Source organism: Pseudomonas sp. PA-1-6B (assembly GCF_021609545.1).
GTDB lineage: Bacteria > Pseudomonadota > Gammaproteobacteria > Pseudomonadales > Pseudomonadaceae > Aquipseudomonas > Aquipseudomonas fluorescens_BV.
The window spans coordinates 1-54,429 of sequence record NZ_WJZM01000037.1; the positions used below are offsets into that span (position 1 = coordinate 1).

The window sequence follows — 54,429 nt, forward strand, 5'->3', positions numbered from 1 at the left end:
AACGGGGCGCCTAAGATCAAAAGCAGATCAAGATCAAAAGCGACTCGCTTCGCATCGTGGTTACCGTCGACCGTTACAGCGTTGTGTAGATACTTATGGCTATCGCAGGCAAGCCAGCTCCCACATTTGGAATGTGTGTGTGCTTAGAAGAACCGCGTCACGCTGATCTTCGCATCACGCCCCTTGGTGTACGCCCGGTCGCCGCTCAAGGCCGGGCGGAAGTTTTTGTTGAATAGGTTGTCCACCGTGAAGTTCACCTCGGTGCCTTTGAGGTATGCCTGCTGCGGTGCCCATTTGGCGAACAGGCCCTGGGTGTTGTAGCGCTTGTTGCCGTACTGGTCGTAGAACACGTCGCCGATGCTGGAGCCCGGGCCGCCAGAGTATTTGTCGCTGGGCAGGCGGTCGGTGGCGCCGATGAATTGGCCCATCCAGCCCACCTGTGCATCCCAGGCCGGGATGTGGGTACCCAGTACCAGCACCCATTTGGTCGGCGGAATATCCCGCGCGGCTACGTCCGGGCCCCAGGGATTGGTGTAGGCGCCTTGGTGCTGGCCCTTGGCATAGGCGAACGACACCGAGCCAAACAGGTAGGTGGAGTTGTAGATCGATTCGAGCTCAACGCCCTTGATGGTCAGGCTGCCGATATTGCGGTAGTTGGACATCGGCCCAGGCGGGCAAGCTGAAGCGATGCTGCCGCCATTGACAGCCTGGTTCTGGCAGCCCACGCCGGTGGCCTTGAAGATCTCGTCTTCGACTTTGTTGTGGAACAGGGTAGTGCGCAGTTGCAGGTTATCGTCCTGGGCGATCAGGTTATCGAAGCTGGTGATGTTGCCCAGGGTGATCGAGGTGATGCGCTCCGGGTCCAGGTCGACGCTGGTGGCGGTGCGACTGCCCACGCCCTGCACTTCGTATTGTTCGTCGATCACCGGCGCGCGCCAGGTCTGGCTCCAGTTGGCGAACAGCCCCACATTCGGCGTCACGGTCCAGAATAGCGCCAGGCGTGGCGACCAGCCGGTGTAGGTGTGGTCGCTGTAGTCGTGACCCACTGCCGGGTTGTTGTAGTAGGGCGCATCGTTGCCTTCGCCGCGGTTGCGCACATGGTCATAGCGCAGCGACGGCGTGATCGTCACGTCGCCCAACGTCACCGCGTCCTGGATAAAGAAGCTGTTGGTATCGACTTTGCCGTGGGGCATGAAGCCCGGCTGGAAGTGCCCGTAGTTGTAGCGCGGCGTGTTGTAGGTGGCGCCGGGCATCCACATCTCGGTTTCGCGGGTGTGCTTGCGGATTTGCCCGCCGACCGTCACGGCATGCTGCAAGGGGCCGGTTTCAAACAGGCTGACGTTACGGATATCCAGGAGCTTGTCGGTGTAGGCGGTGTCCATCTTGCGCCCGCCGGTGGCCAACTGGAAAAACGCCGTGGCGTCACGCTCATCGGTCTGTTCGGTGTTGGACTGGGAATACTTGATGGTCAAGTCCACCAGCGGGTTGTCCAGCGGCTGGTATTCATACTTGCCCGACCAGGTGGTGTCGACCGTGTCACGATGGGCGAGGAAGCGCTTCAAGGCGCCTTCGTAGCCGTAGCGGTCGATGTTGAACTGGGTCGGCGGCGTGGGGTAGCTGGCGGCGGAAAACGGGGTCCAGCGGTTGCTGTGGGAGCGCGAGTACGACAGCCCGACACTGTGCTCATCGGTAAAGTGCGCGTTGACCTTGAACAGCTTGCCGCCCACATCCTGGGCGCTGTTGGGCAGGCGCTGGGGGTTGATCGGGTACTCATTGTTGTCGTTGGGCAATTTGGCGGCCACCTTCATATCGCCGCCGTCGCGTTGGGTCAGGTAGGCCAGCGCATCGAAACGGCCGTCGTCGGTACGGCCATAGACGGCACTGCTGTAGACCTGTTCATGGTCGTTGCTGGAGTAGCCATATTTGAGCATCGCACCGCTGTTGCGGCCGTCCTTGAGCAGGTCCGGGGCGTCCTTGGTGACCATGTTGACCGTGCCGCCGAAGCCCCCATTACCGGTGAACGGCGAGTTGGGGCCTTTTTCCACTTCGATGCGCTTGATCAGCTCGGGCTCGATAAACACCGTGCCTTGCTGGTAACGCTCAAAGCCTGTCTTGGTGGCACCGTCAACGGTCAGCGGCACGTCTTCGGCATCGCCGAAACCACGGATGTTGATGGTCTGGCCGCCGGGCTTCAGCGAGCCGCCCTGGCTGACACCGGGCAAGGTCTGCAACAGGCTGGGAATGTTATTGGACTGGTAACGGTCGATGTCGGCCTGGGTCAGGGTGGAGCGGTTGACGGTGCTGGCGTTTACCTCATTGCCGGTGCCGATCACGCTCAGGGTGTCCAACTGGATCGCGCCACCGGTGGTGGTTTTGCCCTCGTCTGGGCGCACCACATAGGTACTGCCGACCTTGATCAGGTGGAGCTCACCTTTTATGAGTAGGGAGCGGATGGCTACTTCCGGGGTGTAGTCACCGTCAAGCGCCGGGGCCTGCACGTTCTTGAGCAGGGTTTCATCGAACAGCAGCTGGATTTTCGCTTGCTGGGCCACCTGGCTCAGGGACGTGGCCAGCGACTGGGCCGGCAGGTGCAGCTTGAACGACTCGGCTTCGGCGCTGAGGCTCAAGGCCAGGCACGTAGCCATGAGTGTCGGTCGAAGAAACAGGTGCGAAGCGTGGCAAGGCGCGCGAAACATGAAATCCCCCGGAGCGGCTAAATAGCCAAAAAGGTGTGCGTATCAAACACAGACAGGAGGAAGACGGGGCAGGCAAAAAAAACCACACATGCGAATGCAAAATATTCTCATGTGTGGTGTTTGCCGTTTATTTGCTCGGCTCGATTCTCATGATGCCATCCGCCGAGAGCACGGTTTTTACTGGCAACAGCACGGGCAAGGCGTTGAGCAGGGCGTCCGGGTCGCTCACATCAAGGTTGCCCGATAGCTTGAGTTGCGCCACGGCCTTGCTGACCTGCAACGGCGCCTGTGGGCGGTAGAGGCTCAGTTCGTCGATCAGGCTGGCCAGCTCTCGATTGCGAAACGACAAATGCCCGCTGCGCCAATCGGCGACCTCTTCGGCGCTGAGGCTTTGCGGCTGCACGGTGCCTTTGGCGTAGTTGTATGAGGCCCGTTGCTGGGCGCCGAGCAGGGTGACGGGGCTATTGCCATTTGGCGCGAAAGCGACCTGGCCATGGGCAACGCTGACCACCAATTGCTGCTGCCCACGGCGCACATCGAAAGCCGTGCCCACCACCCGTACGCTCGACTCGCCGGCTTGCACGTAGAGAGGGCGTTCCTTGTCGGCGGCCACTTCGATGTACAGCTGGCCTTTGTCCAGGTGCAGCACCCGTTGATGGGCGCTGAAGTCCACGCGGATATGGGTGTTGGCATTCACATACAAGGTACTGCCATCTGGCAGATTCAGCGTGCGCATGCCCTTGGCATGGGTGGCAACCTGGTTGTGATACAGCTCGCGCGGTGCGCCGATAGAGGTCGCCAGCACGGCGCAGAGCAGGGCGGCGGCCATCGCCAGGGCAGGGCGCCAAAGGCTGGGCTTGCGCTTGGGCAGTGCCAACGGTTTGTTCAGTTGTTGCAACTGGGCGAGATCGGCCCACAGCTGTTCGAATTCGGCATAGGCGCGCGCATGCGCGGGCACCGCCTGCCAGTCGGCAAAGGCTTTACGGTCGGCGCGGCTTGCTTCGTTGCGGTTGCGTGCAAACCAACTGGCGGCTTGGGCGTCGATGCAATCGCTCGCTTGGCTGTCCAGCGCGTCTGTGTCGCTCGGGCGGTTCATTCTGGCTGCTCCGTGCCGGGGGCGGGTTGAAGGCGGCGCTTGCAGTGCAGCAGGGCAAAGGCGATGTGCTTTTCCACCATGCTGGTGGAGATGCCCATGCGCGTTGCTATCTGCGCCTGGCTCAAGCCTTCGAAGCGGTGCAGCATAAGGGCTTCTCGTCGGCGCGGCGAGAGTTCGGCAAGGACTTCTTTCAACTGTTCCAGGCGTTGCAGGCGAAGGGCGGCGGCCATGGGGTCGTTGTGCTCGTCGGTGACCGGCTCGGCATCCATTTCGGCGTGATCAGGGTGGACGGTTTGCCGTACCTTCTGTTTGCGCCAGTGATCGCGCAGCAGGTTGCGCGCCATCTGGAACAGAAACGCCCGTGGCTGCTCGACCTTGGCACGGTCGCGGTAGCCCAGCCATTGGGTAAACACATCCTGGGCCATGTCCGCCGCGTCGCTGGCGTTGTCCGTGCGTTTACGCAGGAAATACAGAATGTCTGCATAAAACCCGCGACAGGCATCGGCCGCCGACGGATCGGGCTGGGGACGAGACATGGATACCCTTCTTGACGAAGTACGACGTGGAAAAGTCGCGAATGATATCGAGAACTATTGTCATTTGTCTCCAGCTAAATGGATCTCCCGTGTTTGGCTGGAAAAAATTGGGGCATGGCCTTTAATCCTACAAGTTTGGGAGCGATATCCCACTCAAAGGAGAAAGTCATGGCTGGATGGTATGAGTTGAGTAAAAGCAGTAACGGGCAGTTTCGTTTCGTGCTTAAGGCGGCGAACGCAGAAACCATATTGACCAGCGAGCTGTACACCACCCGTGGTGCTGCTGAAACCGGCATTGCTTCAGTGCAGGCCAACAGCCCACATGATGAACGTTATGAGAAAAAAGTGGCCAGCAACGGCCAACCGTTCTTCAACCTCAAGGCGGCCAATCATCAAGTGATCGGCAGCAGCGAGCAGTACACCTCTACAGCCGCACGAGACAATGGCATTGCCAGCGTCAAGACCAATGGTCCCAGTGTCACTATCAAGGACAAGACCTGACAGTCGTGCAAGAAGACCTGCGCCCCGGCTCGCCAGAGCCGGGGCGTTTTTTACACCGATGACAGCAACGCTTTGAGCTGTCCGATCCCTGCCTCACCCAACGGGAACACCGGCAAGCGCGGATTACCCACCTCCAACCCGGTCAAGCGCAACCCGGCCTTGATCGTCGCCGGCAGCCCGCCTTTGAGGATGAATTGCAGCAAGGGCAACTGTCGGTAGAACAGCTCCCGCGCCTTGTTCAAATCATCGGCCAGTACGGCCTGATACAAGCTCAGGTTCAGTTGCGGGATCAGGTTCGGCGCCGCGGTGCACCAGCCTTTGGCACCTGCCGCGAAGGCTTCCAGCGCCAGCGGGTTGCAACCGTTGTAGAACGGCACGTCACTCTGCAGTTTCAACTGGTGCATGCGCTGGATGTCGCCAGTGCTCTCCTTGACCATGGTCACGTTCTCGACCTGCTTGAGGATACGCAGGATCAGCTCCACCGACATGTCGGTGCCGCTGGTGGCCGGGTTGTTGTAAAGCATGATCGGCACGCCGATGCTGTCGCCGATCGCGGCGTAGTGAGCGAGAATTTCCGCTTCACTGAGTTTCCAGTACGAGGCCGGCAACACCATGACCACATCGGCACCGTGCTCTTCGGCGTAGCGGGCGCGGCGCACGGCCTTGGCGGTGGTCAGGTCGGACACGCTGACAATGGTCGGCACGCGCTTGGCGACTTTCTTGATGCTGTAGGCACTGACTTCATCCCACTCGGCATCGCTCAGGTAAGCGCCTTCGCCCGTGCTGCCCAAAGGCGCAATGGCGTGGACGCCGCTGTTGATCAAGCGGTCGATGGAGTGCCCGAGGGCGTCGAGGTCAACGCGCTGGCCGTCGGCGCTGAAGGGGGTGATGGTGTAGCCGATGATGCCGTGAATGGTTGGGTTGGACATGGGGAAAACTCCGGTCGAAAAGGGGGGCAATCAGTTCAGGCAATCGGCGTGCTTGCGCAGGTTTTGCCGAGCGTAGTAGTTGAACGCGGCGCCGTGGCGTTTGGGCTTGGAGATCCAGTCATGGGCCTCGCGCCCCAGCTCCGGCAGGATCGGTTTGACGGTACCTGCAGACATCGCCAGCAACTGCAACTTGGCAGCCCGTTCGATCAACTGCGCAATCACGCAGGCTTCTTCGATGCTGGCCCCGGTGGATAACTGCCCGTGGTGCGAGAGCAGGATGGCGCGCTTGTCGCCCAGGGCCGTGGTGATGATTTCCCCTTCTTCGTTGCCCACCGGCACGCCGGGCCAGGCCTCTAGGAACGCGCAGTCTTCGTACAGCGGGCAAAGGTCCATGTGCGACACCTGCAACGGCACTTCCAGCATCGACAGCGCGGCAATGTGCGTGGGGTGTGTGTGGATGATGCAGTTTACATCCGGGCGGCCGCGGTACACCCAGGTGTGAAAACGGTTGGCGGGGTTGGGAATGCCATGGCCTTCCAGTACTTCGAGGTCTTCGTTGACCAGCAACAGATTGCTGGCGGTAATTTCATCAAAACCCAGGCCCAGTTGCTGGGTGTAGTAGGTGCCGGGCGTCGGCCCACGGGCGGTGATCTGCCCGGCCAGGCCGGAGTCGTGGCCGTACTCGAACAGGATTCGGCAGGTCAGCGCCAGCTTTTGCCGGTCGGTCCACGTATTATCTGCCAGGCTGTTTTGCATCTGGCTCAGTGCTTGCTTGACCAGTTGGTCTTTTGGGAGTGCTAATGTCTTGGCCATATCGGTGTCCTTTGGGTGGTTCAATGGACGTCGGATTTGCTGGTCGCCCGCTGCTCGCAAGGTCGTTGGGTGAATGCAAATGACACTAAAGATGCTATATGACACATTGTGTCATTGGCAAGCCTGTCTCATCGCTTTCTGCAGGGATTAACCGCAGCAAATGTCTATCCGCTTGAAAATATTAAGAAAAAAACTTGGCGTGACCCTGGAGGCCTTGGCCGAAAAATCCGGGATGACCAAGAGTTACCTGTCGAAAGTCGAACGCGGGCTTAATACGCCATCCATCGCTGCGGCGTTGAAACTCGCCAAGGCGTTGAACGTGAAGGTCGAAGAACTGTTCAGCGAAGACAACGTCAGCCTCGACAGCTACAGCCTGGTGCGCAGCCATGAGCGGCCCGACACCTCGCCGGGTTATGCGGTGCTGGCCCATCAAGTCAGCGAGCGCAGCCTGTTGCCGTTCATCATTTATCCGCCGGCGGAGTTCACCGACAAGACCTTCAAGGAGCACCTGGGGGAGGAGTTTTTATTCGTGCATGAAGGCCAGGTGGAAGTGGATTTCATGAACGAGCGCGTGCTGCTGGAGCGCGGCGATGCGCTGCATTTCAACGCGCAGAAACCCCACCGGATTCGCTCGGTGGGAGAGGTGCAGGCGCAGTTGCTGGTGGTGGTGCACAGCGCTGAGGAATGAGGCAGATCCCGACTTGAAATGCAGTCAATGTGGGAGCTGGCTTGCCTGCGATAGCGGTGTATCAGTGCCAGATGGGCCAACAGACAGGCCGCTATCGCAGGCAAGCCAGCTCCCACATTTTGCTCAGCGTTCCACAGGGACGGACAATGCCGGATTACCCAGTGGGTGCGTACGCGCTGTAAAGAACCTCAGTTCCACGGCAGAGCCCTCGAACAACTCCAGATACCGCCGCTTCTGCTGACGAATAAACCCATCACTGCGCCCCGACACCGAGATCGCCAGGGTGCTGATGCTGGCCTGGCCGATAGCATCTACAAGGTGTTTATCCTGCGGCCCCAAGTCATGGCCGAAGATGCACAGCGCGCCTTCATGGCTCAACAGCTGTTCATAACAGAACGACAGATAATCCGAACTGCGGATACTTTTGAGTTTCTCCTGCACCTTGCCTTCACTGACAAACAGCGGCACATCGTCGAGGGTCTTGATCGTGTTGTTGATGGCAAAACTGCTGAGCAGGGTGCTGTCGGTGGACGGCAATTTACGCGCCGTGCCGTCAAGGTTGCGCACCAGGTGCAGGCCGCCGTGCAGGTACAGGATGCGGGTGATGTCGGTGCGCGTATTGCGCAGGTCGAAGCTTGAGTCGGCGCTGCGAAACAGGTCGTCGATACCCGGTGCGTGCAGGGTCGCCCAGTAGTTGAGCAAATCGTAGTTACTGGTGAAGACGGTGGCGTAGGTGGCCAGCTCCGCGTTGATCGTCGCCAGCGTCGACGGTTGCACCAGGCGCCAGGGAATGTGCACGGCATGGATGGTGTTGATCAGTGCTTCCTTGATCGCGTAGTAACGGTTACGCGGCGCCGCCGAGCTGACCGCCAGGGCCTTGTTGACCCGGCTGGTGGTTTTCAAGGCGCCCAGGGCTTGCTCGAAACTGCGGGTTTGCAAGGCGTCGAACACGCTGAGCTCGGATGGGCTCAGGGGTTTTTCTTCGACGGTACGGGCGTTTTCGAACAGCGAGTCGTAGGCAAAGTCTTCCCAGATCGTACGGCTGGCGCCGTTACCGATCAGTATCCCGCTGAAGTCGACGGCAGCGCGCAGGGCACTCCAGTCTTCAAGGTGGGCGTCAATATCCTGGAAATCCTTCATTGCGGCGGGTCTACTCGAAATCGGCTGGGGGGTGACTTTATCACGAGCCGGCATTGATCCTGATCAAGATGCGCCACGCGGTACAGGTTGATTCTGTCGGTATAAAGCCTTTGAGGATTGATCATGAGCAGCACGTTCTTCATCCCAGCCGTCAACATCATGGGCATCGATTGCCTCGACGAAGCGATGACCGCCATCCGCAACTACGGCTTTGACAAGGCGTTGATCGTCACCGACGTCGGCCTGGCCAAAGCCGGTGTGGCCGGCATGATCGCCGAGAAGCTGGCAATGCAGGATATCGACTCGGTGATCTACGACGGCGCCAAGCCCAACCCCAGCGTGGAAAACGTCGAAAAAGGCCTGGCGTTACTGCAACAGAGTGCCTGCGATTTCGTCGTGTCCCTGGGCGGCGGTTCGCCCCATGACTGCGCCAAGGGCATTGCCCTGTGCGCCACCAACGGTGGGCGTATCGGCGACTATGAAGGCGTGGACCGATCGAGCAAGCCGCAACTGCCGCTGGTAGCCATCAATACCACCGCTGGCACGGCCAGCGAGATGACGCGTTTTTGCATCATCACCGACGAAAGCCGCCACGTAAAAATGGCCATCGTCGACCGCAATGTCACGCCGTTGCTGTCGGTCAACGACCCGGCCCTGATGGTCGGCATGCCCAAGGGCCTCACCGCCGCCACGGGCATGGATGCGCTGACCCACGCCATCGAAGCCTACGTGTCCACCGCGGCAACACCGATCACCGACGCCTGCGCGATCAAGGCCATCGAATTGATCAGCGCCAACCTGCGCCTGGCGGTCCGCGACGGCACTGACAAGGCCGCACGGGAAAACATGGCCTACGCGCAATTCCTCGCCGGCATGGCCTTCAATAATGCGTCCCTGGGGTTCGTGCATGCCATGGCCCACCAATTGGGCGGCTTGTACGACCTGCCCCACGGCGTGTGCAACGCGGTGCTATTGCCCCATGTACAAAGCTTCAATGCCAGCGTCTGTGCCAAACGCCTGAGCGACGTGGGCCGGGCCCTTGGCGCAGATATCAAGGGCATCACCGCCGAGGAGGGCGCCCAGGCTGCCATCGCGGCGATTCGTCGGTTGTCCCAGGACGTGGAAATCCCTGCGGGCTTGCGTGAGCTTGGCGCTAAGTTGCAGGACATTCCATTGCTGGCCAGCAATGCGCTGAAGGATGCCTGCGGGCTGACCAACCCACGGCGGGCGGACCAGCGTCAGATTGAGGAGATCTTTCGTAGCGCTTTTTGATCCGAGCTGCAGCGGGCAAGGCATACGCATGTGCCGCCCGCCAACGCCACACACAGCACCGCCAGCGGCCACGCCTGCTGGCTCACCAGTAGGCTTGCCGCACCGCCGATCATGGCTGCCATCCATTGATGCACAAAACCGCTGAGGGCCATGGCGTAGGAGCCGCTGGTGGGAGCCTCATCATTGGCGAGAGACAAACTGATAGGGTAACTGATCGACTGCCCCAGCACCGCCAGGCAATAGGGCAACCACAGCAGCACTGCGAGCCCACTGGCAAGCACGCTGCCAAGCAACATGGTCGCCGTACCGAGCAGTATCAATGCAACGCCTGCACGCATCATCCTCAAACGACCTGTGCGTGTAACGAAGCGATTGACTATCAACGCACCTGCCAGGTAAGCCCCACTGATCGGCCAACCCAGCCAGCCGTATTCCATTGCGCTCCACTGAAAACTTCCCTGAAAAATCAACGGTGCGCAGGTATTGAATGCAATGATCACCCCATAGCCCAAACCGCCGGCCATTGCGGCGTGCAGAAAGGGGGGATGTCGCGCAATCGCGTTGTAGACACGCCAAGCGCGGACCGAGGAGCCAGCCTTTGCTTGCGTCGCAAATACCACCCCCTGCAACACCCCTATCAATGCGACAGCCCCGATTGCCAACGTATAGAAAATCGCCTTCCAGCCGAACACCATTTGCAATAACGAACCCACGAATTGGCCGATACCCAGGGCGACCACGAAGGTCATTCCCAGCCACGACAGCCCCTTGGCCAACAGTGCACCGCTGAAGTTGTCGCGCATCAATACCCGCGCCATGACGGACATCCCGCCAGCCCCAAAGCCCTGAAGCAGGCGTAAGGCTAGAAATGACTCAATGTTGAACGCTGATGGAATCGTCGCACTCGCCAGGGCATACACCGCTAGGGCAGTAAGTAACACCGGTTTTCTGCCAAATCGCTCAGCCAGGCTACCCCACAGCAGCATTGGCAATGCCATGCCCACCAGGTACACCGCTAGAGCCAGAGCGACATGCTTTTCGACGGCTAAAGCTTGCGCGATTGCTGGGACTGCGGGCAGATAGCTGCTTATACCGGCTTGAGCGAGAAAGGCCGCGCTACAGGCGAGGGGGAGAGCGATATGGCTTTTCAATACAAGTCGTCCTATATCCTAAGTAAGGAAGAAACTGCTAGCTCGGTATCGTTTACACAGTTTTCAATCCGTTTCAGTAATCGTGGCCATTAATGAAAGGCCCCATTAGGTAGCTTCTGACTGGGAGTTCAAGCTGAGGCTGGTCTTTGAGAGTGTGATTAGTTGGGTTAGCTGAGAGCAAAATGATTTTATCGTTGTAGGACTCATATCTGCTCGAAGCGTTATGCGTACGGCTGCTTTTCCTTTTGGCACTACCGGGAAAAATACAGCAGATGTAAAAAAAACCAGCGTCCGAAAGTCGGATGGCGAGCTCATTCGCTTTTTCAGCTTCTCCACAGTTAATTAAGCGTATGGCCGTCTGTGTGCCGTGCTGCTCTGTATGTATTAGCTGGTCAAATAGTTTGATGTTGAATTGAAGCTTTTCTTGAAGCTCGTATAGCTCTTCAGACTGGTGTATTTTTAGCGAGGCCAGCCCAGCTCCAATAGCTGCTGAGTTCAGACTTTGCGACCAGTTGCTTGGGCCACCGTAGCGGTACATCAAACTTTTTTGTCGTTCGCTGCCAAACATGATCAACCCGCCGCTAGCACCGAAAGACTTTCCTAAGGACGCGACTATTAAGGTCTGATCGTCTTGCGTGTGCATAAATGGCCGGATGTAACCACGTCCTCCTTCTCCGAATGCCGACAGCGCATGCGAGTCGTCCATATAGAGAAATAGCCCGTAACGAGCTTTTAAGTAAAGTAAGCCGTCAACGTCCGCGACGCCGCCCATGCTGTATATGCCGTCAGCTATATACGCGACGCATTTGCGGGTTTTGCATAAATCTTCAATGAAAGAGAGATCGTTGTGGGGGGCGGTCACTACTTCAGTCTCATCAGCGCAGGACGCTTTGATGTGATTCATCGAGTAATGCGAGTGCTTGTCGAATACCATCGTAGGCGGGCAATTACTAGTAAAGGCTCCGCTCGCGAGCAGAGGGAGCAGTCCAGAGCTAGCAGCACTGCAAGACAATGTGCTTAAACATAGGGAGTTAAAGTGGTCCGATAGTTCTAGCTCGTATCGTTCGAGTATTTCCAGTTTGCAACGGTTCTTTGAATTTGCGATTCGCAGGGTTTTGGCCTCCCTTATTCCCTGCATCGCACCTTCTATTATGGCTGGATGGTGATCGAGTCCAAGATATGAGGTCGTGCAGAAGTGATGGAGGTCACGCCCATATTGATCTGTCAGGTAATTATTGTTTTTGACGGTGACATTGAGTTCGCATATTCTCCCGCTCTTTGCCGAGTGCCAGTCCGGTTCGGCCAGTGCTATGAGTTTTTTGTAATTTGAGAATTTGTGTGTGTGTATTGAATTTTCCATTTCTCTAGCGTCCTTTGGGGGGGCTGGAAACACTATCGGGAAAATTTTGATTCGATAAGTCAGACGATTCCCATGCACGATAGTCCGGATGGAGTATTTCGCGTAGGCACATTCCTACTTTTTAGGGTGGCGCAGTAATGTCATTCGAATAGATGCCTACAATGTCCTGGTGTGTCAATGGACCTGAAGGGGGATATCATGCGATTTAATGGGGCTGTGCGTCAGTGAAGTGAGTAAGGTGCCGACGTGCAGAGTGGATGTGCCGGTAGCCTTCAAGAGGCTCGTCTATCGACTCGCCAAGTCAGTGGGATGAAGGAATATTTGATGAGAGTTCTGTTATTCGGCGCCACCGGCATGGTGGGCCAGGGTGTGCTGCGCGAGTGCCTGCTGGCGGCCGATGTGCAGGAAGTGGTGGCCGTCGGTCGCACGCCCTTGACCCAGGAACACGGCAAGCTGCATCAGGTATTGCACAACGACATGCTGGATTTCCACCCCCTGGAAAACCTGTTGCAGGGTTTTGATGCATGTTTCTTCTGCCTGGGTGTTTCGTCGGCGGGCATGAAGGAGGCGCGCTATACCCACCTCACCTATGACCTGACCCTCGTGGCGGCCAGCACCCTGGCGCGGCTCAATCCGCAGATGACCTTTATCTATGTGTCCGGCGCCGGCACGGACAGTTCCGAAGCCGGCAAGTCGATGTGGGCGCGGGTCAAGGGCAAGACCGAAAATGCCTTGCTGCGCTTGCCGTTCAAGGCGGTGTATCTGTTCCGCCCCGGGATCATCCAGCCGTTGCACGGTGTGCGTTCGAAGACGCCGTTGTATCAATCTTTCTATAGCATGCTTGGGCCGGTGCTTTCGTTTGTGCGGCGACTAAAACCGGATTGGGTGGTGAGCACCGAGACCGTCGGCCGTGCGATGTTGCAGGCGGTCAGCCAAGGCGCGCCGCAGCCCGTGGTGGAGCAGGCCCAGATCAATCGCCTGGCGGCTGAGCGCCGCTGAACTGAATCAGCGCAACGCCGCTGATCAGCAGTAACGCGCCTAACGCCCGGGAGGTTGTCAACTGACGTTCCACCAGGCCGAACAGGCCGAAATGGTCCAGCAGCAATGACGCGAGAACCTGCCCGGCCATGGCCAGCGCAATGAAGCCCGATGCGCCGAGCTTGGGCAGCAGCATCAACGCCAATGAAATAAAACACACGCCAAAGGCACCACCGGCCCACATCCACAACGGTGCCTTGCTGATAAAGGCCAGGCTCGGCAGGGGTAAACGCAGCGCCACAATCACCGGCAGCAGCACGATGATGCTCACCAGCAACGATGCCAGGGTGGCCCACAACGGATGGCCGAGCCCGCGCCCGAGGTTGGCGTTGATCGCACTCTGAAACGGCACCACCGCGCCGGCGAACACCGCCAGCGCTAACAAACCTACCCAATGCAACACAGTCATCTGGACGCTCCCAAAGTTTTTGCTGGACTCTAGGGTATTCGTCGCGCAAATTTAAATTCCAAAGTCTTATGCTGGGCATGCAGCTGATGAATGATCTGCGCCGCATCGACCTGAACCTGCTGGTGATCCTCGACGCTTTGCTCAGCGAGCAACACGTCACCCGCGCCGCCGAGCGCCTGCACCTGAGCCAGCCGGCGGTCAGCCATGCGTTGGCGCGGCTGCGCGATATGCTGGGCGACCCGCTGCTGATGCGTCAGGGCGGCACACTGGTGCCAACCGCCCGCGCCCTGGAATTGGCGGGGCCACTGACCGAAGCTCTGGCCCAGGTGCAGGCCTTACTGGCGCCGAATCGTTTTGATCCCGCCTCGGCCAAGCGCCGCTTTCGCGTGGCGATGTCGGACTACAGCGCGGCGATATTCCTGCCCGGCCTGGTTCGCCTCCTACGCCATGAAGCGTCCGGTATCGACTTGCAGATCATCCAGGCCAGCCGCGAAGGCATGGTTGAGGGTGTGCTCAATGGCGATCTCGATCTGGCTGCGGGCGTATTCCCCGACATGCCCGCCGAACTGCGGACTACGCCGCTGTTCGAAGAGCATTACACCTGCCTGGTCGACCCCACCAGCCTTGCGCCCAACGGAGTGCTGGACCTGCCGACATACCTGTCACGCCCCCATGTGCTGCTGGAGATGCGCGGCAGCGGCACGCCAGAAATAGAACGGGCGCTGACGGCCATTCGTGAACGCCGCCATGTAGCTATAAGCCTGCCGCACTGGGGTGTGGCGCCGCAGTTGATCCAGGGTACGGACCTGATTCTGACGGTGTCGTCCCGGGGTTTGATGAATATTGACGCTCGGCAATTGCTGGCCGTGCCACCGCCGTTTCATATTCCGTCGTTTGCCTTTGAGCTGGCCTGGCATACGCGGCGGGGTGGGGATGTGGGGTTACAGTGGTTGATTGGCAGGGTGGTGGGTGTATTGTCCGCAGACCCACGACAACGCGAGAACACCTAGATGCTCAGCGGTTTCAACCACCTGACCCTGGCCGTCACCGATGTGCCGCGCAGCGTCAGTTTCTATCAAGACCTGCTGCGCCTGCAGCTCGACGCAACCTGGGACAACGGTGCCTACCTCTCACTGCCTGGGCTTTGGCTGTGCCTGTCGCTGGACCCGTTGCGCTCGACTGCTCCGGCGGTGGATTACACCCACTATGCCCTTACTGTCGATGCTGCTGATTTCACTCCTTTGGTCGAATGCCTGCGCGCCGCCGGCATACAGGAGTGGCGAGACAACCGCAGCGAAGGCGCATCGTTTTATTTTCTCGATCCCGACGGCCATAAGCTGGAGCTCCATGTCGGCGATCTGGCCTCGCGGCTGCAAGCCTGTCGCGCCCGGCCCTATGCTGGAATGAAGTTTTACCCACCGCGCTGAAACATGCAGAATCGTTCACCTTCAAGCGTCTGTCGGAGCGTCTACCATGACCCCATCCTTGCTGTTCGCCGTACTGGCTTCGGGTTTTATCTACGGCATTACCCCTGGCCCCGGTGTCCTGGCCGTATTCGGCATCGGTGCGGCCCGTGGCCGGCGTGCCGGGGCAGGATTCTTGTGCGGTCATTTGCTCGGCGATGTGGTGTGGTGCAGCACGGCGCTGATTGCCATCGTCGGTGCGCGGGAAGTCGGCAGCAGTGCGTTTGACGTACTCGGTGTACTCAGTGGAATGTATTTGTTCTGGCTCGGCTGGCGTGCGATCCGTACCCAACGCCGCAACAGCGACGCTCCTCAGGGCGCGGCGCGCCATCCGTTCTGGCACGGTATTCTGTTTGGCTTGACCAACCCCAAGGCCTACCCGGTTGCCGTGGCGACGTTCACCGCGTTGCTGTCCAGCCGGGCCGAGTTGTTGACTTGGTCGATGCTGCCGACCTTGATTCTGCTGAGCTTTATCGGTGGTTTGCTGGCCTACGCGATCCTGATCGGCGTGGTGGGTGCCCAACGGGTGCGCACGCTGTATCAACGCCATGAAATCCTGATCACCAAGCTCTGCGGCGTGATGTTTATCGGCTTCGCCCTCAATGCCCTGGCGCACGCATTGCCGGGCCTGTTCGGCAGCAAAGCGGCCTGAGGCGACGACGACCGTTCGTCGCACAGGTAAGTTTTTTCTAAACCTTTACCGCCGTGAAAATTCGAATTCAGGGCGGGTTGTATGCTCCCGCACCTATTTTTGCCCTGGAGGAACCCATCATGAGCCGCATGGCTATCCGGTTACGCACCGCCAGTTTCGCGATGCTGCTGGGCCTCGGCGCCAGCAATGCTTTCGCCCAGTCGCCTGCAGAATTCATCGAGCAGGCTTCGGCCAAAGGCATGGCCGATATCGAAACCAGTCGCATGGCCCACGCCAAGACCTCGTCCCAGGAAATCAAGGACTACACCATTGAGGTCATCAACGAGCGCACTCTGGCCAACCAGCACTTGGCGGCGATCGCCAAGAAGCTTGATTTGCCAGTGGCCCCACGGGAGAAGATCGTTGATAAGGCCGAGACCCTGATGCCTGAACTCAAGGACGGCGATTCCTTTGACGCGGCCTATACCGCGCAGCAGGTCAAGGAGAACGAAGACGCCATTGCCCTGTTCCAAAAAGAAGGTGCGGCGTCGGATGTGCCAGAGATAAAGGCACTGGTGGATGAGACGCTGCCCAAGCTCGAAGAGCGCTTGCAAAAAGCCCGGGCCCTGGCGTCGACCTACGGTAAGGGCCATCAAGGCGACGGTTGAGGCCGCTGCCCGATCTGAAAAACGGCGGTGGGAGGGGACTCCCACCGCCGTTTTTATGCAGGGTTTTAGACGGGTATGGGTCAATGCCGTCTATAACGCCAGTTCCGTCTGACCTGTGCCTTCAAGTGCGAGCAAATACTGCTTGGCTGCCAGCCCGCCTGCGAATCCGGTCAGTCCGCCGGAGGCACCGATCACCCGGTGACATGGCGCAATGATTGAAATGGGGTTGCGCCCATTCGCGGCGCCGACGGCGCGCACGGCTTTGGGGTTGCCGATCTGCTGTGCGATCTGGCTATAGCTGCGGGTTTCGCCGAAGGGAATGGTCAGCAGTGCTTGCCAGACTTGCTTCTGGAAGTCAGTGCCGGTGAAGTCCAGTTCCAGTTCGAAGTGGTTACGCTTTCCGGCGAAGTATTCCTGCAATTGACGCTCGGTTTCCAAGAGCACTGGGCTGTCGTCGGCTTCGATCAATTCACCCAGGCGCACGCGATTGGCACGTTCTACTTCCCAGAGGATGGCGTTGAGTTTGCCATCCCGCGCCACCAGGGTGAGTTCACCGACAGGGGAAGGCATGAGCTTGTACTGGTAGTCCATGAGCAGTTTCCTTGAAGGGCGTTGATGGGGACGACGCCACTGTAGTTCCACCAAGGGGGTTGGGAACTACGTTTCTTGCGGTCAAATTCTTGCCCAACTAGACATTCCAGTAAACCCAGCTGGAATAATGGGGGTACCAGTAGAGCCAGGCGATAATGTAAAGGGCCTTGAGTGCTGACGCTGTACTTAACATGACCATAGAAATGACGTTGAGCAGGGTGACAAACAAAGCGAACACAGCCACGCGTGGGGTTGCGTGACGCCAGGCAAACCTCACGCCATACGCTGACGCGGCAATCACTCCTAACTCCAGCAATAATCCGAGGGGCAAGGGCAGCCGTACAAACGAGACCAGCAGCGGCAAAACCAACACCCAGCCGGCTACTTGGCACAGGATGATTTTGGGTGTGGCTTTTTTGGTGTCCAGCATTTCCATGTTTCCGAACTCTGGGCCGATGAGCCTACATTATCGTGAGGTGTTGCCGGTCTTCCTGTAAGACTTTGCTTAGGCGTACCTATCGCTCCTGTTGTAATACATTTCGCGCGGCGAATGCCAGAAACCCCGAGCAGCTTTTTCCTGTGGATGATTCAACACGTATTCAACGATGCGATTCAACAGATAGCCGAGCAGCAGATGAGTGCTGGAGACTAAATTTTAGGCATAAAAAAACCGGTCACCAAGGACCGGTTTTTTGTGCAGCCTCCGCCAGAAACCCCCTGACGCAAGTGCAAATCTGAGTGGAGCGGGTAGAGGGAATCGAACCCTCAACTAAAGCTTGGGAAGCTTTCGTTTTGCCACTAAACTATACCCGCTCAGATCGGCTGACTTTGTACCAGATGTTCAGCTGGATTTGAAGTTTTTCTTTGAAAAATGTGAGAGTTGCGTGTGGCGACACAGCTTGCTCGCCACAGTGTCGGGCCTGATTTCAAAGCGTCCATGCATGCTGCGCCTGGCCCTGGCTATACCGTAACGGGCTTGCGGGCCGCTGCCCTTTCAAGAAGCCCACCACGGCCTCACGGCTGTCGCGGCACGCGGCTTTATGTTCCATGTCCAGGAAGTGTCCCGTTGCCTGAATGGTGCTGAAGCTGCTCTTGGCCACATGCTGGCCAAACAGCTTGGCGTCGTCTGCACTGGTGTATTCGTCCCATTCGCCGTTCAAGAACAGCACTGGAATATCGATCTGCCTGGCTGCCTTGAGGTAGCACTGCCGGTCGCTGTTGAGTACGTGGCTGATGTGAAAGTGCATCTGCCCGTATTCGTGTGCGGCCAGGTTGCTGACATGGCGGTAGTTGAAGCGTTTGAACAGCGAAGGCAGGTGCTTGCCGATGGTGCTGTTGACCAGATGGCCGACGCGGTCGCGGTCGAGGTTGCTCAGGTAGTCGACGCCACGTTCGAGGTAGTCACGCATGGGCGCATTGATCACCGGCGAGAATGAGCTGATCACGGCTTTTTCTACCCGATGGGGTCGCTGTGCGAGGGCAACCAACGTGGCGGCCCCGCCCCAGGAGAAGGACAATACGTGTTCAGCGGCGAAGTGGTCGAGTAGTTCAAGGAGGATCTGGCCTTCGACTTCCTTGGTAAGCATCTGCTCATGACGGTTATGGATTTTGGAACGGCCAGCGTAGGGCTGGTCGTACAACACCACATTGAATTGCGGGTACAGGCTTTTCACGGTTTGAGCGAAGGACGCTGTGGTCGCCATTGAGCCGTTGACCAGGACGATGGTCTTTGCCGCCGCGTCCGCGCGATAGAACTCCGTGTACACCCGATACTGACCCTGTATATCCAGCACAGCGATTTCTGGCCTCATGTCGTAAGACTCCTGGCAAGCGGGTAGTGCGCGCAGATCACTCTGCACGAGCTTTATGACAGGTAGGCATACGCCTGGAAAATGAGGGCCCATGTCGGTCCGATGACGGCTGGCCGGCGGGTGTTGTTATGGCGGGCGGTTTGCCGGAAGGCCCGTGGATCAGGCGCGGGCGAGGCAAGGTGTTTCTTGGAGGTTATAGGCGACTCATCAGTCATTATCTGGCTGAAGCCCTGATTCAAGCAGTACGGAACGCATGTCGCAAGGCGAGCGGCTGGTTTTTTGCCATCATCGGCTGAACGGTCGTCAGACTTTTAGGATCTCTTCGTCAGTCAGTGGTCGATACTGACCCGGCGCAAGCGACGCATCGAGCATTAAGGGGCCCATTCGCTCGCGGTGCAGGCCGATCACCTTGTTATCAAAATGACCGAACATGCGTTTGACTTGGTGATATCGGCCTTCGATGATGCTCAACCGCGCTGTCTTGGGACCCAGCAGTTCAAGTTCGGCAGGTTGGGTGGTGAGGTCTTCGAAAGCGAAATACACGCCCGCCGCGAACGTCACCGCGTACTGCGGGCCGATGTCCTGTTCGGTTTGCACGTGGTACACCTTGGGCAACTTGGTCTGCGGTTGCGTGAGGCGCCGCGACCATTGGCCGTCGTTGGTGATCAGCATAAGGCCGGTGGTGTTGAAATCCAGGCGCCCGGCGATATGCAGTTCGGCTTTGTCCGGTTCGTCCAGCAGGTCAAGGACCGTGGAGTGTTGCGGGTCCGACGTGGCGCTGACGCAACCCTGGGGTTTGTGCAGCATGAAATAGCGCGCCGGCTTGCCCGCTTGCAGGATTTCACCATCAACGCAGACCTGGCTGAATTCACGTACGTCATGGTGAGGATCGCTGACCGCAACCCCTTCAACGGTCACCCGGCGTTCCACCAGCAACAGGCGCACTTGCTTGCGATTGAACTGTGGCAGGTTGCTGAGGAAACGATCAACGCGCATTGCGGTTCCGCAACTGTTCGTCCACCTGGGCGCAGCGTGGGCACAGGCAGGCTTTATTACGCAACTCATCCGGCAGGGCTTCAAGCACCGTCGGGTCGATGATGACGCCGTAGCACCAGCAGGCTTGATCGGCAGTGCGCGGATCGGCCAGGGAGCAGTCGTTGCGGGCACCACAGGCGGGGCAAAGGGTCGGTGTGATCATGGGTCGGTTCAGAAGGGAATCGGGTAGGGCACGTTAGTTGCTGCACGATACAGCGCGGCTGCGCGGCATTCCATCATCATGGCGTTTTGGCGGGCTTTCATTTCGTCTGAAACAGATGTTTCCACTTGTGTCGCGAACGCACCAGATTCGGTTTTTGATGTCAGATGTTTCGTCATTCAGTGAAAGCTGAATGCCGCTCGCCAGCGTCGCTGGAGGAGCTCTTCCGCGGTCCAGGAGGCCGCCATGTATCGACGACTGCTGCTCATCGCTTTGCTCGGCCTGACCCTTTCAGCCTGCGTGCCCTATTACGATGGAGGCGCTACCTACTATCGCTCCGAGGTCTACACCGCACCGGCGCCAGCCTATTATTACGGCGGCCCGCGTTATTACCCTTCCGGGCGCAGCTATTACGCGCCAGCGCCTCGTTACTATGCGCCACAGCCTCGTTACTATTCGGCGCCGCGCTACTACCAACCAGCCCCGCGCTATTACCCGCGGGCCGGCTACAGGCCCTCCCCAAACCATGGGTGGGGCGACCGCTGGGGGAATGGCGGGCGTGGACGTGGTTCCGACCACGGAGGTGGCCGCGGCGGTCACCGTTAAATATCTTGAAAAACAAGCGGCGCATCATGCGCCGTTTTTTATGGGTACCGTACGTCTGTACTGTCAGATTTAACAGCTATCTTTGAGGTGCTAGCTGTACTTCACTAGCGCAAAGCCTGTGCTTTTGCGTGGTGAGACTGAGCAGATGGAATCCCTATGTTCAAACAATTGATTTGCGTGCTGCTGCTGTTGAGCTACGTCATTGCGCCGGCAAAAGCGGAGCAGGGCTGTCCTTATACGACGCAGATCGCGTACGCCGACGGCCATTATCGCGCCAAGGACAATGGCCTGCACTGGCAAAGCCCGAAGGTTGCGTCTCGTGGTGTTATTGACGGATTCATTGGTGCTGTCTTCATGCCGGGCGAGGGCGAGGAGAGAGGAAACGGCTACATGGATAAGTGCATCTACCGCACCAGTTGGAACGGGGTGGTAGCGTTGAGGCCAAGCAGCGGCAATGAGGTTATCAACATGTCGTTGACCAGCACCTTGTATTGGAGGCTGCAGCCCGATGCGTTCGAGTTGCCGGTGTATACGTGCGAGGACAGCCAGCCGGACAATTGCGCTTTCACGGTCAACGAAAAGCGTACAGGCCTGTCAGTAATCAGATAAATCTGCCAAAGGATTCCTACCTTCCCAGGCTTTGTCAAAGTGCGCCTGCACCACCGTTTCCGGGAGTGTGTTGATATCCGGCCAGTGCCAACGAGGCGCCTGGTCTTTGTCGATCAGGCGCGCCCGAACCCCTTCGGCGAATTCCGGATGACGGCAGCAGTTGAGGCTCAGGGTGTATTCCATCTCGAACACCTGGGCCAATGAGAGGTGACGGGCACGCTGGAGCTGTTCCCACACCAGGTGCGCCGTCAGTGGGCAGCCCTCATTGAGGGTTTTGCCGGCCCGGCTCAATAGCGGGTCGCTGTGGTCGCGCAGCAGGCTCAAGGCGCGCCAGGCACACCGCACATCTCCTACATCCAGCCATTCGTCGATCTGTGCGCGGCGCGGTAGCCATTGCGCTTCGGGTTGATCGCTGATTGCCTCCTGCGCCAGGGCCTTGAGCAAGCTGTTGAGTTGCATCGCGCTCTGTTCCTGCCAGTTCAACTGCAGCAGGCCATCGAGCAGATCGTCTTGCTGGTCATCACGCAGGAAACGGTCGGCCAGGCCCAAGTCCAGCGCGTCGCGACCGTTGATATGGGCGCCGGTGAGGCCCAGGAACAGGCCGAGCTTGCCCGGCAAGCGGGACAAGAACCAACTGGCACCCACATCCGGGTACAAGCCAATGCTGATCTCGGGCATGGCCAAACGACTGCTTGGCGTAACGATACGCACGGCGGCGCTTTGCAATAGGCCCATGCCACCGCCCAATACATAACCGTGGCCCCAGCAGATCAACGGCTTCGGGTAGGTGTGCAGGCGGTAGTCAAGACGATATTCGGCGGCAAAAAACTGCGCGGCCAGGGTCGGAACTTCGCCCGGCTGTTCACGGCAAGCCTGAGCCAGACTGCGCACTTCGCCACCGGCGCAAAAAGCTTTGGGGCCGTTGCCGCGCAGCAGCACGCAGACGATCTGCGGGTCTTTGGCCCAGGCCTCCATGCGCTCATCCAGGGCCAGAATCATCGGCAGGGAGAGGGCGTTAAGGGATTTTGGCGCGTCCAGGCTGGCGATGCCGATGCGAGCGCCGCCACTGCCGGTCAGTTCTTCGAAATGCAGGTTCATCGTGGCCTCAATCGAGAAGGTGAAGGATGAGTATGATCCCTTCGTGAGAAAGTGCCGGTGCTGTGTCAGATCAATTGACAAGCGGGGTCGGCTTTCCTAGGGTTCGCCTCATTCTTTTTTACAAGACAATTCAACTATGACCGATGGCGACCGTATCAAACTCGAACCCAGCTGGAAACACGCCCTGCGGGAGGAGTTCGAGAAGCCCTACATGGCGCAATTGCGCGAGTTTCTGCGCCAGGAACATGCCGCTGGCAAAGAGATCTACCCGCCCGGCCCATTGATTTTCAACGCGCTCAACTCAACGCCGCTGGACAAGGTCAAGGTCGTGATTCTCGGACAAGACCCGTACCACGGCCCTGGCCAGGCCCATGGCCTGTGCTTCTCGGTACAACCGGGCGTGCCGGCGCCGCCGTCGCTGGTCAATATCTATAAAGAGCTCAAGCGCGACCTGAACATCGACATCCCCAACCACGGCTACCTGCAAAGCTGGGCCGACCAGGGCGTGCTGATGCTCAACACCACCATGACCGTGGAGCGCGCCAACGCCAACGCCCATGCGGGCAAGGGCTGGCAGTTTTTTACCGATCGGATTATCGAGGTAGTCAGCGAGCATCAGCCGCACCTGGTGTTCCTGCTGTGGGGCGCTCATGCTCAAAGCAAGCAGAAGCTCATCGACGCCACCAAGCATCTGGTGCTGACCTCGGTGCATCCGTCGCCGTTGTCGGCGTATCGCGGGTTTCTGGGCTGCGGGCATTTCAGCCGGGCCAACAAGTTTCTCGAGCAGAATGGCGAGGCCCCCATTGAGTGGCGTTTGCCACCGGTTTGAGGCCTGGCACATTCAACATGTGGGAGGTTTTAGAGGGGGGCTGGCTGACGGTTCCAGTGCCGAAACAAAGGCTCGGCCAAAAACAGCACGAACAACAAGCGCATCACCTGCATCGCCGTTACCAAGGGCACCGACAGCTGCAGGGTTTCAGCTGTCAGGCTCATCTCAGCGATACCGCCTGGCATCATGCCCAGGGTCAGTGATCGCAGGTCGAGGTGAGTGAGGGCGCTCAAGCCCACCGCCGCTAACGTCGCCAGCAGCATGGTCAATGCCGTGCCAATCAAGGTGCGGCCCATGAACGATGGCGCGCGACGGAAGAACTGCCGATTGAAGTGGCAGCCCAAACCGCTGCCGATCAACCATTGGCCGATCTGACTGCCGCCGTCTGGCAGGCCGATGTGTAAATCCCAGGTCACACTGGCGATCGCACTCACCAGCAATGGCCCGAACAGCCAAGGGTTGGGTTGGCGCAAGCGTTGCCAGCCCCAGGCAACCAGCGCACCCACCGGAAACAGCACGGCCAGCCACGCCCAGTCCACGGGCGCCGGATGGAACTGCGGCGCGCCGCCTCCGAGCAAATATTTGAAGATCGCTGGCACACACAGCACCACCACCAGCACACGCAGGCTTTGCCCAGCCGCAACCCGGCTGAGCACCGCGCCATTGCGGGCGCCAAGGTTGACCATCTCCCCGGAGCCGCCCGGCATGCTGGAGAAAAACGCCGTGGCGCGGTCTTCACCGCTGCGGCGCATCAACCACACGCCCACCACGCTCGACAAGCTGGTGACCAGTGCACCGAAGAAAATCAGGCCGAAGTGGCTCATCACCTGCTCGATCACCACCGGGGTGAAGTGCAGGCCGATGCCGATGCCCACCACCCATTGGCCGCATTTGCGCCCGCCGGGAATCTCTGCCAATTGCCAGGGCGTCAGGCAGCGCACCAGGATGATCGCCAGCAACGAGCCGACCATGTACGGCAACGGCCAGCCCACCAGGCTGGCCAGGTAACCGCCGGCCAGGCCGACCAGCGGTGTTCCCCACCAATGTTTAAAGGTGACCTCAGACATCGGCCAGGGCACGACGCTGTTGCACGCGTTTACGCCAGATACGCAGCAGCGGTACAAGCAGCATGATTGCGGTCAGCACCCAGACGCCAAAGGTGATCGGGCTCGACCACAGGATTTCCAGCGCACCGTTGGAGATCGACAGCGCACGGCGTAGGTTCTGCTCCATCAGGCCGCCGAGGATAAAGCCCAGCAGCAGCGGCGACAGCGGGAAGTCCAGCTTGCGCAGGATGTAGCCGAAGATGCCGATGGCGATCATCAGGAACAGATCGAAGGTGGTGGCATGCACGGCGTACACGCCAATCGCGGTAATGATGGCGATCACCGGCACTAGCGCCCAGTTCGGCACGGCGAGGATACGGGTGAAGATGCGGATCATCGGGATGTTGAGCACGACCAGCATGATGTTGGCAATGAACAACGAGGCGATCAGGCCCCAGACAATGTCCGGTTGCTGTTGGAACAGCAGTGGGCCGGGGGTGATGTTGTACAGCGACAGGGCGCCGATCATCACCGCCGTGGTGCCCGAGCCAGGAACGCCGAGGGTCAGCATGGGTACCATGGCGCCGCAGACCGATGCGCCGATCGCGGTTTCTGGGGCGGCCAGGCCGCGCATGTCGCCCTGACCGAATTTGCCGCTGGCGCCTGCGATGCGTTTCTCGGTCATGTAGGCAACGGCCGAGGCCATGGTCGCACCAGCGCCCGGCAACACGCCGATGATAAAGCCCGACACGCCGCAACGAAGATTCACGGTGAGCACCGACAAGGCTTCCTTGACGTTGAACATCATGCGCCCTGTGGCTTTCACCGCTTCCTGGCCACGGTGGGTTTTTTCCAGCAGCAGGAGAATCTCGCTGATGGAGAACAGTCCGAGCACCAGGACCACGAACTGGATACCGTCTGTCAGGTGAATATTGTCGCCGGTGAAGCGGTACACACCGCTGTTGGCGTCGATGCCCACGCAAGAGAGGAACAAGCCGATCAGCGCCGCAACAAAAGTCTTCAGCGGTTTGTCACCGGCCATGCCGCCCAGGCAGACAATCGCAAACACCATCAACACGAAGTATTCCGCCGGGCCGAACGCAATTGCCCACTTGGCCAGCAGCGGGGCGAACAGCACCATGCCGCAGGTGGCGATAAACGCGCCGATGAACGAACTCCAGGCCGACAACGACAGTGCCACGCCGGCCAGGCCTTTGCGGGCCATCGGGTAGCCGTCGAGGGTGGTCATCACGGTGGAGGCTTCGCCTGGGATGTTCAGCAGAATCGAACTGATGCGGCCACCGTATTCGCAGCCCAGGTACACGGCTGCCAGCAGGATCAGCGCCGACTCGGGCGGCAAGCCCAGGGCGAAGGCGATGGGAATCAGCAGTGCCACGCCGTTGATCGGGCCCAGGCCCGGCAACAGGCCGACCACGGTGCCGATCAGGGTGCCGCACAACGCGGTCACCAGGTTATAGGGGCTCAGCGCAACGCCGAAACCCTGGCCCAAATAGCCAAAAGTATCCATATCAGTTCTCCAGAACGTCGAGCAGGCCGAGGGGCAACGGTACGTCCATGGTTTTATCGAACAGCAGATAAAGCCCGACGCTCATCAAGGTGATGATCACCACGCTGGGCAACCAGCGGCCGCCGTACAGCCGTGCCATCGGAATACCGATCAGCATGCTGCTGAGAATGAAACCCAAGGATTCGAACGTGGCAGCAAACACTAGCAACAAGGCCACACAGATGCCGATCTTGATCAACGTGGGTTGGTCCAGCGCCGGTTCATCGTCGGTGTGCTTGGTCGCCTGCGGGCGAATCATCATGTAGATAAGCGCCAGACCCATCAGCCCGAGCAACAGCAGGGGGAAGGCTCTTGGCCCTACGGGTTCGTAGGAAAAAGCCGCCTGATACGGCCAAGCCATCAGTGCCAGGCCGATACAGGCCAGTAGCAGTACGGCCGCGAAAATGCGTTGTAAGAGCATGGTGAACTCCTCGGAGACTCTTTAGGCGCGGGCTTGCTCTCGAAGAACCCAAGGACGGCACGTGTACCCAGGCAGCACGCGTCGTGGTTGAAGTTTTTCGCGAGCAAGCCCGCTCCCACAGAGGGGCGGTTACTGGATCAGGCCGAACTCTTTGGCCAGCACTTTGTAGTCAGCCACCTGTTTCTTCACGTAGGTGTCCAGCTCCTGGCCCGTCATGGCGAACGGGAACAGCTCGCGCTGGTCACGCAGCTTGGCGAACTCCTCGGAAGCCAGCAGTTTGTCGAAGGCGTCTTTCCACCAGGCGTAGTCGGCATCGCTGACCTTTGGCCCCAGGTAGAAGCCACGCACCACCGGCCAGACGATGTCGTAGCCTTGCTCTTTGGCGGTCGGGATATCCTTCATTTCCGGCTCATCCAGGCGTTGCTCGGAGAACACCGCCAGCAGGCGCATATCGCCGCTCTGGATATGCGGCATGGAGTCGGAGATGTCGGTACTGCCCACCTGGATATGCCCCCCCAGCAGAGCCGTAGCGATTTCACCGCCACCCTCAAGGGCGACGTAACGCAGTTCGCGCGGGTTGATCCCGGCGGCCTTGGCGATCAGCGCGGTTTGCATCCAGTCCTGGCTGCCGACGGTGCCGCCAGAGCCGATCACCACGCTGCCTGGGTCTTTCTTCAGGGCTTTGACCAGGTCATCGAGGGTCTTGTAGGGCGAGTCGCTTTTCACCGCGATGGCGCCATAGCTGGTGCCCACTGCCGCCAACCAGCGCACGGCGCTTTCATCAAAACGGCCGAACTTGCCCTGGGCCAGGTTCAGCAGCGAACCGCTCGACCATGCGACCAACGTGCCCGCATCCGCAGGGCGCTGGGCGACGACCGCGTTGTAGGCTACCGCGCCCACGCCGCCTGGCATGTAGGTCACACGCATCGGCTTGGTCAGCAGCTTTTGGTTCACCAGCGCGCTTTGCGCCAGTTTGCAAGTCAGGTCAAAACCGCCGCCTGGGGAGGCCGGGGCGATGCATTCCGGCCGCTTGGGTTCGTCGGCGGCCAGCAGTTGGCCGGCGAACAGCATGCAGCCAGCGGCGAGGGCAAATTTACGCAGTGAAAGGGTCATGGTGATCTCCATCGTTTTTGTTATGAGGGGGTTACTACCAAAGTGCGACGCTGTAGCTGACCAGCAAGCGCATTTCATCTGCGTCACGGGCCGAATAGTTGGAACGATAGGTGGCGTTACGCAGGCGCACGGCCACATCTTTGAACGTGCCGCTTTGCACCACGTACTTGATCTCGCTGTTGCGTTCCCACTCCTTGCCGGTCTCGCCGTTCTTGAGCTTGATGTTGTCACCCGAGAGGTAACGGCTCATGAAACTCAAGCCCGGAATGCCAAGCTTGGCAAAGTCGTAGTCGTAGCGTGCCTGCCAGGAGCGTTCTTCGGCGCCGGCAAAATCGTTGATCTGCACGAAGTTGACCAGGTACGGGTCACTGCCATCCACATACGGGAAGGCGCTGTCGCCGGACATGTGCTGGTAGCCGGCGCTGAGCTTATGGCCATTGAGGGCATAGCTGAACAGGCCGTTGAGGGACTTGTTGTCGATATTGCCGCCGCGGGCCGAGCCGGTGTCATCGCTGATTGCCAGTCGCAGGTCGGCGGCGAAAGTGCCAGGGCCCATCGGGCGTGAGGCGACCATGCCGAGGAAGTGTTGGCGATACACGTCGTCGAGTTGGGCGAAGTGGTAGCTGCCGGTGATCTTGTCGGCGAACTTGTAGTCGACGCCGCCGAAGTTGAAGTGCTTGCCGGTGGCACCGCTGAGGAAGCGGCTGTTCTTGTTATTGAGCGCGATGTCTTCGTAGTTGGTGTCGTCGCGGTCCTTGGCTTTGTCCAGGCGACCACCAGTGAACACCAGGTTCTTGAATTCCTTGGAGGTGATCAAGCCACCGTTGAAGGTCTGCGGCAGGATGCGCCCGTCGTTGGGCTTGAGGATGGGCAGTTCGGGGATCAGCGAGCCGATCTTCAGCTCGGTGGCGGAGATTTTCACTTTGCCGGTCAGGCCCAGCTTGGAGTACTCGTTGGCGGCGCGGCCGTCATCGTGGGTCGGCAGCAGGCCGGTGCCGGTGCGGTCGGGGCTGGAGTCGAGCTTGACGCCGAGCATGCCCAGCGCATCCACGCCAAAGCCGACGGTGCCGTCGGTGTAGCCCGATTGCACGTTGAGCATGAAGCCCTGGGCCCATTCGTCGCGCTTGGATTGCTGGGCACTGGTACCGTCGCGAAAGTCGCGGTTGAAGTACATGTTGCGGGTTTCCAGGGTCGCGCTACTGTCTTCGAAGAAGGCAGCCTGGCTGAGCGGCGAAAAGCCGGCAAGGGCAGCGGCACTGGCGAGGGCGGTGTGGGTCAGGCGGGAAGAACGAACAGGCGGGCAAGCCTGTGGCTGGGTCGACAGCATCGTGGTGTACTCCGTTATTGTTCTTATTCTGGCGAAAACGCTTCGAGGCGTTTTTCGGGCGCTACGGGTCAGGCAACTCGGCGGGCATAGACCACCGTAGTTGGATGCTAAAGGGCGAAGCTTTCACTAACCTTTCAATCGCCTTTCAATGTTTTCGGGCTTCACAGGCCAGGTTGCGGCTGTAAACTGCCGGGCAAAGCGTGGCGTCGACCACCCCTGAACGAGGTAGAAATCCATGCGTGTCCTCCTGGTTGAAGACCATCTTCAGCTCGCCGAAAGTGTCGCCCAAGCGCTCAAGAGCATGGGTTTGACCGTTGATGTGTTGCATGACGGCGTGGCGGCGGACCTGGCCTTGAGCAGCGAGGAATACGCCGTGGTGATCCTGGACGTAGGGTTGCCGCGCCTGGATGGTTTCGAGGTGCTCGCACGTTTGCGGGCGCGTGGAAAAAACCTGCCGGTGCTGATGCTGACTGCTCGCAGTGATGTAAAAGACCGCGTGCACGGCCTGAACCTGGGCGCCGATGACTACCTGGCCAAACCGTTTGAACTCACGGAACTCGAAGCCCGGGTCAAGGCATTGTTGCGGCGTAGCGTGCTGGGCGGCGAGCGTCAGCAAACCTGCGGTGTGCTGGTGTACGACCTCGACACCCGGCGCTTCACGGTCGCAGGCGAACTGATGACCTTGACCTCCCGAGAACAAGCGGTGCTCGAAGCCTTGATCGCCCGGCCGGGGCGCGTGATGAGCAAGGAACAATTGGCGTCCCAGGTATTCGGCCTGGACGAGGAGGCCAGCCCCGACGCCATCGAAATCTACGTGCATCGCCTGCGCAAGAAGCTCGATGGCCAACCCATCGCCATCGTCACCTTCCGCGGCCTTGGCTATTTGCTGGAAGCCCGTGATGCATAAGCCCAGCAGCCTGCGCTGGCGCTTGCTGTGCAACCTTGCGTTATTGCTGGTGTTGTTGATGCTCGCCAGCGGCATGAGCGCTTATTGGAACGGTCGCGAAGCCGCCGACACCGCTTATGACCGCACGCTGCTAGCCTCGGCACGCACCATTGCCGCCGGCTTGACCCAGGTGGACGGCACACTCAGCGCCAATGTGCCCTATGTGGCCCTGGACACCTTTGCCTACGACAGTGCCGGGCGCATTTATTACCAGGTCAATGATATTGATCAGAAACTGATTTCCGGTTACGAAAACCTGCCTGGCCCGCCGCCGGGCACGCCCCGCACCGACGATTATCCAGCCTTGGCGCGGTTCTACAACGCCATGTACCTGGGCCAGCAGGTGCGCGTGGTGAGCCTGCTCAAGGCCGTCTCGGAGCCGAACATGAATGGCATGGCCGAAGTTCGTGTCGCGGAGACCGACGAAGCCCGGGTGGCCATGGCCCGCAGCCTGATGGCCGATACACTGCTGCGTCTGGGCATGCTCGCCATCGGTGCGTTATTGCTGGTGTGGTTCGCGGTGAGCGCCGCACTGCGCCCGCTGGAGCGCCTGCGTACGGCGGTGGAAGAGCGCCAGCCTGATGACCTGCGGCCTCTGCCATTAGTGGAAGTTCAGGATGAGTTCGGCCCACTGGTGCGCTCTCTCAACCATTTCACCGAACGTCTGCGCGGGCAGTTCGAGCGCCAGGCGCAGTTTATTGCCGACGCTGCCCACGAGCTGCGCACCCCCCTGGCGGCGCTCAAGGCCCGGCTGGAACTGGGCCTGCGTGCCGAAGAACCGGCCACCTGGCGCAGCACCCTGGAAACGGCCGCCCAGGGTACCGACCGCCTGACGCACCTGGCGAATCAATTGTTGTCCCTGGCCCGCATCGAAAACGGTGCCCGCGCCATTGCCGAAGGCGGTGCGCAACTGCTCGATTTAAGCCAATTGGCCCGTGAGCTCGGTATGGCCATGGCGCCGCTGGCCCACGCGCGGGGCGTGGCCCTGGCGCTGGAGGCCGACGAGCCGGTATGGCTGCGCGGCGAACCAACGCTGTTGAATGAGCTGCTCAGCAACCTGGTGGATAACGCCTTGGCCCATACCCCGCCCGGCGGCAATGTGATTTTGCGAGTGACGGCTCCGGCGGTGCTGGAAGTCGAGGATGACGGCCCTGGCATCCCACTGGATGAGCGGGACCGGGTGTTCGAACGCTTTTATCGACGCAGCCAGCAGGGCATGGGGTCGGGCTTGGGGCTGGCGATTGTCGGGGAGATTTGCCGTGCGCACCTGGCGCAGATCAGCCTGCATGATGGCGAACTGGCGGGGCTTAAGGTGCGCGTGAGTTTTATCGCGGGTTGATCAGTAAAACATCGAGCGCGCTTCGTCCAGTTCGCTGCGCAGGGCGTCGCTGTGCAGGTCTATGCGCAACTTCATGAGGGCCGGCAAGGCGGTAATCGGCACGGTTCCCAGGGGGTGGTCGGTGCCGCGGTGGCAGTACAGCGCGGCGACCTGCACCAGGTCGACGTAGTCCAGGCTTGCAGAGTCGCGTGTCAGGTCCAGGTATTGGCCCGGCACATTCACCAGCATCTCGGGGAAGTCCCAGACCCGCAGCAGCTTGTCCCCCAGCACCGGGTGGATGCTGTCGATGACGTGGTTGAGGCTGACGGGGTCGGCCAGCAGCTCATAGTGATCCTCGGCATACGTGAGGATCGGCAGCACGCCTATCTGATGCACCAGGCCACCCAGGGCCGCCTGGTCTGGCTTGAGCTGGCTGTGGCGACGGCACAAGGCGTAGCTCACGCCCGCCACTTCCAGGCTGCGGCGCCACACGTCGCGCATTTTCTGTTCGACCACCTCGGAGCGGGCGTGAAAGATCTGCTCCATCACCAGGCCGATTGCCAGGTTGCTGCTGTAGTTGGTACCGAGCCGGGTGATGGCGGTGTGCAGGTCGGTGACTTCCTGGCTGGCCCGTAGCAACGGGCTGTTGACCACTTTGATCAGGCGCGCCGACAGGGCCGTGTCACGACTGATCACTTTGCTCAGGTGGCTGATGCTGATGTCCGGGTCTTCGGCGGCCTGGCGAATTTTCAGGGCCACCTCCGGCAATGTCGGCAGAACCAGGTCATCGTTGTCGATGGCCGTTACCAACGCTTGTTGGACTTTTTCCGCCAGCTTGTTCATTCATGCTCTCTAGGGTGCTGCAAAAAGTACGGCGATTAACGCTGGATCTCGCGATCACGGTCCAGTTGGTAGGGCAGGTCAAGCAGGTGCAAGCCCGGGCCCTCCAGGGTTCCCAAGCGCACGTCGCCACTGTCGGCAGCTTCGGCTTGCAGCACGGCGAGAAGTTCAATCGACTGGTCAGCTTTTGCTGCGATGACCACTTCGCCGATCGCGCTGTTATGGCTTGGGGAAAATAACGGAGTGCCTGGCTCAGGAAGTTCGTCGGCCTCCAGGCTCAGGCGATACAGGCGCCGCTTGAGTTTGCCCAGGTACTGCATGCGCGCGACGATTTCCTGGCCGGTGTAGCAGCCTTTCTTGAAGCTGACGCCGCCCACAGCCTGCAGGTTGAGCATCTGCGGAATGAACAGCTCGCGCGTCTGGGGCATCACTTGGCCGATACCGGCACGGATCTGGCCAAGCAGCCAGGCATTCAATTCAGCTTGTTGCAACTGCGCGGCCAATTGGCTGCGCACGGCGTCGGCGTGTTCGGCAGGTACCCAGAGTTCGGCGCGGCCCGGGGAAACGCGGACGGCGATCAATGCCCCGTTGCGTGCCACGCTGTCGGTCTCGACCGGCAGTTCCAGGCCTAGATCGGTCAAGGCCGCGTCTGCGTTCACCAGGCCGAAGCGCGCCCAGGCAGCGCTTTCGTCGGTGAGCTTGGATTTGGAGAACACCGCGTACTTTTTCAGATCCGCCAACTGCGGCTCAAGCAACTCGGTGGCCATGGCCAGGAGTACGCCATCACCCTGCAGCAGGATGCGGAAGCTCGACTGCATCCGGCCTTTTTGCGTGCAGCGCGCGCCCAGGCTGGCCTGGGTATCACTCAGGTAATTGAGGTTGCAGGTCAGTTGGCCCTGCAGGAACTTGGCAGCATCAGAGCCGCGGACGGCGAGAACGCCTTCGTGGGACAGGGAGCAGAAAAAAGCGGAGTCAGCCATGGGTCATCGCAGGTCAAAAAGTCATGGGTGCATCATAGAGGGGCGTCCGGCAAATGCATAGTTTCCATATAGGGCGACCAAAGCCGACTGTTCCAGTGTCGTCGGGGCTGTATACTTGCGCTCTATTTTAGGAGGGCTCCATGGTCGAAGATGTAGAAATCAATCGCCTCTACTGGCACAGCCGTCGCGGCATGCTGGAGCTGGATGTGTTGCTGGTGCCTTTCACCAAAGAGGTATACGCGACGCTCAATCAGGTGGACCGCGACCTCTACGTCAGGTTGCTCGAGTGCGAAGACCAGGACATGTTTGGCTGGTTCATGGAGCGCGCCGAATCCGAAGACCCGGAGCTGCAGCGCATGGTTCGGATGATCCTGGATCGTGTCCAGCCCAAGTAATCGTTTCGAATGCCGCTGGCAGGCCTCACGGCTGTTGCTGGCGGCCTATGTCCTTGCCCAGCTGGTCGCGCTGAGCAGCCTGCTGGCTCTCGACCTGCCTTATTCAAGCCTTGGCATCCTGCTATGCCTGGCTCATTGTGCCTGGGTATTGCCGCGGCAAATCCTGCTCACTCACCGTTCGTCGATTCGTGGCCTGCGCCGTGACGACGATGGCTGGCAATTATGGAGCGCCGCACGCGGCTGGCATCCTGTGCAACTGCGGCCCGACAGCCTGGCGTTGCCGCTGATCGTGGTGTTGCGTTACCGGGTGCAGGGTGAGTGGCGGGTGCGGTCAATCTGCGTGCCAAAGGATGCGCAGGCGGCCGATGTGCACCGGCGCCTGCGGGTACGCCTGAAGTTCAGCCGCCGTAGGTGGTTGGCACCAGGATAGTGTCCCGGGCTTCGGGCAGCATCTGTGGGTAGTCAAGGGTGTAATGCAGGCCGCGGCTTTCCTTTCGCTCCATGGCCGACCGGATCATCAGCTCGGCCACTTGGGCCAGGTTGCGCAACTCGATCAGGTCGCGGCTGACCTTATAATTGCTGTAGAACTCGTCGATCTCATCCAGCAGCAAGCGCACCCGATGTTGCGCCCGTTGCAGGCGTTTGTTGGTGCGCACGATGCCCACATAGTCCCACATGAAGCGCCGCAGCTCGTCCCAGTTGTGGGCGATGATCACATCCTCGTCCGAATCGGTGACCTGGCTCGCGTCCCAGCGGGGCAGGGCGGCCGGTACCGGGATGCGCGGCAGTTGCTCAAGAATGTCCGCTGCCGCCGAGCGCGCATACACGAAGCATTCAAGCAATGAATTGCTGGCCATGCGGTTGGCGCCGTGCAGGCCTGTGAAGCTGGTTTCGCCGATGGCATACAGGCCCGGCACGTCGGTGCGGCCATGCTGATCGACCATCACGCCACCGCAGGTGTAGTGCGCGGCCGGTACCACGGGGATCGGGCCTTTGGTGATGTCGATATTGAAGGTCAGGCAGCGTTCGTAGACGGTCGGGAAGTGGGTCTTGATGAAGGCTTCGGGCTTGTGGCTGATGTCCAGGTACACGCAGTCGATACCCAGGCGCTTCATTTCGTGGTCGATGGCGCGGGCGACGATATCGCGTGGTGCCAGCTCGGCGCGTGGGTCGAAGCGCTGCATGAAGCGTTCGCCATTGGGCAGCTTCAAATGTGCGCCTTCGCCGCGCAGGGCTTCGGTGATCAGGAAGCTCTTGGCCTGCGGGTGGTACAGGCACGTGGGGTGGAATTGGTTGAACTCCAGGTTGGCGACCCGGCAGCCCGAGCGCCAGGCCATCGCAATGCCGTCGCCGCAGGCACCGTCGGGGTTGCTGGTATAGAGGTAGACCTTGGCGGCGCCGCCCGAGGCGAGAATGGTGAAGCGTGCGCCGTAGGTATCGACTTCACCGCTGGTGCGGTTGAGTACGTAGGCGCCCAGGCAGCGTTCGCCCGGCAGGCCCAGGCGTTTTTCGGTGATCAGGTCGACGGCGACGCGCTGCTCCAGCAATTGGATATTTGGACGTTGGCGGGCCTGGTCGAGCAGGGTCTTGAAAATCGCGGCCCCGGTGGCATCGGCGGCGTGAATGATTCGGCGATGGCTGTGGCCGCCTTCGCGGGTCAGGTGGAACTCAAAGCCACCGTCGTCGCTGCCGGCATGTTCATCGCGGGTGAAGGGTACACCTTGGTCGATCAACCATTGGATGGCTTCCCGGCTGTGCTCGACGGTGAAGCGCACGGCGTCTTCGTTGCACAGGCCACCGCCGGCGTTAAGGGTGTCTTCGACGTGGGATTGCACGGTGTCTGTGTCGTCCAGCACCGCAGCAACGCCGCCCTGGGCCCAGAAGGTCGAGCCGTTGGCCAGGTCGCCTTTGCTCAAAACCGCTATACGCAAATGGCTGGGCAGGGTCAGGGCCAGGCTCAAGCCGGCGGCGCCGCTACCGATTACGAGGACATCGTGTTGAAACTGTTGGCTCATTTGACGGATTCCGCAAAAAGCGATCCAAAGGGGGGGCGCAAACAGTACGCCTGGATCGGCGAATCAAAGGGTCACACGGGCCACTAGTATATAGAGGGGTGGAGCGGCACAATAGCCACGCCTTCGTGGCATTGTGAGATTATGCTGCGCAGCTTTGGGAAACGGCCGGTTGGCGGGACGGGAACTTTTTGCATAAGCCCCGACTCAATAGCAGGTTGCCCGAAAGCTGGGAAAACGTTGAGTTTATTGGCCCGTCGGGAGCATTGGACGCGTCACGAAACCGGCGACAAGATTATTCGCGCAGCCGGCACCGACCGTGCTGCGTTTTTCGTGTGTGCCAAATCAGTGCATGCCGGAAACTTGCTTGAAGGGGGAGAACTTTTGCGAAAAGCCCGAGTCTATGTTTGCAAGCCTGATCGTTTAGTTATGCAAGCCTCCTTCAAGTACAACGAGGAGTGTTCATGCTAACCCAGGAAGAGGATCAGCAGCTGGTCGAGCGCGTACAGCGCGGTGATAAGCGAGCATTTGATCTGCTAGTGCTGAAATACCAGCACAAAATTCTCGGGTTGATCGTGCGGTTTGTGCACGACACCCATGAAGCGCAGGACGTTGCGCAGGAAGCCTTTATCAAGGCTTACCGTGCACTTGGAAATTTCCGCGGTGACAGTGCGTTTTACACGTGGCTATACCGCATCGCCATCAACACGGCGAAAAACTATCTGGTGTCACGCGGTCGCCGCCCACCAGACAGTGATGTCAGTTCAGAAGATGCTGAATTCTACGATGGTGATCACGGCCTCAAAGATCTCGAGTCGCCGGAGCGTGCATTGCTGCGCGACGAGATCGAAGGCACCGTCCATCGCACTATTCAGCAACTGCCAGAAGATTTGCGTACGGCGTTAACTTTACGTGAATTCGATGGTCTGAGTTACGAAGACATTGCGAGCGTCATGCAATGTCCGGTGGGGACTGTGAGGTCGCGGATTTTCCGGGCCCGGGAAGCCATCGACAAAGCCTTGCAACCGTTGTTGCAGGAAAACTAAAGACAGCGGCGACAGCCAAGAGAGGAACCGCCATGAGTCGTGATGCCCTGCAGGAATCGCTGTCCGCAGTGATGGATAACGAAGCGGATGAACTGGAACTTCGTCGAGTGCTCAACGCATTTGATGACGCCGAAACCCGTGATACCTGGTCTCGTTACCAAGTCGCTCGGGCGGTGATGCACAAGGATCTCCTAATCCCTCGTCTGGATATTGCTGCGGCCGTTTCTGCTGCACTGGCTGATGAAGCCGTTCCGGCAAAAGCCTCGCGTGGTCCGTGGCGCAGCCTGGGTCGTCTGGCAGTGGCCGCTTCGGTGACCGTTGCTGTTTTGGCTGGTGTTCGCCTGTACAATCAGGACGAGATCGCAGGCAACGAGCTGGCCCAACAGACTCAGCAACCGGTCATGGCCGGTCCGCAAGTCAAAGGTCCGGCCGTGCTGGCTGGCTACAAGGAAAGCACTGATACCACCGGCCCTATGGCTAATGGTGTACTTCAGGGGCAATCCGGCTGGCAGGATCAGCGCCTTCCAGGCTACCTGCGTCAACATGCGCAGGAATCGGCTGCCAAAGGCACTGACAGCGCTCTGCCATACGCTCGTGCAGCAAGCCAGGAAAACCGCTGATTCGCTAAGGAGCCCTATGCGCGCCATACCGCTCCTTACGCTTTTGCTCAGTAGTTGGTTTGCACTATCCGCCCATGCCGATGAAGCCCAAGACTGGCTGACTCGACTTGGGCGTGCAGAGCAGCAGCAAAGCTTTGAAGGTACGTTTGTCTACGAACGTAACGGCAGTTTTTCTACCCATGACATCTGGCACCGTGTCCAGAATGGTCATGTCCGTGAACGCTTGTTGCAACTTGACGGCTCCGCCCAGGAAGCGGTCAGGGTTGATGGTCGGGCACAATGTGTCAGTGGCACATTGGCGGCTGGTCTCGGTCAGTCACCTGAGGCACCCTCGCGTATTCTTGATCCAAAAAAACTCACTTTATTCTATGACCTGGCCGTTATTGGCAAATCGCGCGTGGCCGGCCGTCATGCGGTGATTGTGTCGATCAGCCCGCGTGATCCCTACCGTTATGGGTTTGAATTACACCTGGACCGTGAAACTGCGCTGCCGCTTAAATCCTTGCTGCTGAATGACCAAGGGCAGTTGTTGGAGCGTTTTCAGTTTACCCGTCTGGATGCTTCGGCCATTCCTTCTGACCAGGACTTGCAGCCCAGCGGCGACTGTTCGCCGGTAACGATGTCCGCCGCTAAAGCACCTGAGCTGTCTACCACGCAAAGGTGGCATCTGGACTGGCTACCGCCTGGTTTCCAACAGATCAGCAGCGCTACGCGCAAAGATGCCCAAACGAAATCTACCGTCGACAGCCTGATGTATGACGATGGGCTCGCGCGTTTTTCGGTGTTTCTTGAGTCAGCCAACGGCGCTGATGTGAATGAAACCCGCGCTCAGCTTGGGCCGACCGTGGCAGTATCCCGGCGTTTGAATACGGTAGATGGCGAAATGATGGTCACGGTGGTGGGCGAAATTCCCATCGGCACAGCTGAACGTATCGCGTTGTCGGTGCGTGGTGAAAAGGCCGCCGCCAAGCCCTGAGATTGTTAATCTTATGTTCATCCTGGTCTATCAATCTGGGCCCGAATTTCGTTGGGTGCTGGGCGTATGAAATCTCTGGATCAGCATTTTCACTTGCAAAAACTTCCCATGTTTTTTATAGGTCAGGGTTTGTTGGCTCTGGCCTTGTTTGTTCGCGGAACAAAAATGCCGCTCGCAGTATCCGGCGTTTATTGAACCCTGTCGCTTAACCCTGCTCGTCGTAACGGGAGCTGTATGTCGATACCACGTTTGAAGTCTTACTTATCCATAGTCGCCACAGTGCTGGTGCTGGGCCAGGCCTTACCTGCGCAAGCGGTCGAGCTGCCTGACTTCACCCAACTGGTGGAGCAGGCCTCGCCTGCCGTGGTGAACATCAGTACCACGCAGAAGCTGCCGGATCGCAAAGTCTCGAACCAGCAGATGCCCGACCTGGAAGGCTTGCCGCCCATGTTGCGCGAGTTCTTCGAACGCGGGATGCCGCAACCTCGCTCTCCTCGTGGCGGCGGTGGCCAGCGCGAAGCCCAGTCCCTGGGCTCCGGCTTCATCATTTCGCCTGACGGTTACATCCTCACCAACAACCACGTGATTGCCGATGCCGACGAGATTCTCGTGCGCCTGGCGGACCGCAGTGAACTCAAGGCCAAGCTGATTGGCACCGATCCACGTTCCGACGTGGCTTTGCTCAAAATCGATGGCAAGGACTTGCCGGTGCTTAAACTGGGCAAGTCCCAGGACCTGAAGGCCGGTCAGTGGGTGGTCGCGATCGGTTCTCCGTTCGGCTTTGACCACACCGTTACCCAAGGCATCGTCAGCGCCATCGGTCGCAGCCTGCCAAACGAAAACTACGTGCCGTTCATCCAGACCGACGTGCCGATCAACCCGGGCAACTCCGGTGGCCCGCTGTTCAACCTGGCCGGCGAAGTGGTGGGGATCAACTCGCAGATCTACACCCGCTCCGGTGGCTTCATGGGCGTGTCCTTCGCGATCCCGATCGATGTAGCCATGGACGTCTCCAATCAGCTCAAAAGCGGCGGCAAGGTCAGCCGCGGCTGGTTGGGTGTGGTAATCCAGGAAGTGAACAAGGACCTGGCTGAGTCCTTCGGTCTCGACAAGCCGGCCGGTGCCCTGGTGGCGCAGATTCAGGACAATGGCCCTGCGGCCAAAGGCGGCCTGAAAGTCGGTGACGTCATCCTGAGCATGAACGGCCAGCCGATCATCATGTCGGCGGACTTGCCACACTTGGTCGGCGCGCTCAAGGCCGGCGGCAAAGCCAAGCTGGAAGTGATTCGTGACGGCAAGCGCCAGAACGTCGAATTGACCGTTGGGGCAATTCCGGAAGAAGGCGCGACCCTGGACGCCCTGGGCAACGCCAAGCCAGGCGCCGAGCGCAGCAGTAACCGCTTGGGTATCGCCGTCGTTGAACTGACCGCCGAGCAGAAGAAAACCTTCGACCTGCAAAGCGGTGTAGTGATCAAGGAAGTTCAGGACGGCCCAGCCGCCTTGATCGGCCTGCAACCGGGTGACGTGATCACCCACTTGAACAACCAGGCGATCGATACCACCAAGGAATTCGCCGACATCGCCAAGGCGTTGCCGAAGAATCGCTCGGTGTCGATGCGCGTCCTGCGTCAAGGCCGTGCCAGCTTCATTACCTTCAAACTGGCCGAGTAATCCGCTAGACCTATAAAAAAGCCCCGCTGCCGGTTAACGGCAGCGGGGCTTTTTTGTGGGCGGCGGGTTCAGCTCATCATGCCTTTCACCAAGCGCTCCTGTTCGATCAGCTCACGCTGACGGGCGTCGATGCGTGAGGACAACGGGAAGTTATTGCCGGCGCGCCGCTTGGCAAAGTCCAACTGCTGGATGGCTTGCTGGAAATCCCCCACCAATGCGAAATACTCGGCGCGAGCCTGATGCAGGCCAATGATGTTACCGGACAAGCCGCGAGTCTCGGCGACCTGATACCACACGTCCGGATCGTCCGGTCGCGACTTGAGCAGCCCATCCAGTGCCTTTTCTGCATCGGCGGTACGGTTCTGTTTAAGCAGCAGGTCTACCCGCACCTGGTTCAGAGGATAGTTGCTGGGGTACTGGGTGAGCATGCGGTCGGTACGTTGCTGCGCATCCGGCATGCGGTTGCTGGTGATGTCCAGTTCGATTTGGGCCAGGTTGTAGGTAATGTCGTTGGGCGCCTTGGCCAACAGCGGCGCCAGGCTTTCCCGCGCTTCCTTGAGTTGAGTACCCTTGATCTGAGCGATGGCCAGGCCATAACGCGCTACGTCATTTTTAGGGTTCTCATCCAGCTGCGCCTGGAAGCGCTTGGCGGCCAGGCCTGGTGTGTCTTCGTACTTGAGCTGCACCCGTGCGCGAATCAGTTGATAGCGCAGGCTGTCTTCCTTGCCGCCAGGTTTGGCTTGTTCGGCGCGGTTGCGGGTGTCGGCGATACGCGATTCGGTTACCGGGTGAGTCAGCAGGAACTCCGGTGGCTTGGCGTCGAAGCGGTATTGGCGCATCAGCCGTTCGAACATCGTGGGCATGGAGCGCGGGTCGTAGCCGGCTTTCTCCAGGTTGAGGATGCCGATGCGGTCGGCCTCTTGCTCGTTCTGTCGAGAGAAGCGGCGCTGTTCCTGGATCGCGGCGGCTTGTGAGCCGGCAATCGCGGCGATACCGGCATCGCCGGCACCCGCAGCGGCGGCGATAATGCCGCCAAGCAGGGCGGCCATCATCGGCAGTTGCATGCGTGATTGCGCTTCCACGCCTCGGGCAAAGTGACGCTGAGACAAGTGCGCCAGTTCGTGGGCCATTACCGACGCGTATTCGCCTTCGGTCTGTGCATTGAGAAACAGGCCGCCGTTGACCCCGACGATCCCACCGGGAGCCGCAAAGGCGTTGAGCTGTGGGCTGTTGATCAGGATGAATTCCAGGCGCCGGTCATTGACCTGGCTGGTCTCCACCAGCTTGTACACGCTGGTTTCAACGTAATCCTTGAGTTGCGGATCATTGAGTTGCGAAACCTGGCCGCGCAGGTAAGCAAGCCAGGCGCGGCCCAGTTGGTATTCCTGTTGCGGCGAGACAATGGCAGAACTGGCATCACCAAGTGACGGCAGGTCGTCAGCGAAGGCCGGGGAGGCCAGCAGGCAGGCTAGCGTCAGCAGGGTAGGGCGCAAAAAAGTCATGCACAAAGCCTTTCGACAAAGAGCTTACTGTAGCCGGACACTGAGCTTGGGACCAGATATTCTAAGCGGCCCGAATGTTTGCCTGGAGTAGCACCATGACCGACGTTGTAGCCTGTGACGCCGAACTCGACGCCAGCGGTCTGAACTGCCCTTTACCGTTGCTCAAGGCCAAGCTGGAGCTCAATAAAATGGCCAGCGGTAAGGTGCTCAAGGTGATTGCCACCGACGCCGGCTCCCAGCGTGATTTTCGCACCTTTGCCAAGCTGGCCGGCCACACCCTGGAGCATGAAGACGCCGCCGAGGGTGTGTACCGTTATTGGTTGCGCAAGGGCTGATGGCCTTATCGACGCAGAATCAGGCCTTATTCAGCGCCTGCGCTGCCGCCAACACGGCATCGACATGCCCTGGCACTTTCACGCCGCGCCATTGCTGACGCAGCACGCCTTGGCTGTCGATCAGGAATGTGCTGCGATCCACACCCAGGTATTCCTTGCCATACAGCTTCTTCAACTTGATCACGTCAAACAGCTTGCAGACCGCTTCGTCCTTATCGCTGATCAGCTCGAAAGGAAACTCTTGTTTGCCCTTGAAGTTTTCGTGGGACTTCACGCTGTCACGCGACACGCCGAACACTTCGGTATTAGCGGCCTTGAACGCGGCGTACTGGTCACGAAAACCCTGGCCTTCGGTAGTGCAGCCTGGGGTGCTGTCCTTCGGGTAAAAGTAGATCACCACTTGCTTGCCCTTGAGGGCCGCGAGGCTGAAAGTCTGGCCGCTGGTGGCCTGGGCCTCGAAATCGGCCACGGGTGTGTCGATGGCTACCGGCATAGAGAGGTACTTCCTTACATGGGGTTCTGTGGGCGCCATGGTTCGATCAAGGCGTCGAGGTTCAGGGCATCGGCGAAATCGAGGAACTGGTCGCGCAGCCAACTGATCTGTACGCCGGCCGGCAAGGTCACGGTAAAGGTGGCATTGAGCATGGTGCCGCCGGTTTGTGGCGCCTGGTAGGTGTCACAGGTCAGGTTTTCCAGCTCGACGTTATGGTCGATAAAGAACTGGCACAGCTCGTTGACGATGTCCGAACGGTAGGCCGAGCTGACGTAGGCCACGTAAGGCAAAGCCTGTGGGCGATTTTCCAGGGCGGCGCTGCGCACCACGTTAACGGTAAAGTCGTGCTTTTTGGCCAGGCCCGGCAGGCCGGTTTCAAGGCGTGCCAAGGCATCCCAGGAGCCAGAAATCTGCAGGACCAGCGCACTGCACTCGCCGTGGCGGGTCAGGCGGGAGGTCACGACGGCGCAGCGGTTCTCATGGCTGGCGCGGCACAGGACGTTGGTCAGCTCCATGGGGTTGGCGCCGAGGGCACTGATAACAAGGAATTGTTCGCGAACTGTGGGGGTGGACATGCAGCCTTCCTAAAGCGATGAGCGGTCGATACCGTGTGGGCTGTATCGATCAAAGGATCAAGGGTAGCGAAAAGCGTCGCCAAGGGCTAGGAGGTGGCGTTTTCATTGCGTGATCAGCCGGCTTCGGGCGGTCCTTTGGCCCGATGATGTCATTGCCCGACGTTTAGTTGCGCCAGAACGCATCCTCACGCGGTACTTCGCTTGTACAAGCATCTTGGCGCCAGTACCATTACGGCTCTCTTTTTCCGGCAGGAGCGGTTGCATGATTGCGGGCAGTATGGTGGCACTGGTCACACCCATGGATGCACAAGGTCGTCTCGACTGGGACAGCCTGGGCAAACTGGTGGACTTCCACCTGCAAGAGGGCACCAACGCCATTGTGGCGGTCGGCACCACAGGTGAATCGGCCACCCTCGATGTGGAAGAACACATCCAGGTGATCGAGTTCGTGGTCAAGCGCGTTGCGGGCCGCATTGCCGTGATCGCCGGTACGGGCGCCAACTCGACGCGTGAAGCGATCGAGCTGACCAGGAACGCCAAGAAGGCTGGCGCCGACGCTTGCCTGCTGGTAACCCCGTACTACAACAAGCCGACCCAGGAAGGCTTGTACCAGCACTTCAAAGCTATCGCCGAAGCCGTTCAGATCCCGCAGATCCTCTACAACGTACCGGGTCGCACCGCGTGCGATATGAAGGCCGAGACCGTGATCCGCCTGTCCACCGTGCCGAACATCATCGGCATCAAGGAAGCCACTGGCGACCTGCAGCGCGCGAAGGACATCCTGGCCGGCGTGAGCAGCGACTTCCTGGTGTATTCCGGTGACGACGCCACCGCTGTCGAGCTGATCCTGCTGGGTGGCAAGGGCAATATCTCCGTGACCGCCAACGTGGCCCCGCGCGCCATGAGCGATATGTGTGCCGCCGCCATCGCGGGCGATGCAGCCACCGCTCGCGCCATCCACGAAAAGCTGATGCCGCTCAACAAGACACTGTTTATCGAATCCAATCCTATTCCCGTGAAGTGGGCGCTGTTTGAGATGGGCCTGATGCCGGACGGTATCCGTCTGCCGCTCACCCCCCTCAGCGAAGCCTGTCACGAACCGCTGCGACAGGCCCTGCGCCAGTCCGGCGTCCTGGTTTAATTGAGGAAGCACTACGCATGAAGCGATTGGCCGGACTTTCCGCACTTGCCTTGATTATCTCCAGCACCAGTGGCTGCGGTTGGGTATGGGGCCCGGAAGGCTACTTCCGTGACCGCGGCAGCGATTACCTGGAAGCGCAAGCAACCAAACCGATGCAACTGCCGCCTGATGTCAATGTCGCCAAGCGCCTTGACCCATTGTTGCCGATTCCACGCAACGTCGCCGACGACACGGTCAAGGGTGAGTACGTAGTGCCGCGCCCACAGCCGATTATGGCCGTGGCCGATGCCAGCGACTACAGCCTGCAGAAAAGCGGCGACAACCGCTGGATCGTGGCTCAGCGTCCGCCTGCCGAAGTCTGGCCGGTGGCGGTGCAGTTCTTCCAGGACAACGGTTTCCGCCTCGACCAGCAACGCCCGCAGACCGGTGAGTTCACCACCGCATGGCAGCAAGGTCGCGAGCTGTCCGCCAACATGGCCCAGCGCCTGCTGGCGGGCGGTGTAGCCGCCGACAGTGAAGCCCGTGTGCGTGTACGCATCGAGCCCGGCGTGCAGCGCAATACCAGCGAAGTCTATGTAGTCAGCGCCGAGCGGCCTGCCGGCAGCACGGCTGACGTCGACTTCACGCCGCGCTCGGTTAACACCGGCGTCGACGCCGCGCTGGTCGACGAGATGCTGGCCAGCATGAGCCGTATCTCCGAGAAGGGCGGTTCCGTTTCCCTGCTCGCCGCCCGTGACTACGACACCCCTAGCCGCGTCAGCCTCACCGAAGACGGCAGCGGTAACGTCGTGCTGAACCTGGGTGAAGACCTCGACCGTGCCTGGGCCAGTGTTGGCCGTGCGTTGGAGCAGGGCCCTTGGCGCGTTGAAGACATCAACCGCAGCCTGGGCCTGTACTACATCAACGTGGCTGAAAAGGCCGAGAAGAAAGACGATGAGCCAGGTTTCTTCGGCAAATTGTTCGGCAGCGCGCCGACCAAGGAAGAGATCGAAACCCGTGCCGAGCGTTACCAGGTTCGTTTGAGCAAGGTGGGCGAAAGCGTGCAAGTCACCGTCGAGAAGAACATCAACACCGTCGCGCCAGCTGAAACAGCGCGCAAAGTGTTGGGCGTGATTCAAGACAACCTGGGCTGATCCGATGCGTTTTGCCGTTCTCGGCAGCGGTAGCCAAGGGAACGGTACGCTGGTCGCCCATAACGACACGTACGTGCTGGTCGATTGTGGTTTCTCGTTAAGAGAAACCGAGCGGCGCCTGTTACGCCTGGGGGTTCACCCCACGCAACTGAGCGCGATTCTGGTAACCCACGAACATGCCGACCATGTGCATGGCGTGGGTTTACTGTCTCGGCGCTACAATCTGCCGGTGTACTTGAGTCGTGGCACATTGCGCGGGATGCGCAAACCCATTGAGCCGACAGGTTTTCTGGCCGATGGCGAGCAACTGCAAATCGGTGCCCTGAGCATCAATGTCATCGCGGTGGCCCACGATGCCCAGGAGCCCACGCAATACGTATTCAGTGACGGCCAGCGGCGTTTCGGCGTGCTGACCGACCTGGGTTCCTATTGTGCCAGGGTGCTGGACGGTTACCGGGACCTCGATGCCTTGATGATCGAGTCCAACCACTGCAGGGATATGCTGGCGCGCGGTCACTACCCTTACTTTCTCAAGCAGCGGGTGGGCGGCGAGCTGGGACATTTGAACAACCACCAGGCGGCATACCTGGTGTATGAGTTGGGCTGGCAAGACCTGCAACACCTGGTCCTGGCTCACCTCAGCAGCAAGAACAACCTGCCGACGCTTGCCCGGCAATGTTTTGTCGACACCCTCGGGTGCGACCCGGACTGGCTGCAACTGGCCGATCAAGATTCAGGGCTCGACTGGCGACACATCGCCTAGCCCACCTTACTCAAAGCGGAGCCCATCATGGAAAAACGTGAAGAACTCTACCGCGGCAAAGCCAAGTCGGTATACAAGACCGACGACGCCAACCGCCTGATCCTGCTGTTTCGCAACGACACGTCGGCGTTCGACGGCAAGCGCATCGAACAGCTGGATCGCAAAGGCATGGTGAACAACAAGTTCAACGCCTTCATCATGCAGAAACTCGAAGCGGCCGGTATCCCGACCCAATTCGACAAACTGCTGGGCGACAACGAGTGCCTGGTCAAGAAGCTCGACATGATCCCGGTGGAATGCGTCGTGCGTAACTACGCCGCCGGCAGCCTGGTCAAGCGCCTGGGCGTGGAAGAGGGCCTCAAGCTCAACCCTTACACGTTTGAACTGTTCCTGAAGGACGACGCCAAGGGCGACCCGTTCATCAACGAATCCCACGTTGTGGCGTTCGGCTGGGGCACCGCTGAGCAACTGGCGCGCATGAAGGAGTTGTCCCTCAAGGTCAACGACGTGCTGACCAAGCTGTTCGACGACGCAGGCCTGTTGCTGGTGGACTTCAAGCTCGAATTCGGCGTGTTCCACGACGGCTCCATCGTCCTGGGCGACGAATTCAGCCCGGATGGCTGCCGCCTGTGGGACAAGGACACCAAGAAGAAGATGGACAAAGACCGCTTCCGCCAGGGCCTCGGTGACGTGATCGAAGCCTACGAAGAAGTCGCCAAGCGCCTCGGCGTACCGCTGTAATCGACGCAAGCATCTGATAGCACGGAAAAAAATCGCTTCGGCGCTTTGCATCCATCAATCATGCTGTTATGATGCGCGCCGTTGGAGAGATGCCAGAGTGGCCGAATGGGACGGATTCGAAATCCGTTGTACCTTCACCGGTACCTAGGGTTCGAATCCCTATCTCTCCGCCATTACATAGAAAAAGCCCCGTAGCTGAATAAGCTGCGGGGCTTTTTCGTTTCCAGCCGTTATTAACGGCTGCTTCAGGGATTTATTGTAGTCCCGCCTAGCGCTGTTCAAGGCGCTCAGACGCTTTGCGATAAGCTTGATCACGCTCACGTTTATCAACGGCGACCACGAACACCGTAATTTCCTGATCGATCACTTGATACACCAGCCTGTACCCGCTACTACGCAGTTTGATCTTGTAGCAGTCAGGCAGGCTATGGAGGCGATTAGCTTCAATACGTGGGTTGTTCAGGATTTCGACTAGCTTCTTTTTGAGTTGCTGACGGAGGGGTGTCTCCGAGTTTTTGCCATTCCTTCAATGCACGCGCATCAAAATCAAGGCTATAGGTCATCCAAAGAAACCCTCACGCGTTGAGGCGATGCAAGACGCTCGCGTACGGTCGCCATCAAGGCTTCATCCTCTTCAGTCATCAGCACAGGCTTAAATGGCAACTGGCCGCGCTCGGCAACATATTGCAGCGCCTGGCGTATTAGTTCGGAAGGGGTGACACCGAGCTTCTCCAGCTCCAGGTAGGCGCGAGTTTTCAGGTCGTCATCGATACGGATGTTGATAGATGCCAAGGGATAGCTCCTTGTGTAATGACGTTGGTCATTACATTGGAGCAATCGGGTTTCATTGGCAAGTTTGTCTGGACATACGGCAGTCGCTCTCATCTGTTGATCCTACTTTTTGGCCGTCGGCTTCGCCGGGCGCTTTTTATCGGTTTCTTTCACCGTTTCCCTTGGTCTTTTCTTCGCCTCTTGCTCGGTTACGTATTCACCTGTGACTGCATCGCGATATCTCGTTGGCATATCAGCATCCTTGACAGTATGTCGCCACGGCGGCGACTTTTTGAGACTAGCTCGCAGGCTTATGCGCACAAGGTTCCCTGTGGGCATTCTGGTTACCAAGCTTTTCCGAAACAGGTGCTTACGTTATGCGGGTTCGGCGGTTTTCGAGCAGGGTTGCGTTGGCTGGGGTAGGGCGCTAACCTTCCGCCGTCGCCCTCATGGCGACCGGTTTTGACAGGCCGAATAACGTGCGATCTCTGTGCATCCCCAAACTGGTTCCAGGCGTCTGTCTGTGCCCATTTGTTATGGCGGCTGTGCGTGGGGCATCTTCGGGTGCGCCGGGTTTCCACGTTTCCGGTCTGTCAACCCGCGTACAGCTCATCCGCCCTTCAAACCGCCTATCAATGCGCCGAAGATCCAGCCAGCACGCAGTCGCCCGTGATCATGACCCTGGCTCAATTGATCGAGAACGCGCAAGCCTTGGTGGATGCTGTCCTCGAGCGTGATTTCTCCACGGCCAAATAAATACCTGCTCCCGAAACGAAAAAAGCCTGCTGAACTCAACGCTCAGCAGGCTTTTTTGCGCATGCAGTTCGGTCAGGCAGGCTGCGCCACCAGGCTATTACTCACCTTGCGCCCCAACACCAGCACGGTCGCAAACCCGAACCCCACCAACACCGTGGCCAGGCTCAACAATACCGAGCTGCCCATTTGGTCGACGATCCGCCCGCCAAAGAATGAACCCAGGGCGATGATCACCTGAAACAGCGCCACAAACAGTGGCATGCCGCGTTCTACATCCTTGGGCGCCACCACAAACATCCAGATGCTGGCGCAGGCCGGGAACGCGCCGAAGGCGAAGCCCCAGAGGGCGATCAGCATCGCCGCGCCGGTCATACCGGTGGCGAAGTAGGGGAACAGTGCAGTGCTGGTACCGATCATCAGCGCGACCAGCAGCAGGGTGTTGCGTACGCTGCGGTTGGCGGCAAAGCCAGCGAATATATTGCCCAGCACTCCAGCCACGCCATACAGCAACAACAGCGAGCCAATCGTGGGGCCGTCGAAGCCGGAGCTGTGTTTGAAAAACGGTGCAACATAGGTATACGCCGCAAAGTGCGCCAGGCCGATCAGCAGCACGGCGATCAACCCGACCCGTGCTTGTGGGTTGATAAACAAAGCCGGCAGGTCACGGATCTGAATGGCTTTCTCAGGGGTGAGTCGCGGCAGCAGGAAGATTTGCGCCAACAGCACCGGAATGCCCACCAACGCCGTGACCAGGAAGGTCATCCGCCAGCCCATCAGGCCGCTGAGCCATGTACCTACCGGCACGCCCAACACGGTGGCCAGGGTCACGCCCATCATGATGATCGAGGTGGCCTTTGCTACGCCCACGCCTTTGGGCGCCAGCCGCCCGCTGAGGGCAATGGCCGTGGCCCAGAAGCCGCCGATGCTGATGCCGAGCAATACACGGCCGAACAGCAGCAGGCTGAAATCGGTGGCGAAGGCCACCACCGAGTTGGCGATGATCATCACCAGTGTCAGGCCAATCAGCAGATAGCGACGGTCCATGGCGCCAATGCTGACCGACAGAAACGGCGCGGCGAGGGCGGCCATGATGCCGGGTAATGTGACCATCAATCCGGCGTGACCGGCACTGATGCCCAGGTCGCTGGCGACGTCGTTGAGTACGCCCACCGGCAGGAATTCACTGGTCACCAGTGCGAAGGCACCCACGGCGACCGAAAGAATCGCCAGCCACTGCTGTTTGACGCTTTGTTGATTATGTTCGGGAAGGCCGCTAGGGGCCTGGCTCGCGCTTGGCATGGGATTGGGGTCCGGGAGGAATGTCGCCTGAAGCCAGGCGAGGAGGGAATGTGGGGCGATTATAGGAATCAGTGTCGGCAATCGTTCAGGCGCTCGTTTCGATAGTAATCATCAGTGCTATCGATGTGAGCAATCATTTTTCGGTCAACCGTTCCAGAAGGCACTCAATAAACACCCCCTCCGCCCGACTCAACTTCTGCTCCCGGTTCCACAGCAGATGAATATCCACATCCGCAATCCCCTCATCCGGCGGCAACCGCCACAGCAGCCCGCTCTTCACATCGTCCGCCACCACATGAGTGGGTAAGCAGCCCAAGCCAAACCCGGCAATGACCAATCGCCGCACTTCTTCCAGGCTGGAGGATGACGCCACGATCCGCCCACCGAACCCTTGCTGGTCACGGAAAATAGTCAGCGGCGACAACATGCCGCCAATCTGGTCGCTGGTAAAACTCACGAAATTCTCCGATTGCAGATCCCCTTCGACCAACCCTGTGCGTCCGAACAATGGGTGGTGTTTTCCACAAAAGAACGCATAACGCTGACGCAGAAACAGATGCTGTTCCAGGCGCGGTTGTGGCCGGCGGTTGAGGCTGAGCCCCAGGGTCGCGGTTTTTTCCAGCAACGCGGCGACAATGTCGGAGCTGCGCATCACTTCGACTTCCAGATCGACCCGCGGATGTTCGCGATGAAAGCCTGCGAGAAAGTCATCGAAAGTGTCGGAATTAATCCGACTGATCATCAGCAGGCGCACTTTGCCGATCACTTCATCACCCGGCTTTTGCAGAGCGTTGCTCATCTGCGAAACCTGTCCGTAAATCTCCCCGGCAATGGCGAAGATCTGCTCACCGGCCTCGGTGAGCACGAAGCGCGGGCCTCGGCGCAGGATGAGCTGGCAATCCAACTGTTCTTCCAGGCGCTTGAGCGCCTGGCTGATGGCCGGTTGCGTCAGATGCAGGCGGGCGGCGGCGCGGCTGATGCTCAGTTCCTGGCCGATCACGCGGAAGGTGCGCAGCAGGTTCCAGTCCAGGCGGTCATTGAGCAGAGGGTGAATATCGCGGCGGAATTCGGGCATGGCGGCGCTCGATAATAAGCAGTTCTTATAATCAAGATAATAAATAGAAAATTGACTAATCATAGCCCCTGGCCGAAAAATCGGGTTTAACGAGCGCCACCAGAGCGCACCGGTTTGACTTTCTCCTGCCAAAAAAATAACCAAAGGAGCCAGCCCCATGAAGCCTTCCGCTTCGCCGCAGCCTCGCCGTGCTGCGGCCGCCGCCTTTATCGGCACCATGATCGAGTGGTATGACTTTTACATCTATGCCACCGCTGCAGCGCTGGTGTTCGGTCAGCTGTTCTTCCCCTCCGATGATAAATTGTTCAGCACCATGGCCGCGTTCGGCACCTTCGCCGTGGGCTTTTTTGCGCGGCCGTTGGGCGGCATTGTGTTCGGTCATATCGGCGACCGCATCGGCCGCAAGAAATCCTTAGTGATTACCCTCGTGATGATGGGCGTGGTCACGGTGTGCATAGGCCTGTTACCGACCTATGCCCAGATCGGCGCAGCCGCGCCAGTGCTGTTGATCCTGTTACGCGTGGTGCAGGGTATTGCGGTTGGCGGCGAGTGGGGCGGGGCGGTGTTGATGGCTGGCGAGCACGCACCGAAAGGGCGGCGTAATTTCTTTGCATCCTTCGCGCAGTTGGGCAGCCCGGCCGGTTTGATTCTTTCCTTGCTGGCGTTCAGTGCCGTCACTCGTTTACCTGAAGAAGACCTGCTCAGCTGGGGCTGGCGCCTGCCGTTCCTGGCCAGTGCCTTGCTGTTGGTCGTCGGCCTCGCGATTCGCCTGGGTGTGAACGAGTCTCCGGAGTTCCTCGAAGACAAGGCCCAGGCGGAAAAAGCGCGGGCGATCAAGCAGGACCAAGCCCCCGTGCTGGAAGTGCTGAAGACCGCTTGGCGTCCATTGTTGTTGTGCATTGGCGCCAACACGTTGGGGATTGCCGGCGTGTATTTCACTAACACCTTCATGATTGCCTACAGCACTCAGCAACTTAACCTGCCGCGCTCGTTGATTCTGGAGTGCCTGTTCTTCGTCGCCATTATTCAGTTCTGCGTTCAGCCGCTGGCCGCCTGGGTGGCGGAGAAGGTCGGCGCTACGCGGTTTCTGTGCGCCATGTGTGTGCTGGCAATGGCCTCGCCGTACCCGATGTTCGTCCTGGTCAGCAGCGCTCAGGCACCGTTGATCATCCTCGGCATTGCCCTGGCGGTGGTGTGCATGGCGTCGTTCTACGCCGTCATCGCAGGTTTTGTCAGCGGCCTGTTTGAAAACCGTGTGCGCTACACCGCGATCTCCCTGGCTTACCAGGTATGCGGCGCGCTGGCCGGCGGCCTGACACCGTTGATCGGCACCTGGCTGGCCCATCAATACCTAGGCCAATGGTGGCCGATGGCAGTGTTTTACAGCGTGATCGCGGCGGTTTCGTTGGTGTGCGTGCTGGCCTTGTCCCGCCGCCATGCCACGGCCCACCGCCTGGAAATGGCACACAGTTGAGAGAGTCAGCAATGTTGAGGATTAATGGCGAGCGCCTGTGGCGTAGCCTGATGGACATGGCCGAGATCGGCGCGACCGCACGCGGTGGCAGCTGCCGCCTGGCGTTGAGCGCCGAAGACAAGGCCGGTCGTGAGCTGTTCAGCCATTGGTGTAAAGCAGCCGGCCTGACGTTGAGCGTGGATGCTATCGGCAACCTGTTCGCCCGCCGCGCGGGCACCGACAATGACGCCGCCCCGGTGATGATGGGCAGCCACCTGGATACCCAGCCCGAAGGCGGACGCTTCGATGGGGTGTACGGCGTGTTGGCTGGCCTGGAGGTGATCCGCAGCCTCGACGACCAGGGTATCCAGACGCGCAAGCCGTTGGAAATTGCAGTGTGGACCAACGAGGAGGGCGCCCGTTTCACCCCAGCGATGCTGGGCTCGGCGGTGTTCACCGGTACGCTTGCCCTGGACATGGCACTGGCAACCGCTGATGTAGACGGTATCAGCGTGAACGAGGCGTTGCGCACCACCGGCTACAACGGTGAGCGTCCGTTGGGTGGCGCAGTGGATGCGTATTTCGAAGCGCATATCGAGCAAGGCCCGATTCTGGAAGACAACGCCAACAGCATCGGCGTGGTCACCGGTGGTCAAGCGATTCGCTGGCTCGATGTACGGGTCGAAGGCATGGCCGCGCACGCTGGCACCACGCCGATGCCGTTGCGTAAAGATGCGCTGTACGGCGCGGCAAAAATGATCCAGGCCCTGGAAAACCTCGCCGCCGATTTTGCCCCGCAGGGCCTCACCACTGTGGGTGAACTGAGCATCGCCAAGTCGTCGCGCAACACCATCCCCGGCTTGCTCAATTTTACCGTCGACCTTCGCCATCACCGCGACGCCGACATCGACGCCATGGAGCAGCAAGTGCGTGCACGCCTGCAGGCTATCGCGGACAACCGTGGCCTGAGCGTCACCATCACGCCTCACTGGATCAGCCCGGCCACGCCGTTCGACGCCGAGTGCGTGGCTTGCGTGCAGGCTGCGGTGGACGGCTTGGGCTACAGCCAACAGACCATCGTCAGCGGCGCCGGCCACGATGCGATTCACCTGGCGCGCTATTGCCCCACCGCGATGATCTTCATCCCCTGCGTCGGCGGCCTCAGCCACAACGAAGCCGAGGATGTCTTGCCCGACGATGTGCGCCAGGGTACCGATGTCTTGCTCAACGCCGTCTTGAAACGCGCCGGGCATGTTCATTTCTAAAGGCCGACGCCGTACTCCTGTGGGAGCTGGCTTGCCTGCGATAGCGGACTGTCAGAGAACAATGTACTGCCTGATTCACCGCCATCGCAGGCAAGCCAGCTCCCACAGGTGCTGTGTTTATTCAGGAGCAACTCATGAAGACGTTTTTTCACCCCGAACAACTCCTGCATCACCCGCGTAGCTACTACTCCCGCGGCCAGATGCGCACGCCCCAAGAGGTTCCCGAGCGAGCGCGCAACCTGCTGCTGGCTGCGCAAACCCTGGGCTTCGATATCCTGCAACCGACCGATTACGGTATGGGGCCGTTGCTCGCGGTGCACGGCTGCGCCTACCTGGCTTTTCTTCAAGAAGCTCACCAGCGCTGGAAAGAAATCCCCGAAGACTGGGGCGACGAAGTCATGTCCAACATCTTCGTGCGTGAACCCAATGCCTTGCGCGGCATCCTGGCTCAGGCGGCACGCTACCTGGCCGATGGCAGTTGCCCCATCGGTGAATTGACCTGGCGCTCGGCTTATTGGTCAGCCCAAAGCGCCATCGCCGCAGCGGGAGACATCCTCGATGGCGCCCCTGCCGCCTACGCCTTGTGCCGGCCCCCGGGCCATCACGCCCGCTTCGACGCGGCCGGTGGCTTCTGTTACATCAACAATGCGGCCGTGGCTGCGCAAGCGCTGCGCCAGGGTTTCCAGCGTGTCGCCGTGCTCGATACCGATATGCATCACGGCCAAGGCATCCAGGAAATTTTCTACGACCGCGATGACGTGCTGTATGTGTCGATCCACGGCGACCCGACCAACTTCTATCCTGGCGTAGCAGGCTTTGCCGAGGAAAAAGGCAACGGCGCCGGCGAGGGGTACAACCTCAACCTGCCGATGCCCCATGGTGCCAGCGAAGCGGTGTTCTTTGAAAAACTGGAGCAGGCCCTGGCAGCGGTGAAGGACTTCTCGGCGGATGTGCTGGTGTTGTCACTGGGCTTCGATATCTATGAGCTGGACCCACAAAGCAAAGTCGCGGTGACGCGGGAAGGCTTTGCGCGGTTGGGAGCCCGCATCCGTGCGCTGGGGTTGCCCTGCGTGATCGTGCAGGAAGGCGGGTATCACTTGGAAACGTTGGACAGTAATGCCCAGGCGTTTTTCGGTGCACCAACGGCTTGGAACGCGCGCTCAGGCCCTTCATTAAAGGGTGTTTGAACGCTAAAGGCCTGCTGATCAGTTTTCAGCAGGCTTTTCAGCCCTTGTCGGGTGCTCGTTCTGATCTGCGTGCAACAACGCCGTGTAATCTTGCCCGCCGTAAAACACCCCCACTATTGATACCGTTTTGAAGTCAGGCTTCACCCTGAAAGCAATAATGGTGCTGCGACGATAGTGAGTGATGCGCAAGTCTTTCAACAGGTCGTCACGGCGCATGCCACGCAAGGGAAACAGGGCAAGGCTTTCACAGTAGCTGACAAGATTGTCGATAAAACGCGCCGCTACAGGAGGGGAGCCGACATCGCTGATGTAGTCTTCGAGGGCATCGAGTTGCGCCAAGACCTCGGGCGAAAAAACTACCGAGTAGCTCACGCTTCCCCTGTGCCTTTGCGCTGACGTCTGGCGGCCATATGTTCGCGGACCTGTTCTGGCGATAACCCAAGCTCAGGCTTCGCCTCAAGGGCGGTCGCTGCGGGGATGACTTCGGCTCTGAGCCAATCCTCCATGGCACGATCACGCGCCAGCAACGCCC

At 59.6% G+C, this 54,429-nt stretch carries 58 protein-coding genes, 2 tRNA genes and 3 pseudogenes (1 of these 63 only partly in view); 28 read left to right on the forward strand and 35 right to left on the reverse strand.

All coding sequences use genetic code 11. The annotated features are described in order from the left end of the window. Positions 1-143: 143 nt before the first annotated feature. The 3 genes from GIV35_RS17685 to GIV35_RS17695 form a co-directional block, all read right to left on the reverse strand. Positions 144-2,696, reverse strand: coding sequence for a TonB-dependent receptor (locus GIV35_RS17685; RefSeq protein ID WP_272911854.1), 2,553 nt, complete (start codon positions 2,694-2,696; stop codon positions 144-146). 127 nt (positions 2,697-2,823) lie between these two features. After that, entirely contained in the window at positions 2,824-3,792 is a 969-nt protein-coding gene (locus GIV35_RS17690) for a FecR family protein (protein WP_213153376.1), read from the reverse strand. Next, positions 3,789-4,328 (reverse strand): RNA polymerase sigma factor, encoded by a 540-nt coding sequence (locus tag GIV35_RS17695; RefSeq protein ID WP_034126541.1) that lies wholly within the window; start codon positions 4,326-4,328, stop codon positions 3,789-3,791. The genes GIV35_RS17690 and GIV35_RS17695 overlap by 4 nt, the downstream gene beginning before the upstream one ends. A gap of 168 nt (positions 4,329-4,496) precedes the next feature. Between GIV35_RS17695 and GIV35_RS17700 the strand changes: the two genes are divergently transcribed. Further along, a complete protein-coding gene (locus GIV35_RS17700) occupies positions 4,497-4,829 on the forward strand; it encodes a YegP family protein (RefSeq protein WP_105226088.1) in 333 nt (110 codons plus the stop codon). Positions 4,830-4,879: 50 nt separating this feature from the next. Here the strand turns inward: GIV35_RS17700 and GIV35_RS17705 are convergent, their stop codons facing one another. Next, the gene (locus GIV35_RS17705) at positions 4,880-5,758 is read right to left on the reverse strand and encodes a dihydrodipicolinate synthase family protein (RefSeq protein WP_198715043.1); all 879 of its coding nucleotides are present in this window, start codon (positions 5,756-5,758) and stop codon (positions 4,880-4,882) included. Between the two features lie 30 nt (positions 5,759-5,788). Further along, positions 5,789-6,571, reverse strand: coding sequence for an aldolase (locus GIV35_RS17710; protein ID WP_073521601.1), 783 nt, complete (start codon positions 6,569-6,571; stop codon positions 5,789-5,791). 160 nt (positions 6,572-6,731) lie between these two features. Between GIV35_RS17710 and GIV35_RS17715 the strand changes: the two genes are divergently transcribed. Then, positions 6,732-7,259, forward strand: coding sequence for a helix-turn-helix domain-containing protein (locus GIV35_RS17715; RefSeq protein ID WP_032893083.1), 528 nt, complete (start codon positions 6,732-6,734; stop codon positions 7,257-7,259). Positions 7,260-7,382: 123 nt separating this feature from the next. On the opposite strand, the gene GIV35_RS17720 is transcribed toward GIV35_RS17715, so the two are convergent. Beyond that, positions 7,383-8,399, reverse strand: a complete 1,017-nt coding sequence (locus tag GIV35_RS17720; RefSeq protein WP_236265695.1) for a DUF4917 family protein — start codon at positions 8,397-8,399, stop codon at positions 7,383-7,385. A gap of 123 nt (positions 8,400-8,522) precedes the next feature. On the opposite strand from GIV35_RS17720, the gene yiaY reads away from it, so the two are divergent. Further along, complete coding sequence (gene yiaY, locus GIV35_RS17725; protein ID WP_014717338.1) at positions 8,523-9,671, forward strand: L-threonine dehydrogenase; 1,149 nt, start codon at positions 8,523-8,525, stop codon at positions 9,669-9,671. Here the strand turns inward: yiaY and GIV35_RS17730 are convergent. Next, positions 9,638-10,822, reverse strand: a complete 1,185-nt coding sequence (locus tag GIV35_RS17730) for an MFS transporter (RefSeq protein ID WP_236264602.1) — start codon at positions 10,820-10,822, stop codon at positions 9,638-9,640. The two genes, yiaY and GIV35_RS17730, sit on opposite strands and share 34 nt — an antisense overlap. Before the next feature lie 105 nt (positions 10,823-10,927). Then, positions 10,928-12,182 (reverse strand): annotated as a pseudogene (locus GIV35_RS17735) (aminotransferase class I/II-fold pyridoxal phosphate-dependent enzyme). A gap of 324 nt (positions 12,183-12,506) precedes the next feature. Here GIV35_RS17735 and GIV35_RS17740 point away from each other — a divergent pair. Further along, positions 12,507-13,181 carry an NAD(P)H-binding protein gene (locus GIV35_RS17740; RefSeq protein ID WP_236264601.1) on the forward strand — a complete coding sequence of 225 codons (675 nt, stop codon included), beginning with the start codon at positions 12,507-12,509 and terminating at the stop codon, positions 13,179-13,181. Here the strand turns inward: GIV35_RS17740 and GIV35_RS17745 are convergent. After that, positions 13,153-13,629 (reverse strand): DMT family transporter, encoded by a 477-nt coding sequence (locus tag GIV35_RS17745; RefSeq protein ID WP_236264600.1) that lies wholly within the window; start codon positions 13,627-13,629, stop codon positions 13,153-13,155. The two genes, GIV35_RS17740 and GIV35_RS17745, sit on opposite strands and share 29 nt — an antisense overlap. 77 nt (positions 13,630-13,706) lie before the next feature. On the opposite strand from GIV35_RS17745, the gene GIV35_RS17750 reads away from it, so the two are divergent. The 4 genes from GIV35_RS17750 to GIV35_RS17765 all read left to right on the forward strand — a co-directional run bounded on the left by GIV35_RS17750 (position 13,707) and on the right by GIV35_RS17765 (position 16,391). Further along, positions 13,707-14,639, forward strand: a complete 933-nt coding sequence (locus GIV35_RS17750) for a LysR family transcriptional regulator (protein ID WP_419789565.1) — start codon at positions 13,707-13,709, stop codon at positions 14,637-14,639. Further along, positions 14,640-15,056 carry a fosfomycin resistance glutathione transferase gene (fos, locus tag GIV35_RS17755; RefSeq protein ID WP_200648716.1) on the forward strand — a complete coding sequence of 139 codons (417 nt, stop codon included), beginning with the start codon at positions 14,640-14,642 and terminating at the stop codon, positions 15,054-15,056. Between the two features lie 46 nt (positions 15,057-15,102). After that, positions 15,103-15,744 carry a LysE family translocator gene (locus GIV35_RS17760; protein WP_105226095.1) on the forward strand — a complete coding sequence of 214 codons (642 nt, stop codon included), beginning with the start codon at positions 15,103-15,105 and terminating at the stop codon, positions 15,742-15,744. Positions 15,745-15,863: 119 nt separating this feature from the next. Beyond that, positions 15,864-16,391: a DUF4142 domain-containing protein gene (locus tag GIV35_RS17765; protein ID WP_003189402.1), complete on the forward strand. Its 528-nt coding sequence runs from the start codon at positions 15,864-15,866 to the stop codon at positions 16,389-16,391. A gap of 90 nt (positions 16,392-16,481) precedes the next feature. On the opposite strand, the gene GIV35_RS17770 is transcribed toward GIV35_RS17765, so the two are convergent. From GIV35_RS17770 to GIV35_RS17805, 8 genes and pseudogenes are all read right to left on the reverse strand, one after another. Further along, on the reverse strand, positions 16,482-16,982 hold the full coding sequence (locus tag GIV35_RS17770) for a methylated-DNA--[protein]-cysteine S-methyltransferase (RefSeq protein WP_105226097.1): 501 nt from the start codon (positions 16,980-16,982) through the stop codon (positions 16,482-16,484). Positions 16,983-17,079: 97 nt separating this feature from the next. Next, a complete protein-coding gene (locus GIV35_RS17775; protein WP_236264603.1) occupies positions 17,080-17,412 on the reverse strand; it encodes a hypothetical protein in 333 nt (110 codons plus the stop codon). Positions 17,413-17,497: 85 nt separating this feature from the next. Beyond that, positions 17,498-17,613, reverse strand: a pseudogene (locus GIV35_RS17780) (type II toxin-antitoxin system HicB family antitoxin); the annotation flags it as partial. A gap of 108 nt (positions 17,614-17,721) precedes the next feature. Then, a tRNA-Gly gene (locus GIV35_RS17785) sits at positions 17,722-17,795 on the reverse strand. A gap of 113 nt (positions 17,796-17,908) precedes the next feature. Next, a complete protein-coding gene (locus GIV35_RS17790; protein WP_236264598.1) occupies positions 17,909-18,793 on the reverse strand; it encodes an alpha/beta fold hydrolase in 885 nt (294 codons plus the stop codon). Positions 18,794-19,096: 303 nt separating this feature from the next. Beyond that, positions 19,097-19,789, reverse strand: coding sequence for a pseudouridine synthase (locus GIV35_RS17795; protein WP_236264597.1), 693 nt, complete (start codon positions 19,787-19,789; stop codon positions 19,097-19,099). Beyond that, positions 19,779-19,991 (reverse strand): cysteine-rich CWC family protein, encoded by a 213-nt coding sequence (locus GIV35_RS17800; RefSeq protein ID WP_236264596.1) that lies wholly within the window; start codon positions 19,989-19,991, stop codon positions 19,779-19,781. Before GIV35_RS17800 ends, GIV35_RS17795 begins: the two co-directional genes overlap by 11 nt. A gap of 8 nt (positions 19,992-19,999) precedes the next feature. Further along, positions 20,000-20,167: a hypothetical protein gene (locus GIV35_RS17805; protein WP_236264595.1), complete on the reverse strand. Its 168-nt coding sequence runs from the start codon at positions 20,165-20,167 to the stop codon at positions 20,000-20,002. Positions 20,168-20,234: 67 nt separating this feature from the next. Between GIV35_RS17805 and GIV35_RS17810 the strand changes: the two genes are divergently transcribed. Together GIV35_RS17810 and GIV35_RS17815 are read left to right on the forward strand one after the other, a co-directional pair. Then, positions 20,235-20,594 carry a hypothetical protein gene (locus GIV35_RS17810; protein ID WP_105226101.1) on the forward strand — a complete coding sequence of 120 codons (360 nt, stop codon included), beginning with the start codon at positions 20,235-20,237 and terminating at the stop codon, positions 20,592-20,594. Positions 20,595-20,750: 156 nt separating this feature from the next. After that, on the forward strand, positions 20,751-21,203 hold the full coding sequence (locus GIV35_RS17815; RefSeq protein ID WP_213153371.1) for a DUF3757 domain-containing protein: 453 nt from the start codon (positions 20,751-20,753) through the stop codon (positions 21,201-21,203). Here GIV35_RS17815 and GIV35_RS17820 read toward each other — a convergent pair. Then, positions 21,189-22,301, reverse strand: a complete 1,113-nt coding sequence (locus tag GIV35_RS17820) for an enoyl-CoA hydratase/isomerase family protein (RefSeq protein ID WP_200648719.1) — start codon at positions 22,299-22,301, stop codon at positions 21,189-21,191. The genes GIV35_RS17815 and GIV35_RS17820 overlap by 15 nt on opposite strands. A gap of 136 nt (positions 22,302-22,437) precedes the next feature. Between GIV35_RS17820 and ung the strand changes: the two genes are divergently transcribed. Continuing rightward, complete coding sequence (ung, locus tag GIV35_RS17825) at positions 22,438-23,130, forward strand: uracil-DNA glycosylase (RefSeq protein ID WP_020301023.1); 693 nt, start codon at positions 22,438-22,440, stop codon at positions 23,128-23,130. A 29-nt stretch (positions 23,131-23,159) separates the two neighbouring features. On the opposite strand, the gene GIV35_RS17830 is transcribed toward ung, so the two are convergent. The 5 genes from GIV35_RS17830 to GIV35_RS17850 form a co-directional block, all read right to left on the reverse strand. Further along, entirely contained in the window at positions 23,160-24,197 is a 1,038-nt protein-coding gene (locus GIV35_RS17830) for an AbrB family transcriptional regulator (protein WP_057975659.1), read from the reverse strand. Continuing rightward, a complete protein-coding gene (locus GIV35_RS17835; protein WP_014717355.1) occupies positions 24,190-25,704 on the reverse strand; it encodes a tripartite tricarboxylate transporter permease in 1,515 nt (504 codons plus the stop codon). The genes GIV35_RS17830 and GIV35_RS17835 overlap by 8 nt, the downstream gene beginning before the upstream one ends. 1 nt (position 25,705) lies before the next feature. Beyond that, positions 25,706-26,164: a tripartite tricarboxylate transporter TctB family protein gene (locus GIV35_RS17840; protein WP_202691275.1), complete on the reverse strand. Its 459-nt coding sequence runs from the start codon at positions 26,162-26,164 to the stop codon at positions 25,706-25,708. Positions 26,165-26,293: 129 nt separating this feature from the next. Beyond that, positions 26,294-27,283, reverse strand: a complete 990-nt coding sequence (locus tag GIV35_RS17845; RefSeq protein WP_161793218.1) for a Bug family tripartite tricarboxylate transporter substrate binding protein — start codon at positions 27,281-27,283, stop codon at positions 26,294-26,296. A gap of 28 nt (positions 27,284-27,311) precedes the next feature. Then, positions 27,312-28,604, reverse strand: coding sequence for an OprD family porin (locus GIV35_RS17850; protein WP_198715026.1), 1,293 nt, complete (start codon positions 28,602-28,604; stop codon positions 27,312-27,314). 235 nt (positions 28,605-28,839) lie between these two features. On the opposite strand from GIV35_RS17850, the gene GIV35_RS17855 reads away from it, so the two are divergent. Both GIV35_RS17855 and GIV35_RS17860 read left to right on the forward strand, forming a co-directional pair. Continuing rightward, complete coding sequence (locus tag GIV35_RS17855; RefSeq protein WP_236264593.1) at positions 28,840-29,511, forward strand: response regulator; 672 nt, start codon at positions 28,840-28,842, stop codon at positions 29,509-29,511. Next, positions 29,504-30,889: a sensor histidine kinase gene (locus tag GIV35_RS17860; RefSeq protein WP_105226105.1), complete on the forward strand. Its 1,386-nt coding sequence runs from the start codon at positions 29,504-29,506 to the stop codon at positions 30,887-30,889. Before GIV35_RS17855 ends, GIV35_RS17860 begins: the two co-directional genes overlap by 8 nt. Here GIV35_RS17860 and GIV35_RS17865 read toward each other — a convergent pair whose 3' ends face one another. Next, on the reverse strand, positions 30,890-31,711 hold the full coding sequence (locus GIV35_RS17865; protein WP_034126564.1) for an HDOD domain-containing protein: 822 nt from the start codon (positions 31,709-31,711) through the stop codon (positions 30,890-30,892). Between the two features lie 35 nt (positions 31,712-31,746). Beyond that, positions 31,747-32,688: a CAF17-like 4Fe-4S cluster assembly/insertion protein YgfZ gene (gene ygfZ / locus GIV35_RS17870; RefSeq protein ID WP_236264592.1), complete on the reverse strand. Its 942-nt coding sequence runs from the start codon at positions 32,686-32,688 to the stop codon at positions 31,747-31,749. Between the two features lie 140 nt (positions 32,689-32,828). Here ygfZ and GIV35_RS17875 point away from each other — a divergent pair, with 140 nt between their 5' ends. Beyond that, positions 32,829-33,083: an FAD assembly factor SdhE gene (locus GIV35_RS17875; protein WP_003189444.1), complete on the forward strand. Its 255-nt coding sequence runs from the start codon at positions 32,829-32,831 to the stop codon at positions 33,081-33,083. Next, positions 33,067-33,513, forward strand: a complete 447-nt coding sequence (locus GIV35_RS17880) for a protein YgfX (RefSeq protein ID WP_105226108.1) — start codon at positions 33,067-33,069, stop codon at positions 33,511-33,513. Before GIV35_RS17875 ends, GIV35_RS17880 begins: the two co-directional genes overlap by 17 nt. Here GIV35_RS17880 and nadB read toward each other — a convergent pair. Further along, positions 33,482-35,098 (reverse strand): L-aspartate oxidase, encoded by a 1,617-nt coding sequence (nadB, locus tag GIV35_RS17885; protein WP_054897610.1) that lies wholly within the window; start codon positions 35,096-35,098, stop codon positions 33,482-33,484. The two genes, GIV35_RS17880 and nadB, sit on opposite strands and share 32 nt — an antisense overlap. A 461-nt stretch (positions 35,099-35,559) precedes the next feature. Here nadB and rpoE point away from each other — a divergent pair, with 461 nt between their 5' ends. From rpoE to GIV35_RS17905, 4 genes are all read left to right on the forward strand, one after another. Next, positions 35,560-36,141, forward strand: a complete 582-nt coding sequence (rpoE, locus tag GIV35_RS17890; protein WP_003172477.1) for an RNA polymerase sigma factor RpoE — start codon at positions 35,560-35,562, stop codon at positions 36,139-36,141. Positions 36,142-36,173: 32 nt separating this feature from the next. Further along, entirely contained in the window at positions 36,174-36,761 is a 588-nt protein-coding gene (locus GIV35_RS17895; RefSeq protein WP_034126575.1) for a sigma-E factor negative regulatory protein, read from the forward strand. 16 nt (positions 36,762-36,777) lie between these two features. Beyond that, positions 36,778-37,737: a MucB/RseB C-terminal domain-containing protein gene (locus tag GIV35_RS17900; protein WP_223023776.1), complete on the forward strand. Its 960-nt coding sequence runs from the start codon at positions 36,778-36,780 to the stop codon at positions 37,735-37,737. 234 nt (positions 37,738-37,971) lie between these two features. Continuing rightward, positions 37,972-39,408 (forward strand): DegQ family serine endoprotease, encoded by a 1,437-nt coding sequence (locus tag GIV35_RS17905; RefSeq protein ID WP_014717365.1) that lies wholly within the window; start codon positions 37,972-37,974, stop codon positions 39,406-39,408. Positions 39,409-39,476: 68 nt separating this feature from the next. Here the strand turns inward: GIV35_RS17905 and GIV35_RS17910 are convergent, their stop codons facing one another. Next, the gene (locus tag GIV35_RS17910; protein ID WP_105226110.1) at positions 39,477-40,910 is read right to left on the reverse strand and encodes a M48 family metalloprotease; all 1,434 of its coding nucleotides are present in this window, start codon (positions 40,908-40,910) and stop codon (positions 39,477-39,479) included. A gap of 95 nt (positions 40,911-41,005) precedes the next feature. On the opposite strand from GIV35_RS17910, the gene GIV35_RS17915 reads away from it, so the two are divergent. Beyond that, positions 41,006-41,245: a sulfurtransferase TusA family protein gene (locus GIV35_RS17915; protein WP_105226111.1), complete on the forward strand. Its 240-nt coding sequence runs from the start codon at positions 41,006-41,008 to the stop codon at positions 41,243-41,245. 19 nt (positions 41,246-41,264) lie between these two features. On the opposite strand, the gene GIV35_RS17920 is transcribed toward GIV35_RS17915, so the two are convergent. Next, a complete protein-coding gene (locus tag GIV35_RS17920; protein WP_105226112.1) occupies positions 41,265-41,738 on the reverse strand; it encodes a peroxiredoxin in 474 nt (157 codons plus the stop codon). A gap of 14 nt (positions 41,739-41,752) precedes the next feature. Continuing rightward, positions 41,753-42,313, reverse strand: coding sequence for a glycine cleavage system protein R (locus GIV35_RS17925; protein WP_003189463.1), 561 nt, complete (start codon positions 42,311-42,313; stop codon positions 41,753-41,755). Positions 42,314-42,575: 262 nt separating this feature from the next. On the opposite strand from GIV35_RS17925, the gene dapA reads away from it, so the two are divergent. The 5 genes from dapA (at position 42,576) to GIV35_RS17950 (ending at position 46,264) form a co-directional block, all read left to right on the forward strand. Beyond that, positions 42,576-43,454: a 4-hydroxy-tetrahydrodipicolinate synthase gene (gene dapA, locus GIV35_RS17930; RefSeq protein WP_054897607.1), complete on the forward strand. Its 879-nt coding sequence runs from the start codon at positions 42,576-42,578 to the stop codon at positions 43,452-43,454. A gap of 17 nt (positions 43,455-43,471) precedes the next feature. After that, positions 43,472-44,587 (forward strand): outer membrane protein assembly factor BamC, encoded by a 1,116-nt coding sequence (bamC, locus tag GIV35_RS17935; RefSeq protein WP_032892980.1) that lies wholly within the window; start codon positions 43,472-43,474, stop codon positions 44,585-44,587. A gap of 4 nt (positions 44,588-44,591) precedes the next feature. Continuing rightward, positions 44,592-45,350: an MBL fold metallo-hydrolase gene (locus GIV35_RS17940; protein ID WP_223023775.1), complete on the forward strand. Its 759-nt coding sequence runs from the start codon at positions 44,592-44,594 to the stop codon at positions 45,348-45,350. Between the two features lie 27 nt (positions 45,351-45,377). Continuing rightward, complete coding sequence (purC, locus tag GIV35_RS17945; RefSeq protein ID WP_057022031.1) at positions 45,378-46,091, forward strand: phosphoribosylaminoimidazolesuccinocarboxamide synthase; 714 nt, start codon at positions 45,378-45,380, stop codon at positions 46,089-46,091. 83 nt (positions 46,092-46,174) lie between these two features. Next, a tRNA-Ser gene (locus tag GIV35_RS17950) sits at positions 46,175-46,264 on the forward strand. A 95-nt stretch (positions 46,265-46,359) separates the two neighbouring features. On the opposite strand, the pseudogene GIV35_RS17955 reads toward GIV35_RS17950, so the two are convergent. From GIV35_RS17955 to GIV35_RS17970, 4 genes and pseudogenes are all read right to left on the reverse strand, one after another. After that, positions 46,360-46,654: pseudogene (locus tag GIV35_RS17955) on the reverse strand (type II toxin-antitoxin system RelE family toxin). Continuing rightward, positions 46,644-46,883 (reverse strand): type II toxin-antitoxin system RelB/DinJ family antitoxin, encoded by a 240-nt coding sequence (locus GIV35_RS17960; protein WP_020301039.1) that lies wholly within the window; start codon positions 46,881-46,883, stop codon positions 46,644-46,646. The pseudogene GIV35_RS17955 and the gene GIV35_RS17960 overlap by 11 nt, the downstream one beginning before the upstream one ends. Positions 46,884-47,690: 807 nt before the next feature. Then, positions 47,691-48,917: an MFS transporter gene (locus GIV35_RS17965; protein ID WP_197880204.1), complete on the reverse strand. Its 1,227-nt coding sequence runs from the start codon at positions 48,915-48,917 to the stop codon at positions 47,691-47,693. 133 nt (positions 48,918-49,050) lie between these two features. Continuing rightward, positions 49,051-49,992, reverse strand: coding sequence for a LysR family transcriptional regulator (locus GIV35_RS17970; RefSeq protein ID WP_236265478.1), 942 nt, complete (start codon positions 49,990-49,992; stop codon positions 49,051-49,053). Positions 49,993-50,149: 157 nt separating this feature from the next. Here GIV35_RS17970 and GIV35_RS17975 point away from each other — a divergent pair, with 157 nt between their 5' ends. The 3 genes from GIV35_RS17975 (at position 50,150) to GIV35_RS17985 (ending at position 53,897) form a co-directional block, all read left to right on the forward strand. Next, the gene (locus GIV35_RS17975) at positions 50,150-51,466 is read left to right on the forward strand and encodes an MFS transporter (protein ID WP_236265476.1); all 1,317 of its coding nucleotides are present in this window, start codon (positions 50,150-50,152) and stop codon (positions 51,464-51,466) included. 11 nt (positions 51,467-51,477) lie between these two features. Further along, positions 51,478-52,710, forward strand: a complete 1,233-nt coding sequence (locus tag GIV35_RS17980) for a Zn-dependent hydrolase (RefSeq protein ID WP_223023774.1) — start codon at positions 51,478-51,480, stop codon at positions 52,708-52,710. Between the two features lie 134 nt (positions 52,711-52,844). Beyond that, the gene (locus GIV35_RS17985) at positions 52,845-53,897 is read left to right on the forward strand and encodes a histone deacetylase family protein (protein ID WP_223023773.1); all 1,053 of its coding nucleotides are present in this window, start codon (positions 52,845-52,847) and stop codon (positions 53,895-53,897) included. 18 nt (positions 53,898-53,915) lie between these two features. Here the strand turns inward: GIV35_RS17985 and GIV35_RS17990 are convergent, their stop codons facing one another. Beyond that, a complete protein-coding gene (locus GIV35_RS17990) occupies positions 53,916-54,269 on the reverse strand; it encodes a type II toxin-antitoxin system RelE/ParE family toxin (protein WP_034126594.1) in 354 nt (117 codons plus the stop codon). Then, positions 54,266-54,429 carry the end of a ribbon-helix-helix domain-containing protein gene (locus GIV35_RS17995; protein ID WP_198715013.1) on the reverse strand. 241 nt of this gene lie beyond the right edge of the window, so only the last 164 of its 405 coding nucleotides appear in the window; the start codon falls outside the window, past its right edge; it ends in the stop codon at positions 54,266-54,268. Before GIV35_RS17995 ends, GIV35_RS17990 begins: the two co-directional genes overlap by 4 nt.

Coding starts and splice junctions, on each gene's coding strand:
- GIV35_RS17685 (WP_272911854.1), bottom strand. CDS start 2,696: ATGTTTCGCGCGCCTTGCCACGCTTCGCACCTGTTTCTTCGACCGACA.
- GIV35_RS17690 (WP_213153376.1), bottom strand. CDS start 3,792: ATGAACCGCCCGAGCGACACAGACGCGCTGGACAGCCAAGCGAGCGAT.
- GIV35_RS17695 (WP_034126541.1), bottom strand. CDS start 4,328: ATGTCTCGTCCCCAGCCCGATCCGTCGGCGGCCGATGCCTGTCGCGGG.
- GIV35_RS17700 (WP_105226088.1), top strand. CDS start 4,497: ATGGCTGGATGGTATGAGTTGAGTAAAAGCAGTAACGGGCAGTTTCGT.
- GIV35_RS17705 (WP_198715043.1), bottom strand. CDS start 5,758: ATGTCCAACCCAACCATTCACGGCATCATCGGCTACACCATCACCCCC.
- GIV35_RS17710 (WP_073521601.1), bottom strand. CDS start 6,571: ATGGCCAAGACATTAGCACTCCCAAAAGACCAACTGGTCAAGCAAGCA.
- GIV35_RS17715 (WP_032893083.1), top strand. CDS start 6,732: ATGTCTATCCGCTTGAAAATATTAAGAAAAAAACTTGGCGTGACCCTG.
- GIV35_RS17720 (WP_236265695.1), bottom strand. CDS start 8,399: ATGAAGGATTTCCAGGATATTGACGCCCACCTTGAAGACTGGAGTGCC.
- yiaY (WP_014717338.1), top strand. CDS start 8,523: ATGAGCAGCACGTTCTTCATCCCAGCCGTCAACATCATGGGCATCGAT.
- GIV35_RS17740 (WP_236264601.1), top strand. CDS start 12,507: ATGAGAGTTCTGTTATTCGGCGCCACCGGCATGGTGGGCCAGGGTGTG.
- GIV35_RS17745 (WP_236264600.1), bottom strand. CDS start 13,629: ATGACTGTGTTGCATTGGGTAGGTTTGTTAGCGCTGGCGGTGTTCGCC.
- GIV35_RS17750 (WP_419789565.1), top strand. CDS start 13,707: ATGCAGCTGATGAATGATCTGCGCCGCATCGACCTGAACCTGCTGGTG.
- fos (WP_200648716.1), top strand. CDS start 14,640: ATGCTCAGCGGTTTCAACCACCTGACCCTGGCCGTCACCGATGTGCCG.
- GIV35_RS17760 (WP_105226095.1), top strand. CDS start 15,103: ATGACCCCATCCTTGCTGTTCGCCGTACTGGCTTCGGGTTTTATCTAC.
- GIV35_RS17765 (WP_003189402.1), top strand. CDS start 15,864: ATGAGCCGCATGGCTATCCGGTTACGCACCGCCAGTTTCGCGATGCTG.
- GIV35_RS17770 (WP_105226097.1), bottom strand. CDS start 16,982: ATGGACTACCAGTACAAGCTCATGCCTTCCCCTGTCGGTGAACTCACC.
- GIV35_RS17775 (WP_236264603.1), bottom strand. CDS start 17,412: ATGCTGGACACCAAAAAAGCCACACCCAAAATCATCCTGTGCCAAGTA.
- GIV35_RS17790 (WP_236264598.1), bottom strand. CDS start 18,793: ATGAGGCCAGAAATCGCTGTGCTGGATATACAGGGTCAGTATCGGGTG.
- GIV35_RS17795 (WP_236264597.1), bottom strand. CDS start 19,789: ATGCGCGTTGATCGTTTCCTCAGCAACCTGCCACAGTTCAATCGCAAG.
- GIV35_RS17800 (WP_236264596.1), bottom strand. CDS start 19,991: ATGATCACACCGACCCTTTGCCCCGCCTGTGGTGCCCGCAACGACTGC.
- GIV35_RS17805 (WP_236264595.1), bottom strand. CDS start 20,167: ATGACGAAACATCTGACATCAAAAACCGAATCTGGTGCGTTCGCGACA.
- GIV35_RS17810 (WP_105226101.1), top strand. CDS start 20,235: ATGTATCGACGACTGCTGCTCATCGCTTTGCTCGGCCTGACCCTTTCA.
- GIV35_RS17815 (WP_213153371.1), top strand. CDS start 20,751: ATGTTCAAACAATTGATTTGCGTGCTGCTGCTGTTGAGCTACGTCATT.
- GIV35_RS17820 (WP_200648719.1), bottom strand. CDS start 22,301: ATGAACCTGCATTTCGAAGAACTGACCGGCAGTGGCGGCGCTCGCATC.
- ung (WP_020301023.1), top strand. CDS start 22,438: ATGACCGATGGCGACCGTATCAAACTCGAACCCAGCTGGAAACACGCC.
- GIV35_RS17830 (WP_057975659.1), bottom strand. CDS start 24,197: ATGTCTGAGGTCACCTTTAAACATTGGTGGGGAACACCGCTGGTCGGC.
- GIV35_RS17835 (WP_014717355.1), bottom strand. CDS start 25,704: ATGGATACTTTTGGCTATTTGGGCCAGGGTTTCGGCGTTGCGCTGAGC.
- GIV35_RS17840 (WP_202691275.1), bottom strand. CDS start 26,164: ATGCTCTTACAACGCATTTTCGCGGCCGTACTGCTACTGGCCTGTATC.
- GIV35_RS17850 (WP_198715026.1), bottom strand. CDS start 28,604: ATGCTGTCGACCCAGCCACAGGCTTGCCCGCCTGTTCGTTCTTCCCGC.
- GIV35_RS17855 (WP_236264593.1), top strand. CDS start 28,840: ATGCGTGTCCTCCTGGTTGAAGACCATCTTCAGCTCGCCGAAAGTGTC.
- GIV35_RS17860 (WP_105226105.1), top strand. CDS start 29,504: ATGCATAAGCCCAGCAGCCTGCGCTGGCGCTTGCTGTGCAACCTTGCG.
- GIV35_RS17865 (WP_034126564.1), bottom strand. CDS start 31,711: ATGAACAAGCTGGCGGAAAAAGTCCAACAAGCGTTGGTAACGGCCATC.
- ygfZ (WP_236264592.1), bottom strand. CDS start 32,688: ATGGCTGACTCCGCTTTTTTCTGCTCCCTGTCCCACGAAGGCGTTCTC.
- GIV35_RS17875 (WP_003189444.1), top strand. CDS start 32,829: ATGGTCGAAGATGTAGAAATCAATCGCCTCTACTGGCACAGCCGTCGC.
- nadB (WP_054897610.1), bottom strand. CDS start 35,098: ATGAGCCAACAGTTTCAACACGATGTCCTCGTAATCGGTAGCGGCGCC.
- rpoE (WP_003172477.1), top strand. CDS start 35,560: ATGCTAACCCAGGAAGAGGATCAGCAGCTGGTCGAGCGCGTACAGCGC.
- GIV35_RS17895 (WP_034126575.1), top strand. CDS start 36,174: ATGAGTCGTGATGCCCTGCAGGAATCGCTGTCCGCAGTGATGGATAAC.
- GIV35_RS17900 (WP_223023776.1), top strand. CDS start 36,778: ATGCGCGCCATACCGCTCCTTACGCTTTTGCTCAGTAGTTGGTTTGCA.
- GIV35_RS17905 (WP_014717365.1), top strand. CDS start 37,972: ATGTCGATACCACGTTTGAAGTCTTACTTATCCATAGTCGCCACAGTG.
- GIV35_RS17910 (WP_105226110.1), bottom strand. CDS start 40,910: ATGACTTTTTTGCGCCCTACCCTGCTGACGCTAGCCTGCCTGCTGGCC.
- GIV35_RS17915 (WP_105226111.1), top strand. CDS start 41,006: ATGACCGACGTTGTAGCCTGTGACGCCGAACTCGACGCCAGCGGTCTG.
- GIV35_RS17920 (WP_105226112.1), bottom strand. CDS start 41,738: ATGCCGGTAGCCATCGACACACCCGTGGCCGATTTCGAGGCCCAGGCC.
- GIV35_RS17925 (WP_003189463.1), bottom strand. CDS start 42,313: ATGTCCACCCCCACAGTTCGCGAACAATTCCTTGTTATCAGTGCCCTC.
- dapA (WP_054897607.1), top strand. CDS start 42,576: ATGATTGCGGGCAGTATGGTGGCACTGGTCACACCCATGGATGCACAA.
- bamC (WP_032892980.1), top strand. CDS start 43,472: ATGAAGCGATTGGCCGGACTTTCCGCACTTGCCTTGATTATCTCCAGC.
- GIV35_RS17940 (WP_223023775.1), top strand. CDS start 44,592: ATGCGTTTTGCCGTTCTCGGCAGCGGTAGCCAAGGGAACGGTACGCTG.
- purC (WP_057022031.1), top strand. CDS start 45,378: ATGGAAAAACGTGAAGAACTCTACCGCGGCAAAGCCAAGTCGGTATAC.
- GIV35_RS17965 (WP_197880204.1), bottom strand. CDS start 48,917: ATGCCAAGCGCGAGCCAGGCCCCTAGCGGCCTTCCCGAACATAATCAA.
- GIV35_RS17970 (WP_236265478.1), bottom strand. CDS start 49,992: ATGCCCGAATTCCGCCGCGATATTCACCCTCTGCTCAATGACCGCCTG.
- GIV35_RS17975 (WP_236265476.1), top strand. CDS start 50,150: ATGAAGCCTTCCGCTTCGCCGCAGCCTCGCCGTGCTGCGGCCGCCGCC.
- GIV35_RS17980 (WP_223023774.1), top strand. CDS start 51,478: ATGTTGAGGATTAATGGCGAGCGCCTGTGGCGTAGCCTGATGGACATG.
- GIV35_RS17985 (WP_223023773.1), top strand. CDS start 52,845: ATGAAGACGTTTTTTCACCCCGAACAACTCCTGCATCACCCGCGTAGC.